Below are 57,671 nucleotides of genomic sequence, written 5' to 3'. Positions count from 1 at the left end.
ACAGAGTTTGGCGAGTTCACGTTAGTTACGTACAAAGACACCATTGATAACCAAGTGCACTACGCAATGTGCAAGGGCGATTTGAAAGAAAAAGCGCCACTGGTTCGCGTTCATCTTCAAGACGTTTTTACCGACTTACTACGTAGCGATCGTAATGCAGAGCGCAGCTGGACACTAGATAAGGCAATGAAACGCATTGGTGAAGAGGGCGGTGTACTGGTTGTTCTTGGCCATGAAGAATCGACCGATCTACTTATTCATCGCGTGAAGATGTTCGAAGCGCAAGACAAAGGTGAAGCACCAACGCTTGCTAAAAAACAAGGCACGTCTCGCCGTGTTGGCGTTGGTTCACAGATTCTTGCGGATCTCGGTGTACATGATATGCGTCTTCTGTCATCGACCAACAAAAAGTACCACGCGTTAGGTGGTTTTGGTCTGAACGTTGTTGAGTACGTCTGCGAGTAACAACCGAACAATAAGTTCCTAGTCTTTGACGTGCTTAACTCGTCAATGGCTAGGAACCGGTGATTTGCCTCCAATTTCCATTAGATATTGCTCACAAATTTGTGCTAGAATCCGGCGATTCTCACTTGATGAACATATTTCACTTATAAATAGAGTTAAAGGAAAGCTTATGAAAGTGATCGAGGGTGGCTTCCCAGCGCCAAATGCAAAAATTGCTATCGTTATTTCTCGTTTCAACAGTTTTATTAACGAAAGCCTACTTTCTGGTGCGATCGATACACTAAAGCGTCACGGACAAGTAAGCGAAGACAACATCACGGTTGTGCGTTGTCCAGGTGCCGTAGAACTACCTCTAGTAGCTCAGCGTGTTGCTAAAACTGGCAAATTCGACGCTATTGTTTCTCTAGGGTCTGTTATTCGCGGTGGAACGCCTCACTTTGACTATGTTTGTAGTGAAATGAACAAAGGTCTAGCACAAGTGTCTATGGAATTCAGCATTCCAGTAGCATTTGGTGTTTTGACTGTTGATACGATCGATCAAGCGATTGAACGCGCAGGAACCAAGGCTGGTAATAAAGGTGCAGAGGCTGCACTAAGCGCACTTGAAATGATTAATGTACTATCTGAAATTGATTCCTAATGGGGGCCAGTGTGAAACCAGCCGCACGTCGTAACGCACGTCAATTCGCTCTACAGGCGATCTACTCATGGCAAATTACTAAAGAGAATGTTGCCAAGATTGAAGAACAGTTTTTGTCTGGCGACAAATACGATGAAGAAGAACTTCATGCATCTGAGCCAGCGCTTGCTGCTCCAGAGACAGACGTAGCTTACTTCCGTGAACTATTAAGCGGTGTTGTACTTAGCCACGCTGAGCTAGATAGCAAAATTCGTCCATACATTTCTCGTCCTATGCAGGATTTAGATATGATGGAACTTGCTCTTCTTCGCCTTGCTATGTACGAGATGACTCGTCGCGAAGATGTTCCTTACAAAGTTGTTATCAATGAAGCGATTGAACTTGCAAAAGTTTTCGCAGCAGAAGATAGCCACAAGTTTGTGAATGGTGTACTTGATAAAGCAGCACCTCACATTCGTAAGAAATAACGATTTCTTCAATGAAAAGGTCAGCACATGCTGACCTTTTTTGTATCAAAAGCTTTTACATAAAAAAGTAAGTGAATTATGTCTGGTGAATTTAATCTGATAGACAAGTACTTCGTCGGTCGTCAGAGCCAACGTAAAGATGTCCATCTAGCCGCTGGTGATGATTGTGCTTTGGTCAAAGCGCCAGCTAATGTTCAGATTGCGATTAGCACGGATACATTGGTAGCTGGAACGCATTTCTTAGCCGACGCGAACCCAGCATGGGTCGCACACAAAGCATTGGCTTCTAACATCAGTGATTTGGCGGCGATGGGCGCAACGCCTGCGTGGGTGAGCTTTGCATTAACGATGCCTGAGCCAGATGAAGAATGGCTTGCTCCTTTCTGTGATGCATTTTTCGAACTGGCTGATTACTATGGTATTCAGTTAATAGGCGGTGATACCACCAAAGGGCCATTGTGTCTGACACTCACGGTGCAAGGTTTTGTACCTGAAGACAAAGCGCTCACGCGATCCGGCGCAAAGCCTGGGGATTGGGTATATGTAACGGGAAACCTTGGCGATGCAAAAGCTGGCTTGGATGTGATTCTAGATGACTCTCTGCGCAGCAGAGCCGGCTCGGAAGCACTAGAGCGAGCTCATTACCTTAGTTCTCCGCGTGTGCTTGCTGGACAAGCTCTTGTTGGCTTAGCCTCTTCTGCGATAGATATTTCAGATGGTTTAATCTCTGATATTAAGCACATTTTACAGCGATCTCAGGTTGGGGTGAGTATTGATGTCTCTCAGCTACCGATCTCTTCAGAATTAGTCCAGTTTTTAGATGATAAGATCAGCGCGCAGCAGTATGCTTTAGCAAGTGGCGAAGAATACGAGTTGTGTTTTACCGTGCCGGAGCAAAATCGAGGCTCGTTACAAAGCGCTTTGTCTCATACTGGCTGTAAGGTCACATGTATTGGTCAAATCCGACCAAATGGAACCTTCGAGCTGCATGATAACAATCAACCACTTGATTGGGACTTAAGTGGCTTCGACCACTTTAAATGATCTGAGCTAAGCTCTAGCCAAGAGCCTGTTACTATTGAGCAACTCACAGGCATGACGATTGAAACCAAACTAGCAGTATAGGTTTAAGGATATGACCAACCCTCTTTCTCTGATTTCATTAAAGAACCCGTGGCATCTATTGGCGACGGGTTTTGGCAGTGGATTATCCCCGTTTATCCCTGGAACAATGGGCACACTGGCGGCCGTGCCTTTCTTTTTGTTGTTGGCACAATTACCATTTACGGCGTATGTCATTGTTGTTCTGATTTCGTGTGTGATCGGCATTCAAATATGCCAAGTGACCTCTGCAGACATGAAAGTTCATGATCATGGTTCAATCGTATGGGATGAGTTTGCAGGCTTTTGGATTACGATGAGCATTGTACCTGCACTGAATATTCCACTCACTGAATGGAAGTGGTTGATCACTGGCTTCATCTTATTTCGTTTTTTCGATATGGTAAAACCTTGGCCAATTGGGTGGCTAGATAAGCGAGTTCACGGTGGGCTGGGTATTATGGTTGATGATATCGTGGCGGGAGTTATGGCCGGTGTTGCCCTGTTTCTAGTCGCAAAATATGCGGGCTGGATGAATTAAACGTTGACCGTAAAAAAAGGGATGCTATGAGCATCCCTTTTTACATTCTATTTTGCTAAATAATCCAAGATGGATTTTTCAATTCCTTTTGCATCGAGACCAAGCTCTTCATGCAGTTCATCTTGTGTTCCCTGATGAATAAACTCATCGGGTAAACCTAGGTTTAAGACTGGCTTAATGATTTTATCTTTCATCATGAACTCAACGACACCCGCACCTGCACCACCTGCGATAACATTTTCTTCTAACGTCACGAGCACGTCATGATCTGCGGCTAATTGACGAATTAATGCTTCATCGAGCGGCTTCACAAAGCGCATATCAGCAACAGTGGCGTTAAGGTATTCTGCCGCTTCTAGCGCGTTACCCAAGAAAGTACCAAAGTTCAGAATAGCAACTTTTTCACCTTGGCGAACCATGCGCCCTTTACCGATTTCTAACGCCGTAAACTCAGTTTCGATTTCTACGCCCATGCCGCTACCACGAGGGTATCGAACCGCACTCGGGCCAGAATGCTTATGGCCAGTGTAAAGCATTTGTCGGCACTCGTTTTCGTCGCTTGGCGCCATGATCACCATGTTCGGAATACAGCGCATAAAGCTCAAATCGAACGCACCTTGGTGAGTTTGACCATCTGCGCCAACGAGACCTGCGCGGTCGATCGCAAACATCACTGGTAAGTCCATGATCGCGATGTCGTGGATCAATTGGTCATAACCACGTTGCAAGAAAGTCGAATAGATAGCAACGATTGGATGATCGCCCGCAATTGCCATGCCTGTTGCCAGTGTCACCGCGTGCTGCTCAGCAATCGCCACATCAAAGTATTGGTCTGGGTACTCTTTTGAGAAACGCACCATACCCGAGCCTTCGCGCATTGCTGGCGTAATTGCCATTAGCTTAGGATCTTGGGCCGCCATGTCACATAAAAAGTCACCGAAGATCTTTGAGTAAGTTGGCTTACCGCCACTGCTCTTCGGTAAGCTATTGTTTGCCGGTGCGAACTTCGGCACTGCATGGTAGCCGATAGGATCTTTCTCGGCAGGCTCATAACCTTTGCCTTTCTTGGTCATGATGTGTAGGAATTGAGGACCTTTGAGCTCACGCATGTTTTTTAGCGTTTTGACGAGTTCATTGACGTCGTGTCCATCAATCGGGCCAATGTAATTAAAGCCGAACTCTTCGAACAGAGTACCAGGCACTACCATGCCTTTGAGGTGTTCTTCCGTACGGCGAACCAACTCTTTAATAGGTGGAACACCAGACAACACTTTTTTACCGCCTTCACGGATAGAAGTGTACAAGCTGCCAGAAAGTACTTTCGCAAGGTGGTTATTCAGGGCGCCGACGTTTTCTGAAATCGACATTTCGTTGTCGTTCAAAATCACCAACATATCAGGATGAACGTCGCCAGCGTGGTTCATGGCTTCGAATGCCATGCCTGCTGTAATTGCGCCATCACCAATCACACTGACGATTTTGCGACCTTTACCTTCTTTTTGTGCGCTGATGGCCATGCCAAGACCTGCACTAATCGATGTCGAAGAGTGGCCGACAGATAAGGTGTCATATTCACTTTCTTCACGCCAAGGGAAAGGGTGTAGACCATCCTTTTGGCGAATTGTTGGCATTTTATCGCGACGTCCGGTGAGGATTTTGTGCGGGTAAGCCTGATGACCAACATCCCAAATCAATTTGTCGATAGGGGTGTTGTAAACATAATGCAGAGCGACAGTTAGCTCTACGGTGCCTAAGCCAGACGCTAAGTGTCCGCTAGATTGGCTCACTGAATTTAGCAGATACGTTCGCAGTTCATCACACAGATTTGGTAATGTTTCTTTTGGAAGAAGACGTAATTCTTCCGGTGTATTTGCTAACGCCAGTGTTGGGTACTTTGAAATATCAAGAGTCATATAAATGCGCGCTTATAGTGTTAATTTTTGCGCTCGATGACATATCGGGCGAACTCTTCGAGTAACTGAGTATTGTATGGGATAGCTTCCAATGCTTGAAGTGCTTCCTGTAACAGAGTGTGAGCTTTCTCTATGGCTCCCTCTAAACCCAGCAGGGAAGGATAAGTGCTCTTATTCAGACCTTGGTCGGAACCTTGAGGCTTACCCAGTGTTTCTGTGTCACTGATGATATCAAGAATATCGTCTTGAACCTGAAACGCCAAACCAATTGCTTTTGAGTAGCGCTCCAAGTGAGGTAGAACCTCGATACCTTTCTCACCAGCAGCTAATGCACCTAATTTTACCGCACAATCAATCAGAGCTCCGGTTTTTTTACGGTGTATCTCTTCCATTTCTTCAAGAGAAACTTGGCGATTTTCCGCGCCTAAATCTAAGGCTTGCCCTACACACATGCCGCTGGCACCAGAGGAATGCGCTAAGGCTTTGATCATATTGATGCGTTGAGCTTCTGCCGCCGAGCTTAATTGACCATCAGAAATAATAGTGAAGGCAAGAGTTTGTAGTGCATCACCTGTCAGTATTGCGGTTGCTTCATCAAACTTAATATGACAAGTTGGTTGACCTCGACGCAGTTCATCATCGTCCATGGCTGGCAGATCATCATGAATGAGTGAGTAGGCATGTATACATTCGATAGCAGCGGCGGGGGTGTCTAAGTCTTCAGGTTTACAGCCGAGCATTTGACCTGTGATGTAAACAAGAAAAGGGCGAACGCGTTTCCCACCTAGCAAAAGGCCGTATTTCATTGCTTGAATCAATGGCTGCTCTTGATATGGAAGCTGATCGAGCCACAAATTTAATTGCTGATTGTTTCTTTGTTGAAAAGACGTCAATGTCTGTTGCATCACATTGCTCACTACTGATTGTTATTCTGAATCTGGTTTGAAGTCACTCAGTGGTGCTTCATCATCTTCACTAAGAAGAATGCTCACGCGCTGTTCGGCGTCGCTTAATTTAGTTTGGCCTGCACGAGCTAAGGCAATGCCTCGTTCAAACTTACGCAGGGCATCATCTAGAGCAAGATCGCCATTTTCTAATTGATCAACCAAGCTATCAAGCTCTTCAATGGTTGCTTCAAAGGTCATGCTTTCTGGTTTCTTGACCGCCATCTTTTTTCTGCCTTAATCAAGCCTCGGGTAAGATGCACGAAAGTTACCTTAGCCTAGTAACTTGGTCAAATTTAACCTTATATAATTGTCACAAAATTAGCGTTCAACGAGTCTAAGCGATGAAACCCCATATTTTGGTTGAGGTTGTTAAGTGTAATTTGTGATCCATTAGCTAAGATTTTTCTAAAAATTCTGCGCGAGTTGTCGATACAGGTAATAATCCGCCCAATGGCAGTATTTGAGTATAGCGTGAGGAGTGCTTTGTGGATTTAGCAACCCTATTAGGTTTGATTGGTGGTTTTGCATTCGTCATTATGGCGATGGTGCTTGGTGGCAGCATCGGCATGTTTGTCGATGTCACGTCGATCCTTATTGTCGTTGGCGGCTCAATATTCGTCGTGTTGATGAAGTTCACAATGGGACAGTTTTTTGGTGCGACAAAGATTGCTGGCAAAGCCTTCATGTTTAAAGCGGATGAACCCGAAGACCTGATCGCAAAAATTGTGGAAATGGCCGATGCGGCGCGTAAAGGTGGTTTTCTTGCTCTTGAAGAGATGGAAATAAACAACACATTCATGCAGAAAGGCATTGATCTACTGGTTGATGGCCATGATGCCGACGTTGTGAGAGCGGCACTCAAAAAAGACATCGCGCTTACGGATGAACGACATACGCAAGGTACTGGCGTATTTCGCGCCTTTGGCGACGTTGCTCCTGCGATGGGAATGATTGGCACCTTGGTTGGTCTTGTTGCGATGCTTTCAAACATGGATGACCCTAAAGCGATTGGACCAGCAATGGCCGTTGCACTCTTGACCACATTGTATGGCGCGATCCTGTCCAATATGGTGTTTTTCCCTATTGCGGATAAGCTTTCTCTTCGCCGTGACCAAGAAACGCTAAATCGCCGTTTGATCATGGATGGCGTATTAGCGATTCAAGATGGCCAAAACCCGCGAGTGATCGATAGTTACTTGAAGAACTACCTCAATGAAGGTAAACGTGCCCTTGAGATTGACGAGTAACTTGGAGAGTAGTGATGGATGATGAAGATAACAAATGCGATTGTCCGCCACCCGGTCTCCCGTTATGGATGGGGACATTCGCGGACTTAATGTCGCTACTGATGTGTTTCTTTGTTCTTCTACTCTCGTTTTCTGAGATGGATGTACTGAAGTTCAAACAAATTGCAGGATCAATGAAATTTGCCTTCGGTGTGCAAAATCAGCTTGAAGTGAAAGACATTCCCAAAGGTACTAGCATTATTGCCCAAGAGTTTCGACCGGGTCGGCCGGAACCAACTCCGATTGATGTCATCATGCAGCAAACCATGGACATCACTCAGCAGACGCTCGAATTTCATGAAGGGGAGTCTGATCGAGCTGGTGGCACAAAACGTGATGAAGGCAAGTTAACGGGTGGGCAATCGCCAGAAACGTCAACTCAAAACAATGAATCTGCCGAAGCGGACATGCAGCAACAGCAATCTAAAGAGATGTCGCAAGAGATGGAAACCTTGATGGAAAGCATCAAGAAAGCCTTAGAGCGAGAGATTGAACAAGGCGCCATTGAAGTTGAAAACCTCGGTCAGCAGATTGTTATACGTATGCGTGAAAAAGGTGCATTCCCAGAAGGTTCGGCCTTCTTGCAGCCTAAGTTTCGCCCTTTAGTTCGTCAGATTGCAGAGCTAGTAAAAGATGTGCCAGGCATTGTTCGAGTATCTGGCCATACAGACAATCGACCGCTAGATTCGGAACTTTATCGTTCTAACTGGGATCTCTCTTCTCAGCGCGCAGTATCAGTCGCGCAAGAGATGGAGAAAGTGAGAGGCTTCTCTCATCAACGTTTAAGAGTACGAGGCATGGCGGATACGGAGCCCTTGTTACCGAATGATTCTGATGACAATCGCGCACTTAACCGACGGGTTGAAATCAGCATTATGCAAGGCGAGCCTCTCTACAGTGAAGAAGTGCCAGTAATTCAATAACTAGGCTTTAGTTTTAAGTCAGTAAAGAGATAAGAAAGCGAGCAGATTGCTCGCTTTTTTTGTTTTTCCAATCCGCTTGGGTGTATAATCTTGCGCCTTAAAAGTGAGCTCAGACTACTTTTTGTGACTGAAACGCGGTTTTACTGCGTATGAAGTATTGAAGTTGAGTGTCACTCTTTGTTGATTGCGAAACTAACCTGCGAATTAGACTATGAAATTTATTGTAAAGCCCCATCCAGAAATTTTTGTAAAAAGTGAATCTGTGCGTAAGCGCTTCACAAAGATTTTAGAGTGCAACATTCGTAACATCATTAAGAGCCGCACGGAGTCTGTCGCGGTATTTAACCGTCGTGATCACATTGAAGTGACCTCTGAGAGTAACGAATTCCACGCTGAAGTTCTTGAGGTTTTGACTCATACACCAGGCATTCACCACGTACTGGAAGTGAAGCAAACTGAATTTAAAGACTTGCACGATATCTTCGAGCAAGTGCTAGAACTCAACCGTGCTGCACTCGAAAATAAAACCTTTGTTGTACGTGCGAAGCGTCGTGGCAAGCATGACTTTACCTCCATTGAACTAGAGCGTTATGTAGGCGGTGGTTTAAATCAAGCGATTGAAAGCGCTAGTGTTAAGCTACGAAACCCAGACGTGACGATTAAGGTGGAAGTTTCGAACGACAAGCTAAACCAAGTATTGTCTCGTCATAAAGGCCTAGGTGGTTTCCCACTGGGTACGCAAGAAGACGTGTTAAGCCTGATCTCGGGTGGTTTCGACTCTGGTGTTTCAAGCTATCTTCATATCAAGCGTGGTTCAAAAGTACATTACTGCTTCTTTAACTTAGGTGGTCCAGCACACGAAATCGGCGTTAAGCAGGTTTCTCACTACCTATGGAACAAATACGGTTCTTCAGCAAAAGTACGTTTTATCTCAGTTGATTTCGAGCCTGTGGTTGCGGAAATCCTAGAGAAAGTCGATGACGGCCAAATGGGCGTGATCTTGAAGCGTATGTTTATGCGTGCAGCAGGCATGATCGCTCAGAAGATGAAGATCGAAGCATTGGTAACAGGTGAAGCGCTAGGTCAAGTATCGAGCCAAACGCTAACCAATCTACGCCACATCGATAACGTAACTGACACGCTGATTCTGCGTCCACTTATCAACTGGGATAAAGAAGACATCATCAATCTAGCACGTGAAATCGGCACAGAAGATTTCGCGAAGACAATGCCAGAATACTGTGGTGTTATCTCTAAGAAGCCAACCGTGAAAGCGGTGAAAGGCAAGCTAGAAGCTGAAGAAGAGAAATTCGACTTTAGTATCCTTGAGCAAGTGGTTCAAGAAGCTCGCATGATGGACATTCGTGATATTGCGAAAGAGTCTGAGCAAGCCGCACCAGAAGTAGAGCAAGTTCAAGCGGTAGAAGAGCACGCGGTTGTGCTAGATATTCGTAGTCCTGAAGAGGAAGACGATAACCCACTTGAAATCGAAGGTGTGGATGTGAAACATATCCCTTTCTACAAGCTGGGTACACAGTTTGGTGACTTAGACCAGTCTAAGACATACCTACTTTACTGTGACCGCGGTGTGATGAGCCGTCTGCAAGCGCTTTACTTGCAAGAGCAAGGCTTCAGCAACGTAAAAGTTTACCGTCCATAGCTGACTGTTAAAATACGTTAAAAGGCGCAAATTGAGACATCAATTTGCGCCTTTTTTGTTTTTGATCGCGTTACAGACAACCATTACTTAGCATAATGTTGAGGCTTATCGCAAAGCCATACACTTTGTGTTGATATAACGATAATTAATCCGAAAGAAGAGTAATAAAGTGATATTGCTGCCAGATATGCGGATGAGATTTTTGATAGATAAAAAAACACCGCCTAATTTAGGCGGTGTAACAAATTTGACAGACAGGTCAAAAATAAATACAGGAAGTATATGTTTTGTCACAGGGAGTGTGGACAAAACATTATGGTAGAAATCTACCTAACTCGAAATACGAGTTTGCAAACACAACATCGCAACAACGAAGCCAATTGATTTCCAAAGAAATCAAGCCGTTCAGGCCCGTGTTGCGGGGTGAAATATAGAATTTATCTGGCTGTTCGACAACGGACATTTTATAATGTTTCAGATTAAAAAAACTAATCCTATTAGAGGTCCCATATGTCTCGCAGATTGCCTCCATTAAATTCGCTTCGAGTCTTCGAAGCGGCTGCTCGTCATCTCAGTTTTACACGAGCAGCAGAAGAGTTATTTGTTACTCAAGCCGCGGTCAGTCACCAGATTAAAGCGCTTGAAGAGTTCTTATCATTGAAGCTCTTCCGTCGACGTAATCGTTCTTTGTTGTTAACAGAAGAAGGCCAAAGTTACTTTCTCGATATCAAAGATATCTTCACCTCGATTGCGGAAGCGACAGATAAGGTGTTGGAACGTAGCGAAAAAGGGGCATTGACGATTAGCCTACCGCCGAGTTTTGCTATCCAATGGCTTGTACCTCGTTTGGCCGATTTTAATGCTCAAGAGCCCGATATCGATGTACGTATTAAAGCCGTAGATATGGATGAAGGCTCACTGACTGATGATGTTGATGTGGCGATCTACTATGGCCGTGGGAACTGGCCAGGTTTGCGAGCAGATAAATTGTACCAAGAGTTTTTGATCCCACTTTGTTCACCTTCATTACTTTTGGGTAACAAACCATTAGAATCTTTAAGTGACCTCAAATTACATACTTTGTTACACGATACTTCGCGTAAAGACTGGAAGCAGTTTGCTCGTCATTACAACATTGAAGGCATCAACGTAAACCACGGTCCTATTTTTAGTCACTCAACGATGGTGCTACAGGCTGCTGCGCACGGTCAGGGGGTCGCGCTCGGTAACAACGTACTCGCCAAACCTGAAATGGAAGCCGGACGACTCATTGCACCATTCGACGAGGTGTTGATATCCAAGAATGCATTCTATGTGGTGTGTCATGAACAGCAGGCAGACATGGGCCGAATCGCAACGTTTAGAGATTGGATGTTAGCAACCGCGAGAAAAGAACAAGAGGAAGTATTGGATGAATCACTGGATAGCTGAGGGACCTGAAAACGGACCGCTGTTTATTTTTGCTCACGGCGCAGGTGCGGGGATGGAGCATGACTTCATGACAGCTGTCGCCAAAGGATTAGTGGAGCAAGGTATTCGTGTAGTGCGTTTTAATTTCCCTTACATGGTGAAACGTTCGGAAGATGGCAAAAAGCGTCCGCCGGATCGCGCGCCAAAGTTGCTTGAAGCATACAGCGAAGTGATCGCTCACTTTGCTTTTTCTCCCGTGGTTATTGGTGGTAAGTCAATGGGCGGTCGTATGTCGAGCTTGTTGGCTGAAAATGAGCTGGTGGCGGGCATTGCCTGTTTAGGTTTTCCATTTCACCCGCCGGGAAAGCCAGAGAAATACAAAGGCGAGCACTTAGCAACCATTGAGAAACCTACGCTGATTCTTCAAGGGGAACGAGACACCTTTGGTAAGCGTGAGGAATTCGATGATTTCGTCCTTTCGTCACAAGTAACGGTGAGCTTTTTACCTGATGGTGACCACAGCTTCAAACCGCGCAAGATCTCAGGTCATACTGAAGTAGGTAACATTACACTCGCGATAGAGCAGTTAGCGGCGTTTATAAAAGAGGTGTACAGTGAAAAGTAAGTGGTTACTCTCATTCTCTGGATTGTCTGGGCTGCTTTCGGTCGCTCTTGGAGCATTTGCTGCTCATGGGCTAAAAGCGACACTGGCCCCTTATTTGCTCGGTGTATTTGAGACCGGAGTTCTGTATCAATTTATTCACACGTTGGCGATTGTGTTTTGTGCCATTCTGCTTCTGCTCAATTTGGGACAAAAAGCACAAAAATATTTTTTCATTGCGGCGATTTGCTTTATTATCGGCATCTTTTGTTTTAGCGGCAGTCTTTACGCGCTGGCGCTGACGGGCATTAAGTGGTTTGGGCCAATTACTCCTGTGGGAGGATTACTGTTCATGATTGGTTGGTGTCTGTTCTTTTTTGCTGCGTTCAATATCAAAGAGGTCTCCAAGTGAAACAACTAATACTCTATTGCCGTTCTGGCTTTGAGAAAGAGTGTGCTGGTGAAATTCAGGACAAAGCGACACAGTTGGAAGTGTATGGCTTCCCTCGTGTGAAGAGAAACTCAGGTTATGTTGTCTTCGAGTGTTACCAAGATGGAGATGCCGACAAACTTGCGAGAGGTTTAGACTTTAAGTCTTTAATTTTTGCTCGACAAATGTTTGCGGTAGCAGCTGAGTTTCAATCGTTGCCAAGTGATGACCGCATTAGTCCAATTTTGAATGAACTAGCAGACATTGAAGCATTCCCTCGTTGTGGTGATTTGAGAATTGAAACGCCAGATACAAATGAAGCGAAAGAGCTACTGAAATTCTGCCGTAAGTTTACCGTCCCAATGCGTCAAGCGTTGCGCGGCAAAGGCTTAATGCTGAACAAAGATAACGCGAAAAAACCAGTACTGCACATTTGCTTTGTTGAGCCTGGCCACTGTTACGTTGGTTACTCTTACACTGACAACAACTCACAGTTCTTCATGGGTATCCCTCGCCTTAAATTCCCAGCAGACGCTCCAAGTCGTTCAACACTTAAACTGGAAGAAGCATTTCATGTCTTTATTCCACGTGAAGAGTGGGATGAGCGTTTGGCACCAGGTATGTGGGGTGTGGATTTAGGTGCATGTCCAGGCGGTTGGACGTACCAATTAGTGAAGCGCTCAATGTTCGTTCACTGCGTTGATAACGGCATGATGGCAGACAGTTTGATGGAAACTGGCCAGATCAAGCACCATATGGTGGATGGTTTTAAGTTCGAACCAGACCGCAAGAACGTAACATGGATTGTTTGTGACATGGTGGAAAAGCCAGCTCGTGTTGCTCACCTGATGGGACAGTGGCTGTTAAAAGGTTGGGCAAAAGAGGCCATCTTTAACCTTAAGCTGCCAATGAAAGGGCGTTATGACGAAGTGCTGCAAGACCTTGAAAATCTGAAGCAGTTCCTCATTGATAATAAGGTAAAGTTCAAGCTACAAGCTAAACATTTGTATCATGATCGTGAAGAAATCACGATTCATATCCAATGTCTGTCGAATATTTCACCTTACTAACTTTATTCCCCTAGTCTTTTGGGAATAGTGATTAGAATAGAAAAAGCGCCTTCAAATGGCGCTTTTTTAATATCTGCCGGATTTCATTGTGTGAAACTACCATCGGGCACTACTCTGCTTTGTTTGGCCCTACAAAGCGAATATCTTGCAAGTTAAAGCCTAGTTCGATATCGCACTTTAAAGCGGCGACGCGTTTACATAAACGAGCAGACTCAATGTGCTCATCCAATTTTTTACGGTATTTCGGTACGAGATCTTCACTAGCGTAGGCAGCTTCAATACTCTCAAACTGAGTGAGAATCTCTTTCGCTGCTTTCGGGCCAATTCCAGGTACGCCCGGAACTTGGCTAGAGCTTATCCCTGTCAATCCCCAGTAGTCCGCTAGTTGATTTGGTTTTACGCCGAACTCTTTTTCGATAAATGGTTCATCTAACCAACGGTGTTGGAAATAATCACGGATTTGTAGGGTAGGGGAAAGTAGCTGGCAGTAACCTTTGTCTGTGGAAACGATGGTGACTTTTTCACCATGGCTGGCCACTTTCGTTGCGAGTGTAGCAACCAAATCATCTGCTTCATCGCCTTCAGAAAGCAATGAATCAATACCTTGCTCCCACCACGCTTGTTGAATCGCATCTAACCCTTGCAGTAGTGGCTGAGGCATTGGTTTTCGGTTTTGCTTATAGTCAGGGAGAATTTCAGCGCGCCAACCTCTGTCTTGTTCGTGGTGATCAAAAACCGCGATGATGTGTGTCGGGTTGGCCTCTGACAGAATGCGAGTGAGGGTTCTTTGCGTTGTGGTTATGGTTCTTGCTATGTCGGTTGGATCTGGTTGTGCTGAGTGCACTCGGCGGATCAGGTTTAGGGCATCAATGATAACAAGATGAATAGACATAATGACTTAGCAATAAAAAAGGGGCGTAATGCCCCTAGTGTAACGAATGCTAGCCTGACTATCGACCACCAATTTCCGGGTGAGCGATTCGATAACACGGTTCGTAGTCTGAACCGCCAGGTAATTTCATTCGGTGCTGTTCGACAAAGTCTTTTAGCAACTTATCGAGTTTTTTCATGAGGACTGCGTCGCCATGAATGGTGAAAGGCCCTCTACGTTCTATTTCTCGAATGCCTTCAGCCTTTACGTTACCTGCCACTATGCCAGAGAAGGCTTGACGCAAGTTGGCCGCTAAAACTTGCGGTTCTTGATCTAGGCTTAAATCCAATTGTTCCATCGACTCATGAGTAGGCTCGAATGGCAGTTGGAAGTTTGGCTCAATTTTCAATGACCAGTTAAAGCTGTACGCATCGCCTTTCTCTTTTCGGTGAAGGCGTACCGAGTCCATGGAGCGTTTCATAATACGAGCGACTTCTGCCGGGTCGTCAATGATGATCTCGTAGTGCTTTTGCCCTTCCTCGCCAAGTGTGTCGCGAATGAACTCATCAATAGAGCGGAAGTACTCTTCACTCTCTTTTGGTCCTGTTAATACGATAGGCATTGGCTGATCGGCGTTATCCGGGTGCATCATGATGCCAAGAATGTACAGTAGCTCTTCCGCTGTGCCCGGGCCACCTGGGAAAATAACGATACCATGAGCCATACGGACGAAGGCTTCCAAGCGCTTTTCGATGTCGGGCATGATGACCAGTTCATTTACTATTGGGTTTGGTGGCTCGGCCGCAATAATCGAGGGCTCGGTTAAACCAAGATAACGTTGCTGAGTATAACGTTGCTTTGCGTGCCCAATCGCTGCACCTTTCATCGGCCCTTCCATTGCGCCAGGGCCGCAACCTGTACAGATGTTAAGTTCACGCAGGCCCAGTTCGTTACCCACTTCACGTGTGTACTGATACTCCACTCCATTGATAGAGTGACCACCCCAACATACGACAAGATTCGGTGCGATACCTGGAGTTAATGCTCTTGCATTACGAAGAATGCCGAATACGAGGTTCGTAATGTGAATTGGGTTAGTAAGGTTGAGCCGTTGGGCGTCTGCCAAATGCATGTTTACGTAAACGATATCACGCAATACGGAGAACAGATGCTCTTGGATACCTTTAATTATTTCGCCGTCAACAAAAGCGTGCTCTGGCGGATTAGTCAGCTCAAGCTTAATACCACGCTCACGACGCACGACGTTGACATCAAACGATTGGTATTTATCGAGCAGTTCTTTCGAGTTATCGGTATGGCTACCGGAGTTCAACACCGCTAACGTGCAATTACGATACAGCTGATAAAGTTCACTCGAGGCTGTGTTCTTTAAGCGCTCTACTTCTAGTTGAGATAGCAAGTCCATGCTACCAGCGGGGCTTATATGGGTAATCATAACGCCTCCTTGTGTTGCATTAATTTTAGGGAAAGTACCAACTTACCTTTTTGGTGTTATACGTATGGTTTGATGAAAGGTAGTTGGCCGATTTGGTTTTATGGTTATCAACTCCCAAGCAACCTCAAGATGATACATTTGCCTTTTATAAATACATCATCTTGAAGTGACTTGGGTTTTTACAGCTTAGCAGACTAAAAGGGAAGAAATGTGATAACTCGTTGAAAATGGGTGGTTATAAAGCGTAGATTGCACCAAATTTGGTTTGTTTGCTCGCTTTTTGTACGAATCTTAGCTCCAGTTAAGCTGGTTTGTTCCACGTTTTTTAGCGTCCGCAAGCATCTTGCCAAGACGATCGAGCACATACTCTGGCGTATCGGACTCTTTGAAAGACGTCGATACAGCAGCTAAGGTAATCATGATATTTTGCTCACGGAACTTAAAGGGTAATTGGCTAATATCACGCTGGATATGCTTAATCAGATCCAGTGTGTATTCTTCAGATTGTTCCGGGACGAGTAGAATAAACTCCTCGCCACCAAAGCGAGCTACTGTTTCCGTTTCTGATACGCGCTTGTTAATAGTACGAGCGATGATCTTCAGCGCTTTATCGCCAGCCGTATAACCATAGCTATCATTCACCGCTTTGAAATTGTCTACATCAAACAGCACAACACGAAGGTTTTGCTGAGAGCGAATCCAACGGCGATACTCTAGCTCTAGTCGATCGTTAAATGCAGTGCGGTTATAAATTTTAGTCAGCGGGTCGAGCAACATACGCTGAGCTTGGTCATCTAAGCGTCGACGATAATCTTGCGTAGTTTCAAATACCGCTTCGAGTTGGTTCTTACTGTAACTTAACCGCTCTTGCAGCGCTTGCTCTCGCTCTTCCGTCATTTTCAGTCGCTCTGTCAGCGACGCCATTTTTTCGAGAAGAGGCGTGATTTCTTTTTTCACAACCGCGATATCTTGAGCTTGATTAAGTGACTTTTGGCTTAATTCAACCAAGCTGTTCATTTCTGTGTTGAGCTCTTGGCGGTGTTCAAAGTAGGTATGATGCTGGTCGACGTTCTGATGAACGGTTTTTAGGTTACTTGCGAGAGAAGTGTTCAGCTGATCAAGGAATTGGCTAGACGCCTCGCGCTCGAACTTTGTTGCTTCGACAACCAATTTCAGCGTTGAGAGCGTAAGCTCAATGAGAGACTCGGCACTCACGCCAAGGAGCAACTTAGCGCGAATATCCAGCAATCTATCGCCTGATTCTCCCTCGAAATCCAGCTCTGTAATAGTATGTTGGAGGTCGCTGGCTAAGCACTCAAGCTGAGATCTGTCGGGATTGTTTTCAAATTCACTAAGATGTAGACGTGAATTAGACGTGATGATTTTCAGAGCGCGTTCGTAAATACTCAGTAGCTTAGTGGCTTGATCAGCTTTATTGCTGGCGTGAACTTCAGAGAAACTCATCAGGTTCCGTAGTTCACGTTTTAACTGCGCAGGTAAGCCCGTGACACGTTGCAGTGTTTCACCACTGTGCTTGATTTGTTCGTCAAGGTAACCGTTTTGTTTATCCATCGTCTTCGACTGCTGTTTGAGCATCCTCTCTAATACCGCTAAACGCGGGATAAGAGTGCTGATATCTTTTTGATGTTGCAGCTCTTGTTGGATTTCAAATAGGTAGTTGGATACCTGAGTATTCGAACCCTGGCAAGCTGAAGACAATGATGCCACAACGCGTTTAAGAACTTGTTGTTCACGTTTGAATTTGAGTGAAGTATCACGATGAGTCAGTCTGAGTTGGTCAAGTTGACAACTCAGCTGATGCAGCTGCGACTGAATATCGGATTCCAAGATTCCCATGAAGTGACTACGGTTAAGTCCATGTACTACTGACAATTATCTGATAATAACAAAAAACTTTATAGCGTCATTAGTTATTACGTTCAACAGGCGTTTAATTATCCATTTTTTAATATTTTCTTGATGTCGTCCTCATTCTTGTAGGACGAATGGATCTTGATCAGGCCTTGGCTAATGGCATGTTGACAGGCAGTTCTTATGTTACCTGTTGCAAAGCTAGCAGCAGGCGCATTATCGATGGCTTTTAAGAACACCCAGTGGCTTTGCTTATCCTTCAAGCTGACTTCTCGTGCGATGTGAGTCGCAAGCAACAACAGATCGAGTAATTCCTCATCGTTAATTGCAGTGTAGGCTCGGGGTAAGAACGGATAATCGCTGATGCCCATACGAATAATACGATTGACGTTGTGCTGCTGTGCGAACTCATCCACCCAAGTCTGGAATTTTTCGAACATGACTTCGGCAGAAGCATCACGGTCAGCGTTCGGTTCTATGTAGAGTAAGTTCGCATCTGAGAAATGGTAAAGACGCGACGGTTTTTCTATTTTTTCCGCAAGGAAGTCGCCAAATGCCCGTTCTAGTTCTAGACCTGCCTTATAGCCGTTATGGACGTACATGCTTCGTAAGAATGGCAAATCGATCATAACAAAGCGTAGGCGATCATTAAGTGGTTCGTGGATCAATTCACCCATTTGCCATTGCTCGAAAGTTTCGCTCGACTTTTTCAATGAGCGAGAAAGCTTAACATTCAGCATACGCAAGTTACGTAAACGAGAGCGAGAGTGGGTGAAGAGGTCGTTACGCAGTTTTTCGATTTCACTTGCTTGGCGCTGCATAATGACACCACGGCGCATAATGAACAAAAACATGACCAAGACAGTAATAAACAATGCAAATGAGATTTTCTGGAATTTACGATGCTCTCTTTCCACTTGCTCTAAGCGTTCTGATTGACCGATGTAATGGATGGTTTGTTCGGCAAATTCTTTTTGCTGACGGAACGCATCCTCACTGATTTGGTTAAGCTGCTTTTGTTCTAGACGAACGAGGTTGGTGTATTTTTTATAAGCTTGCAGAGAAAGTTTGTATTCGCCTGCCTGCTCGTAACCCAACCCAAGTAAACGGTATGACTGCTGCTTAATGAAGTTGTTATTTTCAGGTGACTTTTCAGCAAGCGCTAAAGCCAGCTTTGCATTAGTAATGACGTCTTTACTGTCATTTTGATGATAAGCCAGACCTGACTGAAGCAGGGCAGCCTTTGCTTCAAGCTTAGGAATATTGGTGTATTCTAAAAGCTCTTTAGAGCGGTCTAAGTACTGCTCTGCTAGCGCGTAGTTATAGAGTTGTAGGTAGGTAGCCGCCAAGCTTAAGCGAATTTTAATGATTCTATTGATGTTCTTACTGGTACTTTCATGGTCAAGTACGTTGAAGTAATGCACTAACGCAAGGTTAAACTTACCCTGATAAAAGTAGATGTCGCCCATTTGCTCTAGGACGTCCGCTAGGATCGGAGAGCTAGGGTAAGAGTCATAAAAATCTGCGGCTTGAGATAAGTATTCGATCGCTTTGTCGTACACTCGTCGCTCCTGGAAGAGCCTAGCCAAAAGGCGATTCACTTTTGCTAATCTTGCACCACTGTTACTTTCAATAGATTGCCAATAACCGTATAGCAGTTCTGACAAAGCCAAATTGTACTTCTTGCTATTGAGGTAAAACTCGCCGACGGCGGTGTAGTAGTCGATCAAGGCTAACTCAGAGCGGCTATCGTCAAGCATGGCCTTTGCTTCAGAGTACAAGTTTTCCGCTTTAATGATATCGCCACTATGTGAAGCGAGGAGTGCTCTTTGCATCATTAGTCGGTAGCGAACGCTGTCGGTGCGTTGTAATACGGCATCGGCTTCATCGAGCTGTTGTTCAATTTGGTTAAGCGTGTCTTCCGCTTTTGAGTAGTTTTCGTCGTACATCCAAATCATTTGGTTGCGCATCAGCTGGAGATCTAAGTCCATGTACGGCAATTGATATTCTTGCGCTAAGCGTTCCGCTTTATTTAGGTGCTCGATAGCCGAACGAACATTACCCATGGCGTAATCTGCCTGAGCGATAATCTTGTGCGCTTCGATGGTGCTGCTTGGTGTGCGAACGCTACGATCTGTTTCGTCGCGAGACATGGCTGAAGGGCTGTCACTTTCTTTGCGTTCTGTTAGTTCACGCTGTGACAAATAGTTGGTTGCCGCTTGTTTTGCTTGTGATGGCTCTATTTCCGCCAATTGTTGTGCTTCGTTGAGTAACGCGGACGATAAAATAGTTGCATGAAGTGGCTGTACAAACAGCAAGCAAAGAAAGCCAATCAATTTGAATAGACGCGAACTGTCCCAAAACATCCTTTCGTTCCCTCGAACTGTTTTTAGATATGGCGATAACGGCGAAAAGCCTCAATTAGCCGTTTAAATGCGGGTTGAAGCCATTTGATATAGTAACATGCTTGGACAATAAAAACGTCCGGCAACCCTTTAGATTGCCGAACTTATTTCTGTTGCCTATGCGCTTACTGACGAGCCATACGGTGATTGTGAGCTGGCTTATCTTGTTCCGTTGAGCGGTAAGGGTTGATATCCAAGCCACCACGACGCGTATAGCGGGCAAATACGGTCAGTTTGCTTGGTTGGCAGTATTTCATTAGATCCGTAAAAATACGCTCTACACACTGCTCGTGGAACTCATTGTGCTCGCGGAAAGACACTAAGTAACGTAACAGCTTCTCACGATCTATTTTTGCGCCTTGGTAGCGAATTTCTACACTGCCCCAGTCGGGTTGGTTAGTGATCAAACAGTTTGATTTCAATAGGTGGCTATGTAGCACCTCTTCAACTTGTACTTCACCTGCTGCACCTTCAAGCAAATCGGCATCGAAATCGTAACTGGTGATGTTAATGTCTTGGTCATCAATACATTCACCGTCCATTGTCACGATAGGTTGATTGGTATAGTGGGTCACTGGATTCACCTCAACCAGCACCTTTTCACCTGCGCATTCAGACAGGTCTTGTGTTAAACGCTCAGTCACTTCTTCCCAGCTTGCAAAGCGGGTTTGGTTATAGCTGTTTAAGTACAGTTTGAAAGACTTCGATTCAATCAAGTTTGCACTGGTGGCTGGAATGTATACTTCGCCAACGGCCACTTGTGGTAAACCTTTACTATTTAACCAAGACAGTTCGTACAGCGTCCAAATGTCGTGCCCCATGAAAGGCAGAGTATCGCCTAACTGGAGGTCATCTCGGTTCAGGCTGCGAGGGACTGGTTGCAGCAAGCTTGGGTCATACTGGTTCGCATACTCGGTCGTTTTACCTAGTGTTAGGCCAGCAAGCTCTTTAGCGTCAGAATATTTGCTCATACTTTGTGGTAGTTTTCGATTAGAATGGCGAGAATTTTACTGAATCCGCTGGTCAATTGCCATCCGGCAAGTACGGCTATCTGATAAATAAGGAATGAGGAGACCTTCATGACCCCAAACGTTACTCAGGCGCTACAAGAGTTCAGCCTGCGCTACCAACAAGCTTGGCAAGCTAAGCACAATGAGTTGCCAAGCAGTGAAGAGCTTGCAGAGCTTGTTTCTCCTTGTGTCGAAGAGAAGCGTGATGGAAAGGTGCTTTGGAAAGCGGTCGCACGTGATGAAATGGCCGATTTCACCAATGTGGAAAATGCGATTGAGTTGTCACTGCAAGATGATGTTAAAGCCTTTTATGGTTCTCAATACTGCGCCGATATGGAGGCAACTTGGCAAGGTAATTCGTTGACGCTGCTGCAAGTCTGGAGCGATGACGATTTCGTGCGTCTACAAGAAAATATTCTTGGTCATTTGGTGACGCAGCGCCGCTTGAAACTTAAACCAACAGTATTTATCGCAGCGACAGATGAGGAAATGGATGTGATTTCTATTTGTAACCTCACTGGCAATGTGATTCTAGAGCGTTTGGGCACCTCTAAACGTGATGTATTGGCAGATTCATTGGTTGAGTTCTTGAATAAGTTAGAGGCTGCCGTCTAAGTATGTATGTTGTTGAGTTGCAGTTTGAGTGTTTTGATAACACCACCGTCAGCGCGGTAGACAAAGCCATTAATGGCTTGATGGATGCTCTGCGTTACAACGGCCAAGTATTAGGTCGTGAATTTCCGATAGTGATGGGAGAAGGTGAATTTTTCGTTCGTGTTGTTTGCCCAGAACAAGACAGCTTGCATCCACGTTATCACTCAGATTTCGTCAAAGTTTGCATGAACCGTTTGTCGGATGCGTCTTTGCTTGCTCCGAAAATGCGTATGCTGGGGCGTGATTTGAATTCAGAACAAGCAGCCGAAGAAGAGACACCTAGCTGGCAAGTGTTGTACACGACTTATGTTCATACGTGTTCGCCTTTGCGAAGTGGTGAAACCCTGTTGCCAATTCCTTTGTATCGTAATGAGCCAACACTTAATGGAGACCATAAAGCCGTCATTAAGTGGCAGACTGAGTGGCAAGCGTGTGATGAAATCCAAATGGCAGGGGGTTGCCGAGCGGAACATGCGGCGCTCCACGAAATTTGCGATGTGGATAGTGTGCTGTTTCGCCGAGGTTGGGACTTACGTGGCCGTATCGAATACATCACGAAGATCCCTACGTACTATTACCAGTATCGTGTCGGCGGTCAGTCGCTGGAGAGCGAGAAAGCGCGCAAGTGTCCAAAATGCGATGGCGAGTGGCTACTCGATGAGCCACTACATGACATATTTCATTTTAAGTGTGATGACTGCCGAATCGTGTCGAATATCTCTTGGGACCATCTTAAGTAGCGAATTGAAGCTACTTAAATGGGTAGATAGACAAATAGAAAGGGCTGATGTTTTTACATCAGCCCTTTTAGGTTTAGAACGTTTATGTTTAGAACGTTGTTTTCAGTCATGTTTTGAAAAGTGGGATTACCAACCTTTCACAACACCGCCTTTGAACAGCTCTTTTGCCGCTTCGTAAACTTCTTCCGTTTGGTAAGCTTTTACGAAGTTTTGTACGTTTTGCGCATTAACATTTTCTTCGCGAGCGACAATTAGGTTTACGTATGGTGAGTCTTTATCTTCAACGAACACGCCGTCACGCTCTGGCGATAGGTCGATAGAGCTTGCGTAAGTGGTGTTGATGATAGATAGCGTTACGTCATCCAGTGAACGTGGAAGCTGTGGGGCTTCTAGTTCAATGATTTCGATATTTTTAGGGTTGCCTACGATGTCACGTACTGTAGCGAGTAGACCAACGCCATCACGTAGCGTAATCAAACCTTGTTGCTCAAGAAGCAGTAGTGAGCGACCTAGGTTCGTTGGGTCGTTTGGTACTGCGATGCGTGCGCCATCTTGAATTTCATCAATTGATTTTACTTGCTTTGAGTAACCAGCAATAGGGTAAACGAATGAGTTACCCGCGATAGCCAGTTTGTAGCCGCGGTCTTTCACTTGTTGGTCTAGGTATGGTTTGTGCTGGAACGCATTCGCGTCTACTGAACCATCATCCAGAGCGGCGTTTGGTGTTACGTAATCGGTAAATGTTACTAGCTCAACATCTAGGTTGTATTTCTCTTTTGCTACTTTAGCGGCAACTTCGGCTACTTGTGCTTCAGCACCAGCAATAACGCCAACTTTTACTTTGTTTACGTCTACTTCTTTGTCGCCGCAACCCGCTAGAGCAAGAGCAGAGGCGGCCGTTGCTACAGTCAAAAGACCTTTAAGGCTAAATTTCATCTTTATCTCCTTATAATTTGTATTTTTGATGCTTATCTGTGGTCTACACGGCGCACCACTGCGTCGCCGATAGACTGAATAATCTGTACTAGAACAATCAACATCACGACAGTCACGGCCATGATAGTTACATCGTAGCGGTGGAAACCGTAACGGATGGCTACGTCACCTAGGCCGCCGCCGCCTACCGTACCCGCCATAGCTGAGTAGCTAACGAGAGTGACCAAGGTAATCGTTACTGAGTTAACAATAGTCGGCATTGCTTCAGGTAGTAGAACTTTTGTGATGATCTGTGTTGGAGTCGCCCCCATTGACTGCGCTGCTTCCACCAAGCCTGTCGGTACTTCTAATAAAGCACCTTCAATAAGACGAGCGACAAAAGGAATGGCGCCAATAGTCAGTGGGACGATTGCTGCGGTTGTACCGATAAAGGTTCCAACCAGCATTTTTGTCACTGGAATAATCGCAACCATCAGTACGAGGAATGGCACAGAACGACCAATGTTAACGATAGCGCCTAAGCCGCTATTTAGTTTGGTGTTTTCAAGTAGGCCGCCTTTCTTAGTAATATGGAGGATTACGCCTAATGGAATACCCACAGCAAAGCCGACTAATCCGGCAACCGCAACCATGTAAAGCGTTTCCCACGTTGCACCTAAAAGTAGTTTGCTGTTTAAACTCAGCCATTCAGAAATCGTATTAAAGGACATAACCAAGTACCTCTACTTTTACGTTGTGCTTACGCAGGTATTCAAGAGCTGCGTTGTCATCTTCTTCGTTACCAAATAGCTCTGCGACCATCATGCCGAATTTCACGCCACCAGCGTAATCAAGGTCGGAACTCAAAATACTCACATCAATATTGTATTTACGAGAAATTTGCGACATTAACGGTGCATCGACGGTTGCGCCAGTAAACTCTAAGCGAACCAACGGGTAGCTGCCATCAACACGCTCTGCTTGCAGACGAGCTTGGTAATCTTCAGGAATGGAAAGATCCAGCGTTGAGCGAATGAATTGGTGCGCTAGCTCTGTCTTAGGGTGCGCAAAAATATCGCCAACGGTGCCTTTTTCCACCAGCTCACCACCACCGATGATTGCTACTTCGTGACAGATACTTTTTACGACTTCCATTTCGTGAGTGATAAGTAAAATCGTGATGTTGAGTTTGCGGTTGATCTCTTTCAATAACTCAAGGATAGATTGAGTTGTTGCCGGGTCGAGCGCACTAGTGGCCTCATCACAAAGCAGCACGCTAGGATCGGATGCCAATGCACGAGCAATTGCCACACGCTGTTTTTGTCCGCCACTTAAGTTAGATGGGTAGCTCTCGTGTTTGTCGGCTAAGCCCACAAGCTTTAGCAACTCAGTTACTTTTGTTGTGATTTGCGATTTGTCTTTACCTGCCAGTTCTAGTGGCAGTGCTACATTATCAAACACAGTACGAGACGAAAGCAGGTTAAAGTGCTGGAAGATCATGCCAATGTTACGGCGTGTTTCGACTAGTTGTTTTTTGCTGAGTTTGGTTAGATCCACACCATCAACGATGATGGAACCAGAGGTCGGCGCTTCTAGCATGTTGACACAGCGGATCAGCGTACTTTTACCAGCACCTGATGAACCGATAACACCAAAGATGGTGCCTTTGTCGATGTGTAGGTTAATGTCTTTCAGGGCAAGGATTTCCTTACTGCCTTGGTAGAACACTTTATTGACGTTTTTTATTTCTATCATGTTTCAACCTGCCCAAAGATACGGGGAACTTCGCTGTCAAAAACGGCCTTTGACAGAACTTAATGTTGAGCTTTATCTCAATTTTCAGTTGATGCTATGGGTTAAGCAGAATGAAGTCAATAGATATTTTTACGTCTAGACGTCTAAATGTATGGATGTTCTGTTTTGAAACGAAGATGTATAGATAACAAGCAGGAGGTAGACGGCGGGGCACCCTCAGATTTACCGATTCTTGCCCAACAAATCAACCGTTTTGTCGAGGCCTAGAATGAATTAGATAGTGTTGAAGTTTATAAGGTATGTAATAATCTGATTAAACCGAGTTAATAGAGAAATACGTTTTGGCAAAACCTGCTGTTTTTATCGATCGTGATGGCGTGATAAACGTTGACCACGGCTACGTTCATGACGAACATGATTTTGAGTACATTGATGGTGTATTTGAAGCGACGAAAGCGCTAAAAGATAAAGGCTACCTTCTAGTGTTAGTGACGAATCAATCGGGCATCGCACGCGGTAAATTCAGTGAAGACCGTTTCTTGTCTCTGACTCAATGGATGGATTGGAACTTTGCTGATAATGGTGTTGAGTTCGATGGTATCTATTACTGCCCACATCATCCAGAACATGGCATTGGCGAGTACAAGCAAGATTGTGAGTGCCGTAAGCCAAAACCAGGCATGTTCATTTCTGCGCGTGACTTCTTGAAGATCGACATGGAGAAATCTGTGATGATCGGCGATAAAGCTGAAGACATGATGGCAGCAGAAGCGGCAGGCGTTGGCACTAAGATTTTGGTTCGCACTGGTAAGCCAGTAACAGAACAGGGCGAAGCCATTGCAACGGTAGTATTAGATAGCATTGCAGATGTGCCTGCGTACTTAAACAAGTAATCTTCATTACTGACTGAGTTAAGGGAAGCCACTGCTTCCCTTTTGTTTGATTCCTTCTTTTAGTCTGAACACTTATGAGCAAAAAACTCACCATTCTTGATATCGCAAAATTGGCTGGCGTGGGCAAATCGACGGTCAGCCGTGTGCTTACCAATGATCCCAAGGTAAAACCGCAAACGCGTGAGAAGGTAGAGCAAATCATTCGTGAATCAGGCTACGTCCCATCAAAGTCGGCGCAGTCGATGCGTGGTGGCAGTCAAAAGGTGATTGGCGTGATCATCTCTCGTTTGGATTCACCATCAGAAAATCGCGCCGTTGGTACCATGCTCAATGCTTTGTATTCCGCTGGTTATGATGCGGTGATCATGGAGAGCCAATTCGATCGCGATAAAACCAATGAACATTTGGATGTGCTTAAACGTCGCAACGTCGATGGGGTGATCGTGTTTGGCTTTACTGGATGTGATGAGCGAGCATTGGCGGAGTGGGGGAATCGTATCGTCGTGATCGCGATGGACACGCAAATGGTTTCCTCGATCAACTACGATAACCAAGGTGTGATAGACATGGCTTTGTCTCACCTTGAGCAGCAATCTTTATCTCGCATTGCTTATATTGGTGTTGATCCTGAAGACAAAACCACTGGCTTAGCTCGTCTAAATGCTTATAAAGCTTGGTGTCAACGCAAGCAAATTACACCTTGTTTCCAAACGGGTAAGTTGAGCCATGAAAGTTCTTATCAGTTGGTAGACAAAGTCCTTCAATCTGATACTCAGGCCATCGTGTGCGCCAGTGACACTATCGCGTTGGGCGTGATTAAGCGTCTTCAAGAGTTAGGACGTGAAGACGTGGTTGTGACAGGTGTTGGTGGTAATGAATTGCTCTCTTTCCTTTTCCCTAAAGTATTTAGTGTCGACCCAGGTTATACCCTTGCAGGTGAGAAGTCCGCTAACATGCTGATCAATCAATTAAATGGCGATGAGGAAGTGGTTCACTTTACTCAACAGCCTATCGTTTATTGACCCACACTAAAACGATCTGCTCTAAAATTATACTGTGATCACTCTCAATTAATGGGACTGTTCCCATTTTGTTTTTTGCCTTCGGATGGCAATATTAAAATCAAGAAATGGGAATGTTCCCATTTATAAAAACAAAATGATGAATCGAATGTATCCAATACAGGGTGGACAAAGTTATGAGTAAGATTGCGCGTAAAGACGTGGAGCGTCTTATTGAGCTGGTCGGGGGGCCGGACAATATTGCCAGTGTAAGTCACTGTTTAACTCGCTTGCGTTTTGTTCTAAATGATACGGACAAAGCAGATACGAAACAGTTAGAAGCATTACCGATGGTGAAGGGCTGTTTTACCAACGCAGGCCAGTTCCAAGTGGTTATCGGTACTGAAGTGGATGAAGTTTACAAGGTACTGATCGGACTGACGGGTAAAAGTGAAGCCAGCAAAGACGAAGCGAAGAACGCTGCTCGTCAAAACATGAATATCGTTGAGCGTGGTATTTCCCACCTTGCAGAAATCTTTGTACCACTGCTACCAGCGATCATCACCGGTGGTCTGATCCTTGGTTTCCGTAACGTGATTGGCGACATCAAGATGTTTGATGGTCAAACGCTAACGGAAATCAGCCAGTTTTGGGCAACGGTACACTCTTTCTTATGGCTGATTGGTGAGGCGATCTTCTTCTTCCTACCAGTTGGCGTGTGTTGGTCGACAGTGAAAAAGCTCGGCGGTACTCCGATTCTGGGTATCACGCTTGGTGTGACATTGGTTTCTCCGCAGTTGATGAACGCCTACCTGATTGGTAAGCAAGTACCCGAAGTGTGGGACTTTGGCTTATTCGCCATCGAGAAAGTGGGCTACCAAGCGCAAGTGATTCCGGCAATGCTCGCTGGTATGGCACTGGCGTTTATTGAAACCAACTTAAAACGCATCATTCCGTCTTACCTTTACCTAGTGGTTGTGCCGTTTGTCTCAATCATTGTGTCTGTGATTCTTGCGCACTCTATCATTGGTCCATTCGGTCGTATGTTGGGTGACGGCGTTGCTTTCGCAGCAAAAGCAGCCATGACGGGTGACTTCGCAATGATTGGCTCAACCATCTTCGGCTTCCTATACGCGCCATTGGTCATTACTGGTATTCACCACACCACCAACGCGGTAGACCTTCAACTGATGCAAGAGTTAGGCGGTACGCCAATTTGGCCTCTGATTGCACTTTCAAACATTGCTCAAGCGTCTGCGGTCGTCGGCATCATTATCATCAGTAAAAAACACGGCGAGCGTGATATCTCAGTGCCTGCGGCTATCTCTGCTTACCTTGGCGTGACTGAACCGGCGATGTACGGCATCAACTTGAAATACAAGTTCCCAATGCTGAGCGCGATGATCGGTAGTGCGTGTGCTGCTGCTATTTGTGGTAGTGCGGGCGTAATGGCGAACGGTATCGGTGTGGGCGGTTTGCCGGGCATCTTGTCTATCCAACCGCAGTTCTGGGGCATTTTTGCTTTGGCTATGTTAGTCGCAATGCTGGTACCTGCTGCATTAACGTTAATTCTTTATAAGCGTGCACAAGCCAAAGGTGAGCTTGAGCCTGCAAACGCGTAATTCTATTTGAGGCAGTGACTTGGCTGCCTCCTCCTATTTTTCTTTTCAAATTTTAAGTTTCCGATTACTGGTAAGTGAGTGTTAGAAATGGCTATGACCAAGCATGATGAGAGCTGGTGGAAAACCGCAACCATCTATCAAATTTACCCAAAAAGCTTTTGTGACAGTGGCAGTAAAGGCACGGGCGACATCAAAGGGATCATTTCTAAGCTGGATTATCTTAAGCATCTTGGTGTGGATGCGATTTGGCTGACGCCGGTTTACCAATCGCCAATGATCGACAACGGTTATGACATCTCCGATTACTACTCGATCAATCCACAGTTCGGCACTATGGAAGATTTCGATACTTTGCTAGCAGAAGCGCATCAGTTGGGCATTCGTATCATCATGGACATTGTAGTGAACCACACGTCGACAGAACACAAGTGGTTCCAATCCGCACTGGGTGATAAAAACAGCCCATACCGTGATTACTACATCTGGAAAGATCCGGTAGATGGTGCTGAACCAAACAACTGGCAATCAAAGTTTGGTGGCAACGCTTGGGCGCTGGATGAAAAAACAGGCCAGTACTATTTGCACCTTTTTGCTAAAGAGCAAGCGGACTTAAACTGGGAAAACCCAGTAGTGCGTGAAGAAGTGAAAGAAGTCATCAGCTTCTGGGCAGAAAAAGGAGTGGATGGTTTCCGTCTCGACGTTATCAACCTGATTTCCAAGCAGCAAGATTTTCCAAGTGACGATATTGGTGATGGTCGTCGTTTCTACACGGATGGTCCACGTGTGCACGAATACCTTCAAGAGATTAGCGAATCTGTGTTTCAAAAATACGGCAGCGTGACGGTGGGTGAAATGTCTTCCACCACGCTAGAGCACTGCCAGCAATATTCTTCGCTAGACGGCAAAGAGCTATCCATGGTGTTCAACTTCCATCATCTGAAAGTCGATTATCCAAATGGTGAAAAATGGACCAAAGCGCCGTTTGATTTCATTCAGTTAAAACAGATCTTCAATCATTGGCAAACCGGCTTAAATGGCAAAGGGTGGGGGGCGTTGTTCTGGTGTAACCACGACCAGCCACGCGTTGTCAGCCGATTAGGTAACGAAGAGCAATACCGTGTTGAATCTGCCAAGATGCTTGCGGCATCAGTGCACATGATGCAAGGCACACCTTATGTTTACCAGGGGGAAGAGATCGGCATGACCAACCCGGGTTATACCGAAATCAGCCAATATCGTGATGTTGAAAGTACTAACATGTACGACATCATGGTCAACCGTGATGGTGTATCTCATGACGATATGATGGCGATCTTGGCACAGAAGTCGCGTGATAACTCACGTACACCAATGCAATGGAACAGTGCAAAACACGCGGGCTTTACTGAGGGCACGCCTTGGCTTGAAGTGGCGAAGAATTACACTGAAATCAATGCTGAAGCTGCGGTTGCCGATTTAAACTCGGTGTTCTACTTTTACAAGCGTCTGATTGAACTGCGTAAACAGGTTCCAGTGATCACCGATGGTCGTTACGAGGACCTGCTGCCAGAGCACAAACGTATTTTCGCTTACGCTCGTCAGAACGATAAGCAAACGCTGCTGTGTATCAATAACTACTATGCTGAAGAGGTGGAATGCGTTCTGCCAGAACGTTTTGATATGAGTAAAGCGAAAAACTTGCTATCTAACTATCAAAACTCAGCGAGCGCAGTCGCGTCAAACCATCAAGTGTTACGACCTTACGAAACTCGTATTTTATTGATAGAAGAATAAACTCGGGTGTCATCACCCCTAAGATTGATGTTCGAGATGAAGGCTTTGGTGTGCTCCCCAAAGCCTTCTTTTATTGAGATATCTCTAAAAAATGCGAGCTTATTTTGTTTCAATCGCTGTTAGCTGCACTTTCTCTTCGTTGATTTGTACTTGTTGTACTTTCAGCAGTTCAATTTGTTCAATCAGACCTAAGCTCGGATTAAACCAACGTTCTGCCGAAGTGGCGAACTCCATTGAGTCCATATCATCACAGTTTAGGTTGTAGATGTTCTCTTCCATCAGGTATGCCGCTTCAATTTTCTTGCCTGAGATCGAGAACGCTTTACGCACACCAGTCTCTCGGATTTGCTGTTGCCAAACCACTTGGCAAGATGCTGTCATAGGAAGGTTTTGTACCCACTCATGATCTTCAAAACGGTCTAGAAGGTTGTGAACTGCGTAGCCTGTAAGAGTGGTTTGCAGAGACATAGTTTCTTCACCGATGTCAATATTCGGGCTTTTCTCTTTTACGTCGTCACCGTTTAGGCGGAAAATCGGACTGCTGTGCATAAGCATGGCAATAAACTGATGACCAATGAAATAAGCGTCAGTGATTTCATGGAGTGCACCATCTGATCCTACAAAGTAAAGCGTATTGCTCTCTTCGTCGTCGTTGTACTGCTCGTCTGAATAGTAGAACTGTTCGGCGCCGTAGTTCACCAAGTCATTAACCAACTGGACCATTGCCTCGCTGTTTGGGATTTGTGCCAATGCTGCCAATATTTGCTCGCGATCCATCGCTTGGAAGCTCAGTTTCATGTCGCCTTCTGGTTGGCCATCCAAGCTAAATGCGTAGTTTAGCTGTGTGCTTGGCGTGGGAGCGAAGATTGAGTTGTGAATCGAGACGTCGAAACTTTCTTGAGGCACTTTGTTTGGATTCGCACTGCCAGAAGACGAACCTCCGCCACAGCCGTAAAGAGCCAGAGTTGCTGCTGCGATAAGCGTCATTTTGTTTAGCATGGTTTACATTCCTGATTGATAAGGCCGCTTCATGTTGGGCCGTTGCTTGAATGCGAGCATGCTAAGTTCAGCGAGAGAAAAAGGGCAAAAAACAAAAGCTAACAGGGGTTAACGAAAGCTTAATTTTATATTTAGGTCTTTGTTTTATTGGTGGTTATTTCGTTGGCCACATTAGTGCAATACTCGTTAATGAGCGCTTTCCATCGGCTTATGATTTCTTGATCGGTCACACTAACATGCAACGTTTTCCACGGTTGGAGGCAAGTCTCTTTTGATTCAGATTGAGAAAGACGCTCAAACAAGGTTTCGGAAGGTAAAACGCGCAGCAGCGCCACCAGTGATTCCATGTAGTTGAGACGGAACTGTTCAAGTTTGTTCTGCTTGTAAGCAATGTGAGACACAAAGGTATAAATCAGTGCGTTTTGGATACGTGAGTCGCCATCTGGTGTCGTTAACAGGGCTTTTGCCCTGTCTAAGTTACCTAATTTGAAATGCAATAGACCTAACCAGAGGCTCAGCTCATCTGGCAAAACATCAAACGACGATTGTACTTGAGTTAAATACGCTTCCAGCTTTTGATGTTCGTGCTCGTATAAGGCGAGATGTCTTGCCGTTGTTATAGCCGCAAACTCATCAGATTGTCGGAGAGGTTGGCTAGAAAAGGCATTCTCGAATAACATTTTTTTGTGAAGATCCGAAAGCTGCCACGTACTTGCCGAAGGTGCAGGCAGATTGAAGTATTGCGCGACATCCGAGTGCATTTGGAAAATATCCGATTGTAGGTCAGATAAACGCAGTGTGTACTCATTGCGAAACGCCAGCTTGCCCGTCGCAGGATAAATAAGGTTCATCTGCGCTTTCAAGATGCCTTGCTCTGCGCCGTCTTTTAACTCGATATTGAGCTCGTAGTCGCTGGTCTGCATGTTTCGTGCGCCAGGGAAATATGGCGTATGACCGATAGGATCAAGAAAGTAACTGGGAGCATCTTGGTTGGCGATGTCGGTGTATGGATATTCGACCTGTTGTTGCAGCAAGATGGCTTTGACCAGTATGCGGTATTTTCGCGCCTGAGAGCCGATTGAATCGACACGGTTGAGTAGTAGCTCGACTTTGGGAATCAGTAGTTGATGACGTGTTTGTTGTGTTGAGATTTCTTGGCGTTGCCATAACAAGCTTGCGAGCGTCACGCTACAAACTGCAAGTATGGCACACAAGCTATAAGCAAAAATCAGCTTGAAGTTCTTATTCCTCGCAACCTGAGTTGGGATAACGCGTCGATGGCTTTTCGCTGGTGGCACCAAACGAATATTGGCAGGGTTAAGAAAGTAGCCTTTGCGGGGGTAAGTGACTAAAAGCTTAGCGGCATCGTATTCGGGTAAGTACTGCTGTAGCAGGGCACGTAAGGTGCTAATGCGGTTCGTGAGCACATTCTTAGAGATGAACTTGCTCTGCCAAATGGTTTCAATAATGGTGTCAGCAGAGAGTGGGTGGCCAACGCTTGTTAACAGCAGTTCTAATAATTCAATGGTGCGAGGTTCAAGATCAATCGCGATAACATCTTGATGAAGGGTCTGTGTCTTCGGGTTATAGATCAGCTCTCCAATCGCAATACAACTGTGAGTCTGTTTAGCTTGTTGCAGAAAGTCGCGCATACCGTACCGATCTATTTGGAAATCGCGAAGTATTATATAGCGATTGGAGCGCGAAATCTTATAAATCGCGCTTCAATCATTATCAAAAATTTATGAACCGTAGGTCACGGAATAGCGGTGCGGTTTGTGGTTCATCGCTAACACGAGATTGAGTGCAAACGCCCCCAAAATTGAAAGGCCAATCACTTCTGGTGTGACAAAGAAGAATGAAGCAAACAGGATACATGCATCGATTGCCATTTGGCTTTTGCCAACTGAAATGCCAAATTTGTCTTGGATAAACAAACACAGCACGTTAAAGCCACCCAAGCTGGAGCGATGTCGGAATAGGATCAGCATACCGAGCCCCATTAAAAGTCCGCCTGCGACGGCGCAATAAACTTCATTTACCGATTCGAGCGAGATTAGCAAATAAAGATGATCGGCAAAGATAGAAACCAACGCGCCAGAAATGGCACTATTAATGGCGAAATGACGGCCGAAGCGTTTCCATGCTAGTAAGTAAAAAGGACTGTTTGCTAAAAAGTACAGCACACCAAAGGTAAAAGGTGTAAATTGGCTAATAAGCAGAGCCAATCCAGTCGTGCCTCCCGTTAGAAGGTTCGCGGATTGGAGAAAGAAAACGCCTTGAGCTACTAAAAAGGTACCCGTGAGAATCGCTATCCAGTCTTCTTTTAATGAGTGTTTTTCCATCAATGTTGCAGTCATTAGTGATAAATAAGGCGTGCATAGTAGTAAAAAGATGATCTTTTCGGTAGCTAGAGGGTAAAATTTACGGTAAACCTATGTAATTGCTGTTTTACAGGGTGTAAAGCACAAATTTGACAGGCAATAGATTGTCGTTATGCGATTGCAATGCTGGCATGGTAAACATTGCTTGTCATCATGAAAAAACTGCATGAGAAAAATTGTAAATTTCTCTTTATGACCTAAATCAAATTATGTAGAATGCGCGCCATTAGGGTGACGAAAACGTTTGCGTTGGGTCATTCAACAGTTTTTTTGCAACTTTCAGTACTAATCTGAGTCAGGAGATACAGATGCTTAAGCGTGATATGAACATCGCAGATTACGATGCGGAACTGTTCGCAGCTATCCAGGAAGAAACCCTTCGCCAGGAAGAACACATTGAACTTATCGCTTCTGAAAACTACACAAGCCCACGTGTAATGGAAGCGCAAGGTTCTCAGCTAACGAACAAATACGCTGAAGGCTACCCAGGTAAGCGTTACTACGGCGGTTGTGAGTACGTAGATAAAGCTGAAGCACTAGCAATTGAGCGTGCATGCCAACTATTTGGTTGTGAGTACGCTAACGTACAGCCTCACTCAGGTTCTCAAGCAAACAGCGCAGTTTACATGGCGCTTCTTAACCCAGGCGATACAGTTTTAGGCATGAGCCTAGCGCACGGTGGTCACCTAACTCACGGTTCACCAGTAAACTTCTCTGGTAAGCACTACAACGTTATCCCTTACGGTATCGATGAAGCTGGTCAAATCAACTACGACGAGATGGAACAGCTAGCACTTGAACACAAACCTAAGATGATCATCGGTGGTTTCTCTGCTTACTCGCAAATCGTTGATTGGAAACGCATGCGTGAAATCGCTGACAAAGCAGGTGCTTACTTATTTGTTGATATGGCGCACGTAGCTGGTCTTATCGCTGCCGGTGAATACCCAACACCAGTACCACATGCTCACGTGGTAACAACAACGACGCACAAAACACTAGCAGGTCCTCGCGGTGGTCTTATCTTGTCAAATGCTGGCGAAGATATGTACAAGAAACTGAACTCAGCAGTGTTCCCTGGTGGTCAAGGTGGTCCTCTAATGCACGTTATCGCTGGTAAAGCAGTAGCGTTCAAAGAAGCGATGGAGCCAGAGTTCAAAGCTTATCAAGCTCGCGTAGTGAAAAACGCAAAAGCAATGGTTGGTCAGTTCCAAGAGCGTGGCTACAAAATCGTATCTAACGGTACAGAAAACCACTTGTTCCTTGTTGACCTAATCGACAAAGATATCACTGGTAAAGACGCAGACGCGGCACTAGGTGCAGCAAACATCACTGTAAACAAGAACTCAGTACCAAATGACCCACGCAGCCCATTCGTAACGTCTGGTATTCGTGTAGGTACGCCAGCGATCACTCGCCGTGGCTTCACTGAAGAAGATGCAAAAGAGCTAGCAAACTGGATGTGTGACGTTCTAGATAACATCGGCAACGAAGAAGTTATCGAAGCGACTAAACAGAAAGTGCTAGAAATTTGTAAGCGTCTACCAGTTTACGCATAACTGCTTTTCATCGAGTGAGTCGATTTCGGTGTCGAACATACTCATTTGCTCGCGCAAACTCCGTGTGTTCTCCTAGAACTCGACTCATCTATTTTGAACATTGATATACTAAAGGTCCTCAATTGAGGGCCTTTTTGTTTGTCTGGCGTTTGGAATGAGATATAGCGAAGAGTGTGTGATAAGGAGATGGCTACCAACACTGTCCCTTTCAATATATCCAAACCGCGTCATTCCGACGAGCCTAGGCGAGAGCAGGAATCTTGTTGAGGCACACTCTTTTACTCAGCGTTTCCCTAAAAATCATCAGTATTCTGAAAACAGATTCTGAATCACGCTCGTTCCTCGCTGTTCAGAATGACGGAGGTAGAATGGCTTTTTATCATCATTTGACAGATACAAAAAAGGTTGGCACTGAGCCAACCTTTCTTTTGAAAACAAACGAGAGCTTACTTAATCTCGATACCTTGAGCCTGCATATCGGCATGGTAAGAAGAGCGAACAAATGGACCACACGCTGCATGCGTGAAGCCAAGTTCTAGTGCAACTTCTTTTAGCTCGTCAAACTCTGATGGTGGAACGTAACGTTCTACTGGCAAGTGGTGACGGCTTGGCGCTAAATACTGGCCTAGAGTCAGCATCGTTACGCCGTGTGCGCGTAGATCTTTCAGTACTTCGATGATTTCTTCTTTGGTTTCACCAAGACCCATCATCAAACCAGACTTGGTCGGTACATCTGGATGCTGCTCTTTGAACTTCTTAAGGAGCTCAAGTGACCATTTGTAGTTCGCACCTGGGCGAGCTTTACGGTAAAGACGTGGCGCGGTTTCTAAGTTGTGGTTGAAGACATCTGGCGGATTGTCTTTCATTAGATCAAGCGCTACATCCATGCGACCACGGAAGTCAGGAACCAGTGTTTCAATCTTAATATGCGGGTTTAACGCACGGATCTCGCGGTTACAATCGGCAAAGTGTTGTGCACCGCCGTCACGCAGATCGTCACGGTCAACAGAAGTGATTACTACGTATTTCAGCTTCATATCGGCAATGGTTTTCGCCAGTTTTTGAGGCTCCTCTGCTTCCGGTGGTAATGGGCGGCCATGAGCAACGTCACAGAAAGGACAACGACGAGTACAAATAGCACCTAAGATCATGAAGGTTGCTGTACCGTGGTTAAAACATTCCGCTAGGTTCGGGCAAGATGCTTCTTCACATACGGAGTGAAGTTTATTCTTACGCATCGCCGCTTTGATGTCTTGAATTCGTTGGCTGTCGGCTGGTAGCTTGATCTTCATCCAATCAGGCTTACGTAGCACTTCTTTCTGCTCTGTAGGCATGTTCTTTACGGGAATCAATGCCATTTTATCGGCGTCACGATATTTAACGCCTTTTTCCATCTGGATTGGTTTGCTCATGCTTTATTACCTTGAGAAGGTGCTTCTGTGCTGAATTCTACTTGCTCATAATCGAGCAAAGTAACGAGTTCTTCTATTAATTGTTTTTCTACGGCTTCTACATTGTCTGGGCCGCCAAATTGGCTGACCTGAACCATTTCCATACCTTCATAACCACAAGGGTTAATACGCAGAAACGGTGTTAAATCCATATTTACGTTCAAGGCTAAACCATGAAACGAGCATCCTTTACGAATGCGTAAACCGAGAGAGCATATTTTCTTACCGGCAACGTAGACACCTGGTGCGTCAGGTCGCGCGGCTGAGTCAATATTGTATGCTTTTAGCGTGTTGATCACGAGGTTCTCGATTGTGGTAACGAGATCTCGTACACCTAATTTTTTGCGGCGTAGGTTGATCAAGAAGTAGGCGACCAACTGACCAGGGCCATGATACGTAACCTGGCCTCCGCGATCACTTTGTACAACAGGAATATCGCCAGTGTTAATCAAGTGCTCAGCTTTACCTGCCTGTCCTTGCGTAAATACTGGGTTATGTTCTACCAACCAGACTTCATCACGGGTTTCTTCTGTGCGTTGGTCGGTGAACTCATGCATCGCCTTCCATACAGGCTCATAGTCTTGGCGGCCAAGTCGTTTTACAACAAGTTGGTGTTGCATGGGAATTCCTGTTGCTAATATATAAAGTTTTTGGATTATAAACCGGATAACCCTGATGCTCTACCGCTGCGTAACAGATTTTTAACTGAAAGCGATGTAAATCCTCGTTATCTCTTTGATAAATAAAAAGAAAGCAGCCAAGGCTGCTTTCAAAAAAAATTTAATATATCAAAAAATTATAGAACCATGCGTACGATGTCAATTTCACCTAACTCTTTGTACAGTGTCTCAACCTGCTCGATAGAGGTTGCAGTAATGTTGATTGACACAGAGTGGTAGTTGCCCTTAGCACTTGGTTTAACGGTCGGGCTGTAGTCACCTGGAGCATGGCGCTGAATAACTTCAAGAACAAGCTCTGGAAGTTCAGGCTTTGCATGACCCATTACCTTGTAAGTAAATGAACAAGGGAACTCAAGCAGGTCTTTTAATTTTGCATCAGAGTTGATGGTTAGCATATCGATAACTCCAGTAGATATTCGTTGCGGTGCGAAATAGTACAGTCAAATTAGGGGGAACTCAAGACGAGGAGCTCAAACTTAAAAAGCCGCCCATTCAGGCGGCTTTGCGAATAAGTTTGCTACTCTAACGTTCTTTTTAGAAGAAGCTCTTGAATAACAATACGATGTAATCCCACATGCGGCTAAATAGACTACCTTGCTCTACGGTTTCTAGTGCCATTAGTGGGTACTCGGCAATATCTTCACCATCGATCTGATAGTATAGCTTACCAACTACATCACCTTTATTAATTGGGGCTTCTAGCTCTTTTTCAAGGACGAAGCTTGCTTTTAGGTTTTTCGCTTCACCACGCGGTAGTGTTACGTAAGTATCTTGGTCAAGACCCAGTGCTACGGTGTCTTTGTTACCCATCCACACTTTTTCTTCTACGAACGTTTCACCTGCTTTGTGCGGTGCCACTGTTTCGAAGAAACGGAAGCCGTAGCTTAGCAGCTTTTTGCTTTCTGACTTACGAGCATTGGCATCTTTAGTACCCATAACGACCGCAACCAAGCGCATTTGACCTTCAGTTGCTGAACTTACTAGGCTGTAACCCGCATTACTTGTGTGACCCGTTTTGATGCCGTCAACGTTCATGCTCTTATCCCAAAGTAGACCGTTACGGTTGTATTGGGTGATGCCGTTGTAAGTAAATTTCTTCTCTGAGTACACTCGGTACTCATTTGGTACGTCACGGATAAGTGCTTTACCTAGCAGTGCCATGTCGTATGGTGTTGAGTACAATTCTGCGTTATCTAAGCCATGAACGTTGGCAAAGTGCGAGTTAGTCATACCCAATGTGTTGGCCCAAGCGTTCATTAGGTCAACAAATGCATCTTCTGAACCTGCAATATGTTCTGCCATCGCAACACAGGCATCGTTACCTGACTGGACGATGATACCTCGGTTCAGGTCACGTACTTTAACTGTTGTGCCTACTTCAATGAACATCTTTGATGAATCAGGGAAGTTTTTCGCCCACGCATTTTTACTGATGGTGACATCATCATCTTCTGAGATATTACCACGCGCTAGCTCTTGGCCGATTACATAGCTGGTCATCATCTTAGTCAGACTAGCTGGAGACAATTTTGTGTTCATCTCTTTCTCTGCCAGTACTTTACCTGAATGGTAATCCATCAGCACGTAGCCCTTCGCCGCGATTTGAGGGGCATCTGGAACAACGATAGGTGATGCAAGAGCAGATTGAGCGAAAGTTGCAGAAAGGGCAACCGAAGAAACGAGAATAGATTTCACAAACTTATTTTTATTCATGGTAATTCAAATTTTTGGGTTAACTGCAGACATCTTATCAGAATCCCTAGTTATGTAAGAGGGGGATCAAAGAGAAATTCATGACACGAGGTCATTTGGCAGTGTTGTGTTTTTTAATAAATGCAGACGAATAGCCGAGCAACTTTACTTTATCTAATGTGGCTTGCGTCAGGGAATAGTCAGTAAATGGCCCTAACAACAAGCGATAAGACTCTTTCGCACTCTCTAGGAAAGTTTCTGTATCCAACTTTTGACCAAGCTCGGTACCTAAAGTTCGCGCGCGTTCTTCATTTTTTGATGATGCCACTTGAATAACGTACCTAGGGTGCGCTTCTAATGACTTTTTGTCCGTGGGCTGATTGATACTGATCACTTCAATTTCCACGTTCGCGGTGCCTGTTTTTATGACATCTAACTTGTGCGCGGCGGCATAGCTTAAATCAATGATACGACCATCGTGAAAAGGACCTCGGTCATTAACTCGTACTACGGTGGTTTTGCCGTTGTCAGTATTGGTAACTTTTACGTAACTTGGTAACGGTAGCGTTTTATGCGCTGCCGTCATTGAGTACATGTCATAGATTTCGCCATTAGAAGTCAAATGACCTTGGAATTTTTTCCCATACCAAGATGCGCGGCCTTTTTCTTTAAAGCCTTTCGCATTGCGAACTATTTTGTAGTCTTTGCCACGCAAGTGGTAATCTTTGTTCCCACCTAGGCTGTACGGTTCATATTTAGGATGCGCATCCTCGATGTGTTCGACTGAAAGCGGTGTATCCGGTGCAACATCGGATTCGAGTTCGTAACGGCCTTCTTGTTCTTTTTGGCTAGTTGATGAACAGCCTGCCAAAATAAGAGCAGAGAAAACCAAGGAATATAAAGCGCGTTTTTGCATGTCTAGGTCGCCTTAGAGAATGCTTTTCGGTGCGTATGAATCGACATCAGAATACCAAAACCAGCCATCAAGGTTACCATTGATGTGCCGCCATAACTGATGAGTGGCAACGGTACACCTACTACAGGTAGGATGCCACTTACCATGCCAATATTTACAAAAATATACACGAAGAAGCTGAGTACAATACTGCCTGCCATCATTCGTCCAAATGCGGTTTGCGCTTGGCTGGCGAGATATAAACCTCGTCCAATAATAAATAGATAGATGGCTAAAAGGCAAAGGAAGCCAATCATACCCCATTCTTCAGCAATTACTGCAAAGATAAAGTCAGTGTGTCGTTCAGGAAGAAATTCTAGTTGTGACTGCGTACCTTGCAACCAACCTTTGCCGGAAATACCGCCGGAGCCAATCGCAATTTTACTCTGAATAATGTGGTAGCCCGCTCCTAGCGGATCAGACTCCGGGTTAAATAGAGTACGAACTCGCACTTTTTGATACTCTCGCATCAAGAAAAACCACAGAATTGGAATGAAACCACCTAATGCAATCGCAGCACCAGCAATTATTTTCCAGCTAATGCCGGCGAGGAAGATAACAAAAATACCGGAAGCCGCGATCAGGATTGAGGTACCTAAGTCAGGCTGTTTTGCAATGAGAATGGTTGGTAAGCAGACCATAATCAGTGCAACAATGAGTGTTCTTAGCGTTGGTGGGAGGGGCTGTCTACCAACATAGCGAGCTACCATTAATGGCACCGCGAGCTTCAATAGCTCTGACGGTTGAAAGCGCACAAAACCGAGGTTAAGCCAACGCTGCGCGCCTTTCGATGCTTCACCGAAAAACAGCACGCCGAAAAGCAGTATAACGCCACCAACGAACATCAAAGGTGCCAAGCTTTCGTAAGTTCGTGGAGAAAGCTGTGCAAGGACGAGCATCACAACGAGTGAAAGCACCATTCGCATGGCTTGGCGATCCATCATCAGTAAACTTTGGCCACTGGCGCTGTACATGATCACCAGGCCAAACCCCATCAGGGCCAGTATGCCAAGTAGGAGTGGTAAGTCGATATGGAAGCGTTCAAACAGGGCGCGATTTTTACCTGTAGAGGGATCCATCTTCATTACTGTTTTACCTCTTTCTTCGCATTGTTTTCAGGCTCAATTTCTTCTGGACCAAGAACGACTCGGTCAAAAATTTTCCTTACTACTGGGGCACCGTTACTAGAACCACCACCGGCATTTTCTAGTACTACAGTGACGACCACTTTAGGATCATCAAATGGTGCAAAGCCAGTAAATAACGCATGGTCACGTAAGTGCTCGGCGATCTCATCGGCGTTGTATTCTTCGTTTTCACCCAGACCGAAGACCTGTGCAGTACCTGATTTACCCGCTGTTTCATAATTCATTTTGTAGAATGAGCGGCGAGCTGTTCCGCGCGTGCCATGGTTTACCCGACGCATGCCTTCTTTCGCCATATCCCAGTACTTTTTAGGCACATTCTTGATTGGTGGGTAAGTCACGTATTCTGTCGTTTGCTGCTCTTCGAAGTCGTTACCATTTTCTATCGTCGCTTTGAGCAAGTGAGGTGCGATCACTTCTCCCTCGTTTACTAATACGGAGGTTGCTTTGGCGATTTGCATTGGTGTTGCTGTCCAATATCCTTGGCCGATACCCACAGGGATCGTATCACCTTTATACCATGGGGTTTTATGGCGAGACATTTTCCAGTCACGAGTCGGCATATTCGCCTTACTTTCTTCGTAGATATCAATGCCAGTGTAATCACCAAAACCGAACATCATCATCCAATTCGAAATACGGTCAATACCCATGTCATAAGCGATTTGATAGTAGAAGGTATCAACAGACTCTTCGATCGACTTAATGATATCGACGCGCCCGTGCCCCCAACGCAACCAGTCACGAAACGGGCGTGTGTTGGAGTTTGGTATGCGCCAATAACCAGGGTCATTTCGTGTGGTGTTAGGTGTGACGACACCTTCTTGCAGCGCGGCTACCGCCATAAATGGTTTGATGGTAGACGCAGGAGGGTAAATGCCAAGTGTAGTGCGGTTGACCAAAGGACGGTTTTTATCGTTCAAAAGGGCGCGATAATCTTTACCTGAGATTCCGTGCACGAATGAGTTAGGATCGTAGCTAGGGCTTGAAACCATAGCCAGTACGCCGTTGTCTCTAGGATCGATTACTACAGCACTGCCTCGGCGGCCGTCCAACAATTGGTGTACGTACAACTGCAAGTTGATATCAAGGTTTAAAACGATGTCTTTTCCGGGTACAGGTGGAACGTACTTTAAGGTACGAATTACTCGGCCGCGGCTGTTTACCTCGACTTCTTGATATCCGGCTGTACCGTGTAAGAGGTCTTCGTAGTATTTTTCAATACCCAGCTTACCAATGTCGCGAGTGGCTTGATAGTTTGCGTCTTTTTCTTCTCGGATCAGGCGCTGCATGTCGCGATCATTGATTCGAGAAACATACCCAATCACGTGGGTTAAGACTTCGCTGAAAGGGTAGTAGCGCTTTAAGGTCGCACTTATTTCCACACCTGGAAAGCGGTACTGATTGACGGAGAATACCGCTACTTGTTTTTCGTTCAGTTGGGTAAGCAGTGGGACCGATTTAAATCGACGAGTCCGTTTACGCTCGTGGTGGAAACGTTCAATCTGGTCTGGTGTAATTTCCAGAATAGTTTGTAATTCTTGGATGGTTGCATCAATGTCTTTAATTTTTTCTGGGGTCAGTTCTAAGTTAAAGACGGGACGGTTCTCTGCCAGTAAAACGCCATTTCGGTCATAAATTAGACCTCGGTTAGGCGCGATAGGCACCACTTTGATGCGGTTATCGTTCGAGCGGGTTTGATAGTCTTGAAACTGGTTCACCTGAATGTTGTACATGTTGGCAACCAGAGCTCCCATCAAGACAACAATGCCGATAAAAGCAACAATAGCGCGGCTGGCAAACAGACGCGCTTCGGCTTGATAATCTCGGATTTGACTGCGGCGTTTACGAATCATTAACGCTTGGCTCTAAAGTTAAACAACGATTATTCGCGATGATAAGGGTGGTTAGCGGTGATGCTCCACGCTCGGTATAAGCTTTCTGCCATTACGATACGCACTAGAGGGTGGGGTAGCGTTAAGGCAGATAATGACCAGCTTTGGTCTGCTGCAGCTTTGCATGCAGGAGCGAGTCCTTCAGGACCGCCGATTAATATTGATACATCACGGCCATCTAATTTCCAAGCTTCTAACTGCTCAGCGAGTTGAGGAGTGTCCCATTTTTTACCTGGGATATCTAACGTGACGATACGGTTGCCTTTTGGTACCGCCGCGAGCATCGCTTCTCCTTCTTTTTGCAGGATGCGAGCGATATCGGCATTCTTACCACGCTTGCCAGCAGAGATTTCAATCAACTCTAACGGCATATCATGCGGGAAACGGCGACGATATTCTTGAAAGCCTTCCTCAACCCATTTTGGCATTTTTGTGCCAACAGCAATTAGTTGAATTTTCAAAAGATTAACCCCAGAGTTTTTCTAGCTGGTAGAGTTCGCGGTGCTCTTCTTGCATCACGTGAAGCATGGCGTCGCCCATATCTAGAACTACCCATTCACCTTCGTTTTCACCTTCCATTCCTAGTGGCTCAAGACCGGCTTTTTTCACCTCTGTTGCAACATGGTCAGCGATGGATGAAACGTGGCGTTTGGATGTACCAGTACAGATGATCATGTAATCTGTCACGCTTGATTTATCTTCCACATTTAGGACGATAATGTCTTCCGCTTTCATGTCGTCGGCTTTATCAGCTAAAAAGTCTTTCAGTTCTTCGCGAAGCACTCGGTTTTCCTCGGTTTGTCTCTTATCTCTACAGTGTTTTACATTCTTGCTTGCAAAACAGGTCGCGCACTATATCACGCTTTGATTTTTAAATTGCCAGCTTAATATCAGGAGAGCAGGTTTCTAAGCTCAACTGATGAATAGTTGGCCATACAGACTCGTCATATTGAGTTTTGGCTTTTATCTCTGCTTGAGCCAACAAGGAGAGCAATGCACAAATACGACTCGCTGATAAGCGGGTCAGTGCTGCGTTATAGAGTGGACGCTTGTTTTGCCAAACTCGATATTTCTCAAATACCTGGTTCATTCCCATTTGAGTTAAGTCTTGATGCATATTTAAAAGTTGGCTCAACTCTTTTTGTACACTTCGAATCAAGATCACGGTCTCAACCCCTTCCGCCTCAAGTTGGCGAAGAATACGTTGTGCACGGTTTGCTTTACCTGCCAGTAAGGCGTCGATCCAGTTAAAGGTAGTGAAGTGGTTATGGCGACTTAGGGCTTCCTCTAAACGTATGATGGTCAGCTCACCATCCGGGTAGAGTAGGGCCAATTTCTCTAAGCTTTGTGTCAATGCAAATAGGTTACCTTCATGCCATTGAGCCAACATTTGCAGTGATTGCTGATCGGGTTTTAGTCCCAACATGCGGCAACGTGTCTGAATGAACATAGGTAGGCGTTGAAGGTCTGGCGACAAGCAGCTTACCCAATCGCCTTTTGAGCTTAATGCTTTGAACCATTTCGCATTTTCTTGGGCTTTGGTCAGTTTGCTACCAACAATGACGAGCATGATGTCATCATGAAGCATATCACACAGTGTTTGCAGCTCTTTGCTGACGGCGGTTGTCACGCCACTTTCAGGAATTTCAAGCTCAATCAATTGACGGTTTGAAAACAGGCTCATCGCTTGGAAACAGTCGTAAACTTGATTCCAGTCGATGCTAGCATCCACCGCAAAACGGTGTTTTTCCTCAAAACCTTGCTGAAACGCTGCCTTTTGGATTGCTTGGCGGCTTTCTTGAATCAGTAACGGCTCATTACCAAAGATTAAGTAAACCTGTTTAACTTGTTTAGTTAAATGATCCGTTAGCTTATCGGCATAAATTCGCATAGTGACTAAGAGTTTTTGTTCGCTGGCTCAGAGATTTGTCCTGCTTCATATTCGGCACGAATACGGCCCAACTGGCGCATCATCTGTTTTGCAGCTTGCAAGCGCATCTCGTCTTCAATTACGTCACGCTCAACAGATTTTGCAAGTGCGGTCAACGGGTTGTCTAGGTAGTTGCGGTTTACTGTTGTCGTAAAGTTTTTAGAACCATAGCCAGGAATTGTCACACGGTATTTTACTACGTATGTCAGCTCTTTTTCTGCTGCACGGCTATTTTGATAAAGCGATAGTGTACGCTCATCGATTGTCGCTTCCGTCAAATGAAGGTTGGGTACCGTCGATGATGGTTGAACAAGTTCAACTTTGTTCAGTTCGAGTTGAGAGCGAACATAGCGAGTTAATTCACTGTATTCATCGTAGCTGGAGAAAGACATAGTGTGCAGCTCTTCCGGTACGGAATACTCGCCGCGAAGGTGAAAACCACAGGCAGAAAGAAGCCCCGCTAATACCAATACCACTGGTAGTTTAATCAAAGAGAAAAAGCGCATTGATTGTATTCATCCTAAATTGAAGGGGTTATTTACCTTAAACCACTCATGTGAATGGTTTGAGGTAAATAAACAGGGTAGAAAACTACCCTGTTTAATGACTCTTGGTTAACAAATAAGTTCGCTAAACAGAGACAAATTGACAGCTGCGATTAGTTTGCAACGATGTTCAGCAGTTTACCTGGAACGTAAATAACTTTACGAATAGTCAGGCCATCAGTGAACTTAACCACGTTTTCGTCGTTTAGACCAAGCTGTTCGATATCGTCTTTAGAGATATCAGCTGGGACTGTTAGCTTCGCACGTAGCTTACCGTTAACTTGAACAACGATAGTTTTTTCGTCTTCAACTAGCGCTTTTTCGTCAAACGTCGGCCATGCCGCGTTATCAATGTCTGTTTCACCTAGTGCTGCCCATAGCTCGTATGAGATATGCGGAGTGATAGGGTAAAGCATGACAACAATAGCTTTCAGTGCTTCGTCAAGGATTGCACGATCTTGCGCAGATTCTTGAGGCGCTTTCGCTAGTTTGTTCATCAGCTCCATGATCGCTGCGATCGCGGTGTTGAATGTTTGACGACGAGCGATATCGTCCGTCACTTTCGCGATAGTTTTGTGAACGTCGCGGCGAAGTGCTTTTTGATCACCAGAAAGCGCTGAGGTATCTACTGCTTCTGCTGCGCCTTTCGCTGTGTGCTCTTTCACTAGTTTCCAAACACGTTTTAGGAAGCGGTTCGCACCTTCTACGCCAGACTCTTGCCATTCAAGTGTCATGTCCGCTGGAGACGCGAACATCATGAATAGACGTACTGTGTCAGCGCCGTACTTATCTACCATTTCTTGAGGGTCGATACCGTTGTTCTTAGACTTAGACATCTTGATCATGCCTGAGTGCGTTACATCACGACCTTCAGTGTCTTTAGCAGAAGTAATGCGGCCTTTACCATCACGTTCAACGGCTACGTCTGTTGGAGCTACCCACTCTTTGCCGCCTTTCTCGTTCTCGAAGTAGAACGCATCAGCCAGTACCATGCCTTGACACAGTAGTTGCTTGAACGGTTCGTCAGACGTTACGTAGCCCGCGTCACGTAGCAACTTGTGGAAGAAGCGTGAGTACAGTAGGTGCATACAAGCGTGCTCGATACCGCCGATGTACTGGTCTACTGGTAGCCAGTAGTTTGCTTTTTCTGGATCTAGGATGTCGTCTGCTTGCGGTGAACAGTAACGCGCGTAGTACCAAGAAGATTCCATGAATGTATCGAACGTATCTGTCTCACGTAGAGCAGGTTCGCCGTTGAATGTGGTCTTCGCCCATTCTTTATCTGCTTTGATTGGGCTGGTTACGCCGTCCATTACCACGTCTTCTGGAAGAATCACTGGTAGTTGGTCAGCAGGTACTGGGTGAACTTCACCGTCTTCAGTCGTTACCATTGGGATTGGTGCGCCCCAGTAACGTTGACGAGATACACCCCAGTCGCGTAGACGGAAGTTTACAGTCTTAGTGCCTTTGCCTTCTGCTTCTAGCTTCGCTGCAATTGCATCGAACGCCGCTTGGAATTCTAGGCCGTCGAATTCACCTGAATCGAACAGTACGCCTTTCTCTGTGTATGCTGCTTCAGAGATGTCTAGCTCGCTGCCATCAGCAGGCTTGATAACAGGCACGATGTCTAGACCGTACTTCGTTGCGAACTCGTAGTCACGTTGGTCGTGTGCAGGTACAGCCATTACCGCGCCTGTACCGTAGTCCATCAGTACGAAGTTTGCTACGTATACTGGTACTTCGCGGCCGTTCAATGGATGAATTGCAGTAAGGCCAGTCGCCATACCTTTCTTCTCCATTGTCGCTAGCTCAGCTTCTGCAACCTTGTTGTTCTTACATTCGTCGATAAACGCTGCAAGCTCTGGATTGTTCTCTGCTGCAAGAGCTGCAAGAGGGTGACCGGCAGCGATACCCACGTAAGTCACACCCATTAGCGTATCTGGACGTGTTGTGTAAACTTCTAGGTCTTGTTGACCCTTAACTTCAAACTTCAGTTCAACACCTTCAGAACGACCAATCCAGTTGCGCTGCATGGTTTTCACCATTTCAGGCCAACCTTCAAGCTTGTCTAAGTCGTCTAGTAGCTCTTGAGCGTACTCAGTGATTTTGATGAACCATTGAGGGATTTCTTTTTGCTCTACAGGCGTATCACAACGCCAGCAACAACCGTCTTCAACCTGCTCGTTTGCAAGAACAGTTTGGTCGTTAGGACACCAGTTAACAGAAGAAGTCTTTTTGTAAACTAAACCTTTCTCGTAAAGTTTAGTGAAGAACTCTTGTTCCCAGCGGTAGTACTCCGGTGTACATGTTGCGAATTCACGGTTCCAATCGTAACCAAAGCCTAGAAGCTTAAGTTGGTTCTTCATGTATTCGATGTTTTCGTAAGTCCAAGGTGCTGGCGCAGTTTTGTTTTTTACTGCTGCGTTTTCTGCAGGTAGACCGAATGCGTCCCAACCGATTGGTTGCATCACGTTTTTGCCTTGTAGGCGTTGGAAACGAGATACTACATCACCGATAGTGTAGTTGCGCACGTGACCCATGTGCAGTCGACCACTTGGGTATGGGAACATGGACAGACAGTAGAATTTTTCTTTATTTGGGTCTTCACTTACAACAAAGGTTTTGTTGTCATCCCAGTGCTTTTGAACTTTTTGTTCAATATCTTGTGGGTTGTATTGTTCTTGCATCGATGGTATCCGTTATCTTGGAATTTGTGAGTTCGGTTAGAACAGACTTAAATAGATCGTCATAGAATACCTAAAGCTAGGGATCACAACAATAGCCAATCTGTACCCATGCGCCCTTAAGTGACGCAGGTAGGAGAAAGATGGAGGTCAGTTATGCCTAAACGTAAAACAGGTTATGAGGAAATGCTCGAGGATGTGATTGAAACCTTGAAGCACAGTCCGGAAGAAGTTAACAAAGCGATTGAGACGTCGGGCAAAGTGGTGGATGCTGCTAATGACTTGACCAAAGATGAATTGGCTTTAATCAAAGCGTACCTTAAAGCAGACTTAAAAGAGTTTTCAGAGAGTTACGAGGATAGCAAAAGCGGTCCGTTTTACTTAACGATTGCGGATTCGATATGGCAAGGGCTGTTAGAGATTACAGACCGAACTAAAGTTGAGTGGGTTGAGTTGTTCGATGACTTAGAGCATCAAGGGCTATATGAAGCAGGAGAGGTGATAGGCTTAGGCACTTTAGTCTGTGATGAGTGTGGTCACAAGACAACGTATAACCACCCAACAGTAATCATTCCGTGTATTAAGTGTAGTCACAAAGGCTTTACTCGTCAGTCATTAAAGCCATAAATGGCGAGTAACGACTGTATAATGCAATGAATAAAAAAGAGGCTTAGTCGCCTCTTTTTTGTCTTTTCTACTTTCAAGCTGTTATCAGCTCTGTTTTCTTCTTAAACCGAAAGCCAGCGCTAAACTTAACCCTACCCAAATATACAATGGCCAAGTACCAACGATTCGATATGGCGTTTTCCCATCGGTTGGGGTGAGCTCTGCGCGCAGTACTGCAGTTTCAAACTGCGGAACTTGCTCAACGATTTTACCCTTGTGATCGGTTACCGCTGTTAATCCATTGTTAGTCGAGCGGATGAGCGGTTTGCCCAACTCTAAGGCACGCATACGGGCGATCTCCATATGCTGAAGAGGGCCGATAGAGTGACCAAACCATGCATCGTTTGAAAGCGTTAGAATGAAGTCTGTTTCGTCAGTCACATTTTGACGCACTTGCTCATTAAAGATGATCTCATAGCAAAGCGCTGGTGCCATGTGCATGCCATTCGCAACGATGTTTGGCTGCACAAAAGCCCCACGGCTAAACGATGACATCGGTAGGTTAAAGAATGGCGCTAATGGGCGCAAAATATCTTCAAATGGTACAAACTCACCAAACGGTAGTAGGTGATGCTTATGGTAACGTTCGCTTAAATCGAAGCTGTAGTCACCGTATGGTGTGATGCCGAGGGACAGAATACTGTTGTAGAACTGTCGATCTTCAGCTTGGTTGACGACACCGGTGATGATTGCGCTGTTATTCATTTTTGCAGCGCTGTCGATATTGCTCAAAAATGAAGGCACTTCAATTTCAAAAGCGGGAATTGCTGCTTCTGGCCAAACGATAATGTCAGCGTCCCAGTTTTCACGAGTTAAGTCAGCATATTTCATGATGGTTGGCCAGCGTTGACTTGGTAGCCACTTTAGGTTTTGGTCTACGTTACCTTGAATCAGTGCGAGCTTAGTCGTGTCTTCTGGTCGGGGTGTTACCCAATCGTAGTTGCGAATCCCAAAGCCAGTACTGAGTAATACCGCAGGGATAATCACCATCAGCCACTGCTTATGAATCCATGCATAGGCTAACGCCCCTGCGCTGATAAGGATAAATAGAGTAAGCAGTTCTACGCCGCCAATTGGTGCAAAGCTTGCGAGTGGAGCATCTATCTGGCTATAGCCTAGCCATAACCAAGGGAAGCCGGTCATCACCCAACCACGCAACCAATCACTTATCAGCCATAAAGCAGGTGCAGCGAGAAGTGCTTTTGTGAGCGTAAATTGAGGAAACAGCTTGTTGTTGAGCCAAGCAAATAAGCCTGAATAAACAGCCAAGTAGGCAACAAGTAAGCCCATTAAAAATAAATTGGCAATGAGCGGCATACCGCCAAAACCGGAGATACTGACGTAAACCCAGCTAACGCCAGTTGCAAATTGACCTAACCCCCAAGCATAACCAATCCATAGTGCGCGTTTCGGAGTTTGGTTAGCAAGAAGAATCAGTAGAATTGCAGGGCTAAGAATGGCAATAGGCCACAGCTGGTAAGGAGCGAAAGCGAGTGTAGTAGAGGCGCCAACAAAAGCGGCCACTAAGGGCCGCTTAAGGCGATGAAAGAGTTCATTCATCATTGTAATTTCTGAGATTCCCAATGGGTATCGCGTTACTCTTGAGTGGCTTCAACCAGGGTTTCTTCGTCTGGGATCGTCACTTGGAGTTGAATGACACGACGGTTATCGGCAGCGGTGACTTTGAAGTTGTAGCCTTCAATTTCAACCAGTTCACCACGAGAAGGTAAGTGACCAAAGGCAGTCATGACCATACCACCAACGGTATCAACTTCCTCATCGCTGAAGTTGGTTCCGAATGTCTCATTAAACTCTTCGATGGTTGTCAGCGCTCTGACAGCAAACGTATGCTTGCTCAGCTTACGAATGTCCGTCTCTTCACTTTCATCGAATTCATCTTCAATATCCCCGACGATTTCCTCAAGGATATCTTCAATGGTCACAAGACCAGAAACACCACCGAATTCATCGACAACAATGGCCATATGATAACGTTCTTCACGGAATTCTTTCAGCAGTCGATCAACGCGTTTACTTTCCGGTACTACAACCGCTGGTCGAATGACTTCTTCGATATCAAATGGATTACTGCCTGAGCCTAAGTATTTAAGTAAGTCCTTCGCTAGAAGTATGCCTTCCACATGGTCTTTATCTTCGCTGATCACAGGGTAGCGAGAGTGTTGAGCATCGGTAATCAAAGCAACCAAGGTATCAAGGTCGTGAGTACGCTCAACGGTAACCATTTGCGAACGCGGGATCATAATGTCACGCACACGCATTTCGGAGATTTCCATAACACCTTCGAGCATATCGCGAGTGTCATGGTCAATCAGGTCGTTAACTTCAGAGTCGCGGATAACATCCACAAGCTCTTGGCGATCTTTTGGTTCGCCCTGAAATAGTTGACCTAGACGTTCAAAGAAGGACTTTCTACTCGGACCTTCTGCCTTTTCTTTCTTATCTTCGTTAGAAGAGGGAGAATTATCTTCGTTCATTGTTTCTCAATTAAGTAACGCTATCAGAAGTGTGATAGCACACATAGAGAGGCGAACACGAGAGTCATTTAGGTGGTTCGCCTTTCCCTGTCGAGTGGCCAATAGCTACTCTTTTTCAGCAATGTAAGGATCTTCATAACCCATACCTTGCATGATTTCGGTTTCGAGGGACTCCATCTCTTCGGCTTCGTCATCCTCTATATGATCATAACCTAGCAGATGCAAGCTGCCATGTACAACCATATGCGCCCAATGTGCTAGCAGAGGCTTGCTCTGTTCAACCGCCTCTTTTTCAACAACTTGGCGGCAAATAATCAAATCACCAAGTAAATCTATTTCCATACCAGGAGGTGCTTCAAATGGAAACGACAACACATTAGTTGGTTTATCTTTGCCGCGATACTCATGGTTGAGCGTATGACTTTCTTGTTCATCAACAATACGAATGGTGACTTCGGCTTGTGGCTGGAAGAGAGGAATTGTCTTATCTAGCCACAATTGGAAATCTTGCTGCGAAGGCAGACCTTCTTCATTTTCGACTGCCAGTTGCAGATCAAGTTCAATCGCCATGATTATTCCTTAGTTGAAGCAACTTGTGCATTCAGTTCGGCTTTTGCTGCTTCTAGTAACTTCGCATCGCGTTCTTCACGACGGCGTTTCTCGAACTCTTTACGCTCTTTCTGGTCTTGTGCTTCCCACTTCTCGTACGCGTTAACGATACGAGCAACCACAGGGTGACGTACAACGTCGTCGGCTAAGAAGAAGTTAAAGCTGATGTCGTCAACTTCGCTTAGTACTTCAATAGCATGACGAAGACCCGATTTCGCACCACGAGGTAAGTCAATCTGCGTGACATCACCAGTGATAACCGCGCGAGAGTTAAAACCAATACGCGTTAGGAACATCTTCATCTGTTCAACTGTGGTGTTCTGACTCTCATCAAGAATGATAAAGGCGTCGTTTAGAGTACGACCACGCATGTAAGCAAGAGGGGCAACCTCAATCACGTTACGTTCAATCAGCTTCTCTACGCGCTCAAAGCCCAGCATTTCAAATAGGGCGTCGTATAGCGGACGTAGGTATGGGTCGACTTTCTGGCTTAAATCACCAGGTAGGAAGCCCAATTTCTCACCAGCTTCAACCGCTGGACGAGTAAGTAGAATACGGCGGATCTCTTGGCGCTCTAGTGCGTCAACAGCTGCTGCTACAGCAAGGTAGGTTTTACCTGTACCTGCCGGGCCAATACCAAAAGAAATATCATGCGTGACCATGTTAACCAAGTACTGCGCTTGGTTTGGCGTACGTGGTTTGATCACACCTTTCTTGGTTTTGACGAAGACTTCTTTACCATGCTCGATATTAGACTCAGTATTCTGCTCAAGAACACCAGACTCTTTGATCGCTAGATGGATTTGCTCAGGCTCAATATCTGGGATCTCACCTCGTACAGGTGCGGTATCAACATATAGAGTTTTCAGGATATCCAGCGCAGCTGATGCGGTATGAGGTTTACCGACAATCGTAAAGTGGTCACTACGGTGGTTAATTTCAACGCCTAGACGACGTTCTAAATGCTTGATGTTGTCATCGAATGGACCGCACAGGCTAGCTAGTCGGCGGTTGTCTGAAGGTTCTAGGTTAATTTCTAGAGTTACGATTTTATTGCTCAATGTTGCCTCTCATTTTTTGCCACTTAGTGAGAGCCTGATAACGACCAGGCTCTCTATGGCTATTTATACGAGCTTACGGCGTAAAAGTAGCTACACCCAGCTCATCTTCGCGACGTGTTTTCGCCATCATCTGCGTTGGGGAAATCACACTACGAAGATCCATGTCTTTTTCAGTACGTACTAGCTCACCACGCAGTGAGTTTGCAAATACGTCTACGATCTTCACATCAACGAACTGACCAATTAGGTCTGCACTACCTTCAAAGTTTACTACACGGTTGTTTTCTGTACGAGCGCGTAGTTCCATTAGGTTTTTCTTCGAAGGACCTTCAACTAGAACACGTTGTTCTGTGCCAAGCATTAAGCGAGAGTAACGCATCGCTTGAGCATTGATAGTTTGCTGTAGTTCGTAAAGGCGCTCTTTCTTCACTTGTTCTGACACATCACAAGGGTAATCCGCTGCTGGCGTGCCTGGACGTGGAGAGAAAATAAAGCTGAAGCTCATGTCAAAGTCTACATCTTTGATTAGCTTCATGGTGTCTTGGAAGTCTTTGTCTGTCTCACCAGGGAAACCAACAATAAAGTCTGAACTGATTTGAATATCAGGACGAGCTTTACGCAGTTTACGGATGATCGATTTGTATTCGATAGCGGTGTGAGGGCGTTTCATCATCGTTAGGATACGGTCACTACCACTTTGCACAGGTAAGTGCAGGAAGCTCACAAGTTCTGGCGTATCTTCGTATACTGCGATGATGTCGTCTGTGAATTCTAACGGGTGGCTCGTCGTGAAACGAATACGGTCGATACCATCGATAGACGCAACCAAACGAAGCAGTTCTGCAAATGAACAGATCTCACCATCGTGCATAGGACCACGGTACGCGTTTACGTTTTGACCCAGAAGGTTTACTTCACGTACGCCTTGTTCAGCAAGTTGGGCGATTTCGAACAGTACGTCATCCATTGGACGGCTTACTTCTTCACCACGAGTGTACGGTACGACACAGTAAGTACAGTACTTAGAGCAGCCTTCCATAATAGAAACGAATGCTGTCGCACCTTCAGCGCGAGGTTCAGGTAGGCGGTCGAATTTTTCGATCTCTGGGAACGAAATGTCCATAACTGGTGCATCATCGGACTGAGATTGTTTGATCATCTCAGGTAGGCGGTGCAAAGTTTGTGGGCCAAAAATAACGTCAACGTATGGTGCACGTTCACGAATATGGTCACCTTCTTGCGTTGCTACACAACCACCTACACCGATAACTACGCCAGGTTTTTTATCTTTTAGTGTTTTCCAGCGGCCTAACTGGTGGAAAACTTTCTCTTGCGCTTTTTCACGGATCGAACAGGTGTTAAGTAGAAGTACGTCTGCTTCCTCTGGCTCTTCCGTCAGCTCGTAGCCGTTTGCAGCATTAAGCAGGTCGGCCATTTTTGATGAATCGTATTCGTTCATCTGGCAGCCCCAGGTTTTAATTAGCAGTTTCTTACTCATCTCACTTTCGCTCGTTCAGTTGTACTTAAATCGGAGAGCTATTGCTCAAATTATAGCCGCCATCACGGCGGTAAGCGGCGTATTGTACTGCTTTAAAAAGCACCTGACTAGTGATCTAGCTAATTCTCTGCAAAGCCTGATGAAATCTAGTTTTTCGCCCTATGCAGAACAAGGTTTTTTGTTAAACAATTTTGTAAAAATAGCCATGGAAAGTACAATAAAAAACGCCAATTAATCAGCACGATGAAGAGTGAAAAATGAACAAGTATGACATCGCCGTGATCGGTGGCGGTATGGTTGGGGCAGCCGTCGCTGTTGGATTTGCCAAGCAGGGCAGAAGCGTTGTCTTGGTCGAAGGTACAAAACCTAAAGTTTTTGATGCCGCTCAGGCGATGGATATTCGTGTATCTGCAATCTCGCACCAGTCGGTGGAGTTACTTGATTCACTCGGAGCATGGCCAGAGATCAAGAGCATGCGAGTTTGTCCTTATCGGCGCTTAGAAACTTGGGAGCACCCAGAGTGCCGTACTCGTTTTCACTCTGATGAATTGTCATTGGATCAGCTAGGTTACATCGTTGAAAACCGCCTAATCCAATTAGGTCTTTGGCAAGTCTTCTCTCAGTATGAAAATCTAACCGTGATGTGTCCTGAGCGATTAAAAGCCATTGAGTTTGCAGATGTAAATCTTGTGACACTAGAAAGTGGGGCGCAGTTTGAAGCTAACTGGGTGATTGGTGCTGATGGTGCAAACTCTAAAGTTCGTCAATTGGCTGGAATTGGTGTAACTGCGTGGGATTACCGACAACACTGCATGTTGATTAATGTGAAAACAGAATTGCCTCAGCAAGATATTACTTGGCAACAATTTACACCTTCAGGCCCACGTTCATTTTTACCTCTGTGCTCTTTGAGTAACGACGATGGTCAAGTAGTAGGCCAAGGTTCTTTGGTTTGGTATGACTCGCCTAAACGTATTAAACAACTGTGTGCGATGAGTAAACCTCAACTAAGAGAAGAAATTTTACGTCATTTCCCTGCTGAATTAGGCGATATTGAAGTTTTACAGTTTGGCTCATTCCCACTCACTCGTCGTCATGCGCAAAGCTACTCAAGCAAAAATTGCGTGTTAGTGGGTGACTCTGCCCATACGATCAACCCGCTTGCAGGGCAAGGGGTAAACTTAGGCTTCAAAGATGTAGACGTTCTCCTTTCGGTAACAGAACAACAAGAAAAGCTGGAAGATACCTTACTCGCGAAATACGAACGCGCACGTCGACCTGACAACTTACTCATGCAGACGGGCATGGACTTTTTCTATAAAGGTTTTAGCAACGATCTAGGGCCATTGAAGTTCGTACGTAATGCTGCATTGAAGCTTGCTGAAAACTCAGGGCCAATTAAGGCTCAAGTACTGAAATACGCGTTAGGTATGTAGTAAGCTACTCAAATCACAGATAGAAAAAAAGCGAGCCATGAGCTCGCTTTTTTAATTCGGCAAATCTAATGATTTCCCGAGTCCAGAACCAAAAAAAGAAAAAACCCAGCAAAGTCATGCTGGGTTTTCCGATAATGGTGCGGAAGGAGAGACTTGAACTCTCACACCTTGCGGCGCCAGAACCTAAATCTGGTGCGTCTACCAATTCCGCCACTTCCGCAACTTAATCTATAGATATCAAGATAATTGGTAAAATCTCAATATCGTTGTATATGGCAGGGCTACCTGGATTCGAACCAGGGAATGGCGGCATCAAAAGCCGCTGCCTTACCGCTTGGCGATAGCCCTACAGCGTAAATAGTCAAAGACTACTTAACCTCTCTTATCGAGAGAAAGAATGGTGCGGAAGGAGAGACTTGAACTCTCACACCTTACGGCGCCAGAACCTAAATCTGGTGCGTCTACCAATTCCGCCACTTCCGCGTATTCTGATAGTGTAGATTAATTTAAGATGGTGCGGAAGGAGAGACTTGAACTCTCACACCTTGCGGCGCCAGAACCTAAATCTGGTGCGTCTACCAATTCCGCCACTTCCGCATCTTAAATCTACGTGACTGATAGCTTATGCTAGCAATCTAATCAATGGTGGCTACGACGGGATTCGAACCTGTGACCCCATCATTATGAGTGATGTGCTCTAACCAGCTGAGCTACGTAGCCATTTTAAACTTTTGAGCAAGAATGGTGCGGAAGGAGAGACTTGAACTCTCACACCTTGCGGCGCCAGAACCTAAATCTGGTGCGTCTACCAATTCCGCCACTTCCGCAACTTGATCTGTAGATATCAAGATAATTGGTAAAATCTCAATATCATTGTATATGGCAGGGCTACCTGGATTCGAACCAGGGAATGGCGGCATCAAAAGCCGCTGCCTTACCGCTTGGCGATAGCCCTACATTGCTCTAATAAAAGAGACTTTAATAATGGTGCGGAAGGAGAGACTTGAACTCTCACACCTTGCGGCGCCAGAACCTAAATCTGGTGCGTCTACCAATTCCGCCACTTCCGCAACTTATTCTGTAGTTATCAAGGTAATTGGTAAAAACCTAAATAACGTTGTTTATGGTGGCTACGACGGGATTCGAACCTGTGACCCCATCATTATGAGTGATGTGCTCTAACCAACTGAGCTACGTAGCCATTTTAAAACTTTGATCAAGAATGGTGCGGAAGGAGAGACTTGAACTCTCACACCTTGCGGCGCCAGAACCTAAATCTGGTGCGTCTACCAATTCCGCCACTTCCGCAACTTGATCTGTAGATATCAAGATAATTGGTAAAATCTTAATATCATTGTATGTGGCAGGGCTACCTGGATTCGAACCAGGGAATGGCGGCATCAAAAGCCGCTGCCTTACCGCTTGGCGATAGCCCTACATTGCTCTAATAAAAGAGACTTAAATAATGGTGCGGAAGGAGAGACTTGAACTCTCACACCTTGCGGCGCCAGAACCTAAATCTGGTGCGTCTACCAATTCCGCCACTTCCGCAACTTATTCTGTAGT

The 57,671-nt window shown here is 45.4% G+C and carries 52 protein-coding genes and 12 tRNA genes (1 of these 64 only partly in view); 21 read left to right on the top strand and 43 right to left on the bottom strand.

What is annotated here, in order from left to right; genetic code table 11:
- The 5 genes from ribBA to pgpA all read left to right on the top strand — a co-directional run.
- On the top strand, positions 1–465 hold the 3' end of the coding sequence (ribBA, locus tag NL626_RS04440; protein WP_005381573.1) for a bifunctional 3,4-dihydroxy-2-butanone-4-phosphate synthase/GTP cyclohydrolase II. It extends 645 nt beyond the left edge of the window; only the last 465 of its 1,110 coding nucleotides appear in the window; its start codon lies off the left edge, out of view; its stop codon occupies positions 463–465.
- Positions 466–634: 169 nt separating this feature from the next.
- Positions 635–1,105 carry a 6,7-dimethyl-8-ribityllumazine synthase gene (gene ribE, locus NL626_RS04435; RefSeq protein WP_005381572.1) on the top strand — a complete coding sequence of 157 codons (471 nt, stop codon included), beginning with the start codon at positions 635–637 and terminating at the stop codon, positions 1,103–1,105.
- Complete coding sequence (nusB, locus tag NL626_RS04430) at positions 1,105–1,572, top strand: transcription antitermination factor NusB (RefSeq protein ID WP_005381571.1); 468 nt, start codon at positions 1,105–1,107, stop codon at positions 1,570–1,572. The genes ribE and nusB overlap by 1 nt, the downstream gene beginning before the upstream one ends.
- Before the next feature lie 78 nt (positions 1,573–1,650).
- Positions 1,651–2,616: a thiamine-phosphate kinase gene (thiL, locus tag NL626_RS04425; RefSeq protein ID WP_104978851.1), complete on the top strand. Its 966-nt coding sequence runs from the start codon at positions 1,651–1,653 to the stop codon at positions 2,614–2,616.
- A gap of 91 nt (positions 2,617–2,707) precedes the next feature.
- Positions 2,708–3,214 carry a phosphatidylglycerophosphatase A gene (gene pgpA / locus NL626_RS04420; protein WP_031780838.1) on the top strand — a complete coding sequence of 169 codons (507 nt, stop codon included), beginning with the start codon at positions 2,708–2,710 and terminating at the stop codon, positions 3,212–3,214.
- A gap of 47 nt (positions 3,215–3,261) precedes the next feature.
- On the opposite strand, the gene dxs is transcribed toward pgpA, so the two are convergent.
- Genes dxs through xseB form a run of 3 tightly spaced genes read right to left on the bottom strand, consistent with a single transcriptional unit; the run spans position 3,262 to position 6,296 of the window.
- Positions 3,262–5,127: a 1-deoxy-D-xylulose-5-phosphate synthase gene (gene dxs, locus NL626_RS04415; protein WP_213872722.1), complete on the bottom strand. Its 1,866-nt coding sequence runs from the start codon at positions 5,125–5,127 to the stop codon at positions 3,262–3,264.
- 20 nt (positions 5,128–5,147) lie between these two features.
- Entirely contained in the window at positions 5,148–6,032 is an 885-nt protein-coding gene (gene ispA, locus NL626_RS04410; protein WP_206946951.1) for a (2E,6E)-farnesyl diphosphate synthase, read from the bottom strand.
- A gap of 21 nt (positions 6,033–6,053) precedes the next feature.
- The gene (gene xseB / locus NL626_RS04405) at positions 6,054–6,296 is read right to left on the bottom strand and encodes an exodeoxyribonuclease VII small subunit (protein WP_253657019.1); all 243 of its coding nucleotides are present in this window, start codon (positions 6,294–6,296) and stop codon (positions 6,054–6,056) included.
- Between the two features lie 263 nt (positions 6,297–6,559).
- Here xseB and pomA point away from each other — a divergent pair, with 263 nt between their 5' ends.
- From pomA to rlmM, 7 genes are all read left to right on the top strand, one after another.
- Positions 6,560–7,321, top strand: coding sequence for a flagellar motor protein PomA (gene pomA / locus NL626_RS04400; protein WP_005381564.1), 762 nt, complete (start codon positions 6,560–6,562; stop codon positions 7,319–7,321).
- 14 nt (positions 7,322–7,335) lie between these two features.
- Positions 7,336–8,283, top strand: a complete 948-nt coding sequence (locus tag NL626_RS04395) for a flagellar motor protein MotB (RefSeq protein WP_005383619.1) — start codon at positions 7,336–7,338, stop codon at positions 8,281–8,283.
- Between the two features lie 211 nt (positions 8,284–8,494).
- A complete protein-coding gene (gene thiI, locus NL626_RS04390; protein WP_005383617.1) occupies positions 8,495–9,943 on the top strand; it encodes a tRNA uracil 4-sulfurtransferase ThiI in 1,449 nt (482 codons plus the stop codon).
- Between the two features lie 510 nt (positions 9,944–10,453).
- On the top strand, positions 10,454–11,374 hold the full coding sequence (locus NL626_RS04385) for a transcriptional regulator GcvA (protein ID WP_005383616.1): 921 nt from the start codon (positions 10,454–10,456) through the stop codon (positions 11,372–11,374).
- The gene (locus NL626_RS04380) at positions 11,355–11,978 is read left to right on the top strand and encodes an alpha/beta fold hydrolase (RefSeq protein WP_053306527.1); all 624 of its coding nucleotides are present in this window, start codon (positions 11,355–11,357) and stop codon (positions 11,976–11,978) included. The genes NL626_RS04385 and NL626_RS04380 overlap by 20 nt, the downstream gene beginning before the upstream one ends.
- Positions 11,968–12,366 (top strand): DUF423 domain-containing protein, encoded by a 399-nt coding sequence (locus tag NL626_RS04375; protein ID WP_047010151.1) that lies wholly within the window; start codon positions 11,968–11,970, stop codon positions 12,364–12,366. The genes NL626_RS04380 and NL626_RS04375 overlap by 11 nt, the downstream gene beginning before the upstream one ends.
- Positions 12,363–13,454, top strand: a complete 1,092-nt coding sequence (gene rlmM, locus NL626_RS04370; RefSeq protein WP_253657018.1) for a 23S rRNA (cytidine(2498)-2'-O)-methyltransferase RlmM — start codon at positions 12,363–12,365, stop codon at positions 13,452–13,454. Before NL626_RS04375 ends, rlmM begins: the two co-directional genes overlap by 4 nt.
- 109 nt (positions 13,455–13,563) lie before the next feature.
- Here rlmM and xni read toward each other — a convergent pair whose 3' ends face one another.
- The 5 genes from xni to queF all read right to left on the bottom strand — a co-directional run bounded on the left by xni (position 13,564) and on the right by queF (position 21,029).
- Entirely contained in the window at positions 13,564–14,346 is a 783-nt protein-coding gene (gene xni / locus NL626_RS04365; protein ID WP_239938737.1) for a flap endonuclease Xni, read from the bottom strand.
- Positions 14,347–14,404: 58 nt separating this feature from the next.
- Positions 14,405–15,781 (bottom strand): nucleotide 5'-monophosphate nucleosidase PpnN, encoded by a 1,377-nt coding sequence (ppnN, locus tag NL626_RS04360; RefSeq protein ID WP_005383611.1) that lies wholly within the window; start codon positions 15,779–15,781, stop codon positions 14,405–14,407.
- A gap of 291 nt (positions 15,782–16,072) precedes the next feature.
- Positions 16,073–17,638: a diguanylate cyclase gene (locus NL626_RS04355; protein WP_253657017.1), complete on the bottom strand. Its 1,566-nt coding sequence runs from the start codon at positions 17,636–17,638 to the stop codon at positions 16,073–16,075.
- A gap of 98 nt (positions 17,639–17,736) precedes the next feature.
- Positions 17,737–20,019 carry a tetratricopeptide repeat protein gene (locus NL626_RS04350; protein WP_253657016.1) on the bottom strand — a complete coding sequence of 761 codons (2,283 nt, stop codon included), beginning with the start codon at positions 20,017–20,019 and terminating at the stop codon, positions 17,737–17,739.
- Positions 20,020–20,183: 164 nt separating this feature from the next.
- Entirely contained in the window at positions 20,184–21,029 is an 846-nt protein-coding gene (gene queF, locus NL626_RS04345; protein ID WP_005383608.1) for an NADPH-dependent 7-cyano-7-deazaguanine reductase QueF, read from the bottom strand.
- 108 nt (positions 21,030–21,137) lie between these two features.
- Here queF and syd point away from each other — a divergent pair, with 108 nt between their 5' ends.
- Together syd and NL626_RS04335 are read left to right on the top strand one after the other, a co-directional pair.
- On the top strand, positions 21,138–21,683 hold the full coding sequence (gene syd, locus NL626_RS04340) for a SecY-interacting protein (RefSeq protein WP_025768899.1): 546 nt from the start codon (positions 21,138–21,140) through the stop codon (positions 21,681–21,683).
- Between the two features lie 2 nt (positions 21,684–21,685).
- Positions 21,686–22,462, top strand: a complete 777-nt coding sequence (locus tag NL626_RS04335; RefSeq protein ID WP_005383605.1) for a Zn-ribbon-containing protein — start codon at positions 21,686–21,688, stop codon at positions 22,460–22,462.
- A gap of 126 nt (positions 22,463–22,588) precedes the next feature.
- Here the strand turns inward: NL626_RS04335 and NL626_RS04330 are convergent, their stop codons facing one another.
- The 3 genes from NL626_RS04330 to metN are packed head-to-tail and all read right to left on the bottom strand — an operon-like array spanning position 22,589 to position 25,132.
- Entirely contained in the window at positions 22,589–23,398 is an 810-nt protein-coding gene (locus NL626_RS04330; protein ID WP_005381966.1) for a MetQ/NlpA family lipoprotein, read from the bottom strand.
- A 32-nt stretch (positions 23,399–23,430) separates the two neighbouring features.
- Positions 23,431–24,108, bottom strand: coding sequence for a methionine ABC transporter permease (locus tag NL626_RS04325; RefSeq protein WP_005383604.1), 678 nt, complete (start codon positions 24,106–24,108; stop codon positions 23,431–23,433).
- Positions 24,098–25,132, bottom strand: a complete 1,035-nt coding sequence (metN, locus tag NL626_RS04320) for a methionine ABC transporter ATP-binding protein MetN (protein WP_005381962.1) — start codon at positions 25,130–25,132, stop codon at positions 24,098–24,100. The genes NL626_RS04325 and metN overlap by 11 nt, the downstream gene beginning before the upstream one ends.
- 341 nt (positions 25,133–25,473) lie before the next feature.
- Here metN and gmhB point away from each other — a divergent pair, with 341 nt between their 5' ends.
- The 4 genes from gmhB (at position 25,474) to treC (ending at position 30,421) form a co-directional block, all read left to right on the top strand.
- Positions 25,474–26,025, top strand: coding sequence for a D-glycero-beta-D-manno-heptose 1,7-bisphosphate 7-phosphatase (gene gmhB, locus NL626_RS04315; RefSeq protein WP_005381961.1), 552 nt, complete (start codon positions 25,474–25,476; stop codon positions 26,023–26,025).
- A 74-nt stretch (positions 26,026–26,099) separates the two neighbouring features.
- Positions 26,100–27,047, top strand: a complete 948-nt coding sequence (gene treR / locus NL626_RS04310) for a trehalose operon repressor TreR (RefSeq protein WP_042521221.1) — start codon at positions 26,100–26,102, stop codon at positions 27,045–27,047.
- Between the two features lie 176 nt (positions 27,048–27,223).
- Positions 27,224–28,648, top strand: a complete 1,425-nt coding sequence (gene treB, locus NL626_RS04305) for a PTS trehalose transporter subunit IIBC (RefSeq protein ID WP_005381959.1) — start codon at positions 27,224–27,226, stop codon at positions 28,646–28,648.
- A gap of 87 nt (positions 28,649–28,735) precedes the next feature.
- Positions 28,736–30,421, top strand: a complete 1,686-nt coding sequence (gene treC / locus NL626_RS04300) for an alpha,alpha-phosphotrehalase (RefSeq protein WP_086046562.1) — start codon at positions 28,736–28,738, stop codon at positions 30,419–30,421.
- A gap of 99 nt (positions 30,422–30,520) precedes the next feature.
- Here the strand turns inward: treC and NL626_RS04295 are convergent, their stop codons facing one another.
- The 3 genes from NL626_RS04295 to NL626_RS04285 form a co-directional block, all read right to left on the bottom strand.
- Complete coding sequence (locus NL626_RS04295) at positions 30,521–31,420, bottom strand: hypothetical protein (protein WP_017635673.1); 900 nt, start codon at positions 31,418–31,420, stop codon at positions 30,521–30,523.
- Between the two features lie 131 nt (positions 31,421–31,551).
- Positions 31,552–33,072 carry a winged helix-turn-helix domain-containing protein gene (locus tag NL626_RS04290; RefSeq protein ID WP_017635672.1) on the bottom strand — a complete coding sequence of 507 codons (1,521 nt, stop codon included), beginning with the start codon at positions 33,070–33,072 and terminating at the stop codon, positions 31,552–31,554.
- 90 nt (positions 33,073–33,162) lie between these two features.
- Complete coding sequence (locus tag NL626_RS04285; protein ID WP_017635671.1) at positions 33,163–33,765, bottom strand: YitT family protein; 603 nt, start codon at positions 33,763–33,765, stop codon at positions 33,163–33,165.
- A 347-nt stretch (positions 33,766–34,112) separates the two neighbouring features.
- On the opposite strand from NL626_RS04285, the gene glyA reads away from it, so the two are divergent.
- Entirely contained in the window at positions 34,113–35,363 is a 1,251-nt protein-coding gene (glyA, locus tag NL626_RS04280) for a serine hydroxymethyltransferase (protein WP_005381985.1), read from the top strand.
- 446 nt (positions 35,364–35,809) lie between these two features.
- On the opposite strand, the gene lipA is transcribed toward glyA, so the two are convergent.
- The 12 genes from lipA to leuS all read right to left on the bottom strand — a co-directional run bounded on the left by lipA (position 35,810) and on the right by leuS (position 48,343).
- Complete coding sequence (gene lipA / locus NL626_RS04275) at positions 35,810–36,775, bottom strand: lipoyl synthase (protein WP_005391329.1); 966 nt, start codon at positions 36,773–36,775, stop codon at positions 35,810–35,812.
- A complete protein-coding gene (lipB, locus tag NL626_RS04270; RefSeq protein ID WP_005384137.1) occupies positions 36,772–37,434 on the bottom strand; it encodes a lipoyl(octanoyl) transferase LipB in 663 nt (220 codons plus the stop codon). Before lipB ends, lipA begins: the two co-directional genes overlap by 4 nt.
- A gap of 176 nt (positions 37,435–37,610) precedes the next feature.
- Complete coding sequence (ybeD, locus tag NL626_RS04265) at positions 37,611–37,889, bottom strand: DUF493 family protein YbeD (protein ID WP_005384135.1); 279 nt, start codon at positions 37,887–37,889, stop codon at positions 37,611–37,613.
- A 139-nt stretch (positions 37,890–38,028) separates the two neighbouring features.
- Positions 38,029–39,207, bottom strand: a complete 1,179-nt coding sequence (locus NL626_RS04260; RefSeq protein WP_005384132.1) for a serine hydrolase — start codon at positions 39,205–39,207, stop codon at positions 38,029–38,031.
- Positions 39,208–39,298: 91 nt separating this feature from the next.
- Positions 39,299–40,102: a septal ring lytic transglycosylase RlpA family protein gene (locus NL626_RS04255; RefSeq protein WP_005384131.1), complete on the bottom strand. Its 804-nt coding sequence runs from the start codon at positions 40,100–40,102 to the stop codon at positions 39,299–39,301.
- Positions 40,103–40,104: 2 nt separating this feature from the next.
- Positions 40,105–41,226: a rod shape-determining protein RodA gene (rodA, locus tag NL626_RS04250; RefSeq protein WP_005384128.1), complete on the bottom strand. Its 1,122-nt coding sequence runs from the start codon at positions 41,224–41,226 to the stop codon at positions 40,105–40,107.
- Positions 41,226–43,142, bottom strand: a complete 1,917-nt coding sequence (gene mrdA, locus NL626_RS04245) for a penicillin-binding protein 2 (protein WP_005384126.1) — start codon at positions 43,140–43,142, stop codon at positions 41,226–41,228. The genes rodA and mrdA overlap by 1 nt, the downstream gene beginning before the upstream one ends.
- A gap of 29 nt (positions 43,143–43,171) precedes the next feature.
- Complete coding sequence (gene rlmH / locus NL626_RS04240; RefSeq protein ID WP_017821762.1) at positions 43,172–43,642, bottom strand: 23S rRNA (pseudouridine(1915)-N(3))-methyltransferase RlmH; 471 nt, start codon at positions 43,640–43,642, stop codon at positions 43,172–43,174.
- Between the two features lie 4 nt (positions 43,643–43,646).
- Positions 43,647–43,964, bottom strand: coding sequence for a ribosome silencing factor (rsfS, locus tag NL626_RS04235; protein WP_005373015.1), 318 nt, complete (start codon positions 43,962–43,964; stop codon positions 43,647–43,649).
- 88 nt (positions 43,965–44,052) lie between these two features.
- Entirely contained in the window at positions 44,053–45,072 is a 1,020-nt protein-coding gene (gene holA, locus NL626_RS04230) for a DNA polymerase III subunit delta (RefSeq protein ID WP_213894123.1), read from the bottom strand.
- A gap of 5 nt (positions 45,073–45,077) precedes the next feature.
- Complete coding sequence (lptE, locus tag NL626_RS04225; protein WP_005384122.1) at positions 45,078–45,617, bottom strand: LPS assembly lipoprotein LptE; 540 nt, start codon at positions 45,615–45,617, stop codon at positions 45,078–45,080.
- A 152-nt stretch (positions 45,618–45,769) separates the two neighbouring features.
- Complete coding sequence (gene leuS, locus NL626_RS04220) at positions 45,770–48,343, bottom strand: leucine--tRNA ligase (protein WP_005384121.1); 2,574 nt, start codon at positions 48,341–48,343, stop codon at positions 45,770–45,772.
- A 153-nt stretch (positions 48,344–48,496) separates the two neighbouring features.
- Between leuS and NL626_RS04215 the strand changes: the two genes are divergently transcribed.
- Entirely contained in the window at positions 48,497–48,967 is a 471-nt protein-coding gene (locus NL626_RS04215; RefSeq protein WP_005384120.1) for a zinc ribbon-containing protein, read from the top strand.
- Between the two features lie 84 nt (positions 48,968–49,051).
- On the opposite strand, the gene lnt is transcribed toward NL626_RS04215, so the two are convergent.
- The 5 genes from lnt to miaB form a co-directional block, all read right to left on the bottom strand.
- Entirely contained in the window at positions 49,052–50,569 is a 1,518-nt protein-coding gene (gene lnt / locus NL626_RS04210; RefSeq protein ID WP_005384119.1) for an apolipoprotein N-acyltransferase, read from the bottom strand.
- 32 nt (positions 50,570–50,601) lie between these two features.
- A complete protein-coding gene (gene corC, locus NL626_RS04205) occupies positions 50,602–51,501 on the bottom strand; it encodes a CNNM family magnesium/cobalt transport protein CorC (protein WP_005384118.1) in 900 nt (299 codons plus the stop codon).
- A gap of 105 nt (positions 51,502–51,606) precedes the next feature.
- Positions 51,607–52,071: an rRNA maturation RNase YbeY gene (ybeY, locus tag NL626_RS04200; protein WP_005373030.1), complete on the bottom strand. Its 465-nt coding sequence runs from the start codon at positions 52,069–52,071 to the stop codon at positions 51,607–51,609.
- Positions 52,072–52,073: 2 nt separating this feature from the next.
- Positions 52,074–53,171: a PhoH family protein gene (locus tag NL626_RS04195; protein WP_005373033.1), complete on the bottom strand. Its 1,098-nt coding sequence runs from the start codon at positions 53,169–53,171 to the stop codon at positions 52,074–52,076.
- A 73-nt stretch (positions 53,172–53,244) separates the two neighbouring features.
- The gene (gene miaB, locus NL626_RS04190) at positions 53,245–54,669 is read right to left on the bottom strand and encodes a tRNA (N6-isopentenyl adenosine(37)-C2)-methylthiotransferase MiaB (protein WP_005373038.1); all 1,425 of its coding nucleotides are present in this window, start codon (positions 54,667–54,669) and stop codon (positions 53,245–53,247) included.
- Positions 54,670–54,926: 257 nt separating this feature from the next.
- On the opposite strand from miaB, the gene NL626_RS04185 reads away from it, so the two are divergent.
- Positions 54,927–56,105, top strand: a complete 1,179-nt coding sequence (locus NL626_RS04185; protein WP_005384117.1) for a 2-octaprenyl-3-methyl-6-methoxy-1,4-benzoquinol hydroxylase — start codon at positions 54,927–54,929, stop codon at positions 56,103–56,105.
- A 135-nt stretch (positions 56,106–56,240) separates the two neighbouring features.
- On the opposite strand, the gene NL626_RS04180 is transcribed toward NL626_RS04185, so the two are convergent.
- The 12 genes from NL626_RS04180 to NL626_RS04125 all read right to left on the bottom strand — a co-directional run bounded on the left by NL626_RS04180 (position 56,241) and on the right by NL626_RS04125 (position 57,656).
- A tRNA-Leu gene (locus tag NL626_RS04180) sits at positions 56,241–56,325 on the bottom strand.
- 53 nt (positions 56,326–56,378) lie between these two features.
- Positions 56,379–56,453: transfer RNA gene (locus NL626_RS04175), tRNA-Gln, on the bottom strand.
- 50 nt (positions 56,454–56,503) lie between these two features.
- Positions 56,504–56,588 (bottom strand) — tRNA-Leu (locus NL626_RS04170).
- Between the two features lie 29 nt (positions 56,589–56,617).
- Positions 56,618–56,702 (bottom strand) — tRNA-Leu (locus NL626_RS04165).
- A 46-nt stretch (positions 56,703–56,748) separates the two neighbouring features.
- Positions 56,749–56,825 (bottom strand) — tRNA-Met (locus NL626_RS04160).
- Between the two features lie 22 nt (positions 56,826–56,847).
- Positions 56,848–56,932 (bottom strand) — tRNA-Leu (locus NL626_RS04155).
- A gap of 53 nt (positions 56,933–56,985) precedes the next feature.
- A tRNA-Gln gene (locus NL626_RS04150) sits at positions 56,986–57,060 on the bottom strand.
- A 30-nt stretch (positions 57,061–57,090) separates the two neighbouring features.
- Positions 57,091–57,175, bottom strand: a tRNA-Leu gene (locus NL626_RS04145).
- 54 nt (positions 57,176–57,229) lie between these two features.
- Positions 57,230–57,306 (bottom strand) — tRNA-Met (locus NL626_RS04140).
- 22 nt (positions 57,307–57,328) lie between these two features.
- Positions 57,329–57,413: transfer RNA gene (locus NL626_RS04135), tRNA-Leu, on the bottom strand.
- 53 nt (positions 57,414–57,466) lie between these two features.
- Positions 57,467–57,541: transfer RNA gene (locus NL626_RS04130), tRNA-Gln, on the bottom strand.
- A gap of 30 nt (positions 57,542–57,571) precedes the next feature.
- Positions 57,572–57,656, bottom strand: a tRNA-Leu gene (locus NL626_RS04125).
- Between the last annotated feature and the right edge of the window lie 15 nt (positions 57,657–57,671).

Source organism: Vibrio sp. Y58_MX_L22 (assembly GCF_024181865.1).
GTDB lineage: Bacteria > Pseudomonadota > Gammaproteobacteria > Enterobacterales > Vibrionaceae > Vibrio > Vibrio alginolyticus.
Note: the sequence above shows the minus strand (reverse complement) of the source record. Positions and strands in the feature narration are given on the sequence as shown.

What these genes read in the sequence shown, in the direction of transcription:
- ribE (WP_005381572.1), top strand. Translation starts at nt 635, where the DNA reads ATGAAAGTGATCGAGGGTGGCTTCCCAGCGCCAAATGCAAAAATTGCT.
- nusB (WP_005381571.1), top strand. Translation starts at nt 1,105, where the DNA reads ATGGGGGCCAGTGTGAAACCAGCCGCACGTCGTAACGCACGTCAATTC.
- thiL (WP_104978851.1), top strand. Translation starts at nt 1,651, where the DNA reads ATGTCTGGTGAATTTAATCTGATAGACAAGTACTTCGTCGGTCGTCAG.
- pgpA (WP_031780838.1), top strand. Translation starts at nt 2,708, where the DNA reads ATGACCAACCCTCTTTCTCTGATTTCATTAAAGAACCCGTGGCATCTA.
- dxs (WP_213872722.1), bottom strand. Translation starts at nt 5,127, where the DNA reads ATGACTCTTGATATTTCAAAGTACCCAACACTGGCGTTAGCAAATACA.
- ispA (WP_206946951.1), bottom strand. Translation starts at nt 6,032, where the DNA reads ATGCAACAGACATTGACGTCTTTTCAACAAAGAAACAATCAGCAATTA.
- xseB (WP_253657019.1), bottom strand. Translation starts at nt 6,296, where the DNA reads ATGGCGGTCAAGAAACCAGAAAGCATGACCTTTGAAGCAACCATTGAA.
- NL626_RS04395 (WP_005383619.1), top strand. Translation starts at nt 7,336, where the DNA reads ATGGATGATGAAGATAACAAATGCGATTGTCCGCCACCCGGTCTCCCG.
- thiI (WP_005383617.1), top strand. Translation starts at nt 8,495, where the DNA reads ATGAAATTTATTGTAAAGCCCCATCCAGAAATTTTTGTAAAAAGTGAA.
- NL626_RS04385 (WP_005383616.1), top strand. Translation starts at nt 10,454, where the DNA reads ATGTCTCGCAGATTGCCTCCATTAAATTCGCTTCGAGTCTTCGAAGCG.
- NL626_RS04380 (WP_053306527.1), top strand. Translation starts at nt 11,355, where the DNA reads ATGAATCACTGGATAGCTGAGGGACCTGAAAACGGACCGCTGTTTATT.
- xni (WP_239938737.1), bottom strand. Translation starts at nt 14,346, where the DNA reads ATGTCTATTCATCTTGTTATCATTGATGCCCTAAACCTGATCCGCCGA.
- ppnN (WP_005383611.1), bottom strand. Translation starts at nt 15,781, where the DNA reads ATGATTACCCATATAAGCCCCGCTGGTAGCATGGACTTGCTATCTCAA.
- NL626_RS04355 (WP_253657017.1), bottom strand. Translation starts at nt 17,638, where the DNA reads ATGGGAATCTTGGAATCCGATATTCAGTCGCAGCTGCATCAGCTGAGT.
- NL626_RS04350 (WP_253657016.1), bottom strand. Translation starts at nt 20,019, where the DNA reads ATGTTTTGGGACAGTTCGCGTCTATTCAAATTGATTGGCTTTCTTTGC.
- queF (WP_005383608.1), bottom strand. Translation starts at nt 21,029, where the DNA reads ATGAGCAAATATTCTGACGCTAAAGAGCTTGCTGGCCTAACACTAGGT.
- syd (WP_025768899.1), top strand. Translation starts at nt 21,138, where the DNA reads ATGACCCCAAACGTTACTCAGGCGCTACAAGAGTTCAGCCTGCGCTAC.
- NL626_RS04335 (WP_005383605.1), top strand. Translation starts at nt 21,686, where the DNA reads ATGTATGTTGTTGAGTTGCAGTTTGAGTGTTTTGATAACACCACCGTC.
- NL626_RS04330 (WP_005381966.1), bottom strand. Translation starts at nt 23,398, where the DNA reads ATGAAATTTAGCCTTAAAGGTCTTTTGACTGTAGCAACGGCCGCCTCT.
- NL626_RS04325 (WP_005383604.1), bottom strand. Translation starts at nt 24,108, where the DNA reads ATGTCCTTTAATACGATTTCTGAATGGCTGAGTTTAAACAGCAAACTA.
- metN (WP_005381962.1), bottom strand. Translation starts at nt 25,132, where the DNA reads ATGATAGAAATAAAAAACGTCAATAAAGTGTTCTACCAAGGCAGTAAG.
- treR (WP_042521221.1), top strand. Translation starts at nt 26,100, where the DNA reads ATGAGCAAAAAACTCACCATTCTTGATATCGCAAAATTGGCTGGCGTG.
- treB (WP_005381959.1), top strand. Translation starts at nt 27,224, where the DNA reads ATGAGTAAGATTGCGCGTAAAGACGTGGAGCGTCTTATTGAGCTGGTC.
- treC (WP_086046562.1), top strand. Translation starts at nt 28,736, where the DNA reads ATGGCTATGACCAAGCATGATGAGAGCTGGTGGAAAACCGCAACCATC.
- NL626_RS04295 (WP_017635673.1), bottom strand. Translation starts at nt 31,420, where the DNA reads ATGCTAAACAAAATGACGCTTATCGCAGCAGCAACTCTGGCTCTTTAC.
- NL626_RS04290 (WP_017635672.1), bottom strand. Translation starts at nt 33,072, where the DNA reads ATGCGCGACTTTCTGCAACAAGCTAAACAGACTCACAGTTGTATTGCG.
- NL626_RS04285 (WP_017635671.1), bottom strand. Translation starts at nt 33,765, where the DNA reads ATGGAAAAACACTCATTAAAAGAAGACTGGATAGCGATTCTCACGGGT.
- glyA (WP_005381985.1), top strand. Translation starts at nt 34,113, where the DNA reads ATGCTTAAGCGTGATATGAACATCGCAGATTACGATGCGGAACTGTTC.
- lipA (WP_005391329.1), bottom strand. Translation starts at nt 36,775, where the DNA reads ATGAGCAAACCAATCCAGATGGAAAAAGGCGTTAAATATCGTGACGCC.
- lipB (WP_005384137.1), bottom strand. Translation starts at nt 37,434, where the DNA reads ATGCAACACCAACTTGTTGTAAAACGACTTGGCCGCCAAGACTATGAG.
- ybeD (WP_005384135.1), bottom strand. Translation starts at nt 37,889, where the DNA reads ATGCTAACCATCAACTCTGATGCAAAATTAAAAGACCTGCTTGAGTTC.
- NL626_RS04260 (WP_005384132.1), bottom strand. Translation starts at nt 39,207, where the DNA reads ATGAATAAAAATAAGTTTGTGAAATCTATTCTCGTTTCTTCGGTTGCC.
- NL626_RS04255 (WP_005384131.1), bottom strand. Translation starts at nt 40,102, where the DNA reads ATGCAAAAACGCGCTTTATATTCCTTGGTTTTCTCTGCTCTTATTTTG.
- rodA (WP_005384128.1), bottom strand. Translation starts at nt 41,226, where the DNA reads ATGAAGATGGATCCCTCTACAGGTAAAAATCGCGCCCTGTTTGAACGC.
- mrdA (WP_005384126.1), bottom strand. Translation starts at nt 43,142, where the DNA reads ATGATTCGTAAACGCCGCAGTCAAATCCGAGATTATCAAGCCGAAGCG.
- holA (WP_213894123.1), bottom strand. Translation starts at nt 45,072, where the DNA reads ATGCGAATTTATGCCGATAAGCTAACGGATCATTTAACTAAACAAGTT.
- lptE (WP_005384122.1), bottom strand. Translation starts at nt 45,617, where the DNA reads ATGCGCTTTTTCTCTTTGATTAAACTACCAGTGGTATTGGTATTAGCG.
- leuS (WP_005384121.1), bottom strand. Translation starts at nt 48,343, where the DNA reads ATGCAAGAACAATACAACCCACAAGATATTGAACAAAAAGTTCAAAAG.
- NL626_RS04215 (WP_005384120.1), top strand. Translation starts at nt 48,497, where the DNA reads ATGCCTAAACGTAAAACAGGTTATGAGGAAATGCTCGAGGATGTGATT.
- lnt (WP_005384119.1), bottom strand. Translation starts at nt 50,569, where the DNA reads ATGATGAATGAACTCTTTCATCGCCTTAAGCGGCCCTTAGTGGCCGCT.
- corC (WP_005384118.1), bottom strand. Translation starts at nt 51,501, where the DNA reads ATGAACGAAGATAATTCTCCCTCTTCTAACGAAGATAAGAAAGAAAAG.
- ybeY (WP_005373030.1), bottom strand. Translation starts at nt 52,071, where the DNA reads ATGGCGATTGAACTTGATCTGCAACTGGCAGTCGAAAATGAAGAAGGT.
- miaB (WP_005373038.1), bottom strand. Translation starts at nt 54,669, where the DNA reads ATGAGTAAGAAACTGCTAATTAAAACCTGGGGCTGCCAGATGAACGAA.
- NL626_RS04185 (WP_005384117.1), top strand. Translation starts at nt 54,927, where the DNA reads ATGAACAAGTATGACATCGCCGTGATCGGTGGCGGTATGGTTGGGGCA.